This is a genomic window from Rosenbergiella metrosideri (assembly GCF_022602565.1).
GTDB classification, from domain to species: Bacteria; Pseudomonadota; Gammaproteobacteria; order Enterobacterales; family Enterobacteriaceae; genus Rosenbergiella; species Rosenbergiella metrosideri.
Genome location: NZ_JALBCV010000020.1, coordinates 1 through 54,965 on the forward strand (window position 1 = coordinate 1; position 54,965 = coordinate 54,965).

General features: G+C 46.9%; 50 protein-coding genes and 2 pseudogenes. 29 read left to right on the forward strand and 23 right to left on the reverse strand.

Features of this window, described 5'->3' with window-relative positions; genetic code table 11:
* Positions 1-270 precede the first annotated feature (270 nt).
* Entirely contained in the window at positions 271-1,665 is a 1,395-nt protein-coding gene (locus tag MKR94_RS14830) for a DHA2 family efflux MFS transporter permease subunit (protein WP_241647647.1), read from the forward strand.
* Here MKR94_RS14830 and MKR94_RS14835 read toward each other — a convergent pair.
* The 6 genes and pseudogenes from MKR94_RS14835 to budA all read right to left on the reverse strand — a co-directional run bounded on the left by MKR94_RS14835 (position 1,662) and on the right by budA (position 6,937).
* Positions 1,662-1,912, reverse strand: a pseudogene (locus tag MKR94_RS14835) (substrate-binding domain-containing protein). The gene MKR94_RS14830 and the pseudogene MKR94_RS14835 sit on opposite strands and share 4 nt — an antisense overlap.
* A 107-nt stretch (positions 1,913-2,019) precedes the next feature.
* Positions 2,020-2,940: a ribokinase gene (gene rbsK, locus MKR94_RS14840; RefSeq protein ID WP_241647685.1), complete on the reverse strand. Its 921-nt coding sequence runs from the start codon at positions 2,938-2,940 to the stop codon at positions 2,020-2,022.
* Between the two features lie 46 nt (positions 2,941-2,986).
* Positions 2,987-3,415: pseudogene (locus MKR94_RS14845) on the reverse strand (substrate-binding domain-containing protein); the annotation flags it as partial.
* A 260-nt stretch (positions 3,416-3,675) separates the two neighbouring features.
* On the reverse strand, positions 3,676-4,449 hold the full coding sequence (locus tag MKR94_RS14850) for a (S)-acetoin forming diacetyl reductase (protein ID WP_241647648.1): 774 nt from the start codon (positions 4,447-4,449) through the stop codon (positions 3,676-3,678).
* 13 nt (positions 4,450-4,462) lie between these two features.
* A complete protein-coding gene (gene alsS / locus MKR94_RS14855) occupies positions 4,463-6,142 on the reverse strand; it encodes an acetolactate synthase AlsS (RefSeq protein ID WP_241647649.1) in 1,680 nt (559 codons plus the stop codon).
* Positions 6,143-6,154: 12 nt separating this feature from the next.
* Positions 6,155-6,937 carry an acetolactate decarboxylase gene (budA, locus tag MKR94_RS14860; protein WP_422047536.1) on the reverse strand — a complete coding sequence of 261 codons (783 nt, stop codon included), beginning with the start codon at positions 6,935-6,937 and terminating at the stop codon, positions 6,155-6,157.
* Positions 6,938-7,035: 98 nt separating this feature from the next.
* Here budA and MKR94_RS14865 point away from each other — a divergent pair, with 98 nt between their 5' ends.
* Positions 7,036-7,911: a LysR family transcriptional regulator gene (locus tag MKR94_RS14865; RefSeq protein WP_241647650.1), complete on the forward strand. Its 876-nt coding sequence runs from the start codon at positions 7,036-7,038 to the stop codon at positions 7,909-7,911.
* Between the two features lie 44 nt (positions 7,912-7,955).
* Here MKR94_RS14865 and kup read toward each other — a convergent pair whose 3' ends face one another.
* Positions 7,956-9,824, reverse strand: coding sequence for a low affinity potassium transporter Kup (gene kup / locus MKR94_RS14870; protein WP_241647651.1), 1,869 nt, complete (start codon positions 9,822-9,824; stop codon positions 7,956-7,958).
* A gap of 202 nt (positions 9,825-10,026) precedes the next feature.
* Between kup and ravA the strand changes: the two genes are divergently transcribed.
* The 19 genes from ravA to glmS all read left to right on the forward strand — a co-directional run bounded on the left by ravA (position 10,027) and on the right by glmS (position 31,069).
* On the forward strand, positions 10,027-11,523 hold the full coding sequence (gene ravA, locus MKR94_RS14875; RefSeq protein WP_241647652.1) for an ATPase RavA: 1,497 nt from the start codon (positions 10,027-10,029) through the stop codon (positions 11,521-11,523).
* Positions 11,520-12,980, forward strand: a complete 1,461-nt coding sequence (gene viaA, locus MKR94_RS14880; protein WP_241647653.1) for an ATPase RavA stimulator ViaA — start codon at positions 11,520-11,522, stop codon at positions 12,978-12,980. Before ravA ends, viaA begins: the two co-directional genes overlap by 4 nt.
* Before the next feature lie 52 nt (positions 12,981-13,032).
* Positions 13,033-15,159, forward strand: coding sequence for a 5-histidylcysteine sulfoxide synthase (gene ovoA / locus MKR94_RS14885; RefSeq protein ID WP_241647654.1), 2,127 nt, complete (start codon positions 13,033-13,035; stop codon positions 15,157-15,159).
* A gap of 45 nt (positions 15,160-15,204) precedes the next feature.
* Positions 15,205-15,666 (forward strand): transcriptional regulator AsnC, encoded by a 462-nt coding sequence (gene asnC, locus MKR94_RS14890; RefSeq protein WP_048913076.1) that lies wholly within the window; start codon positions 15,205-15,207, stop codon positions 15,664-15,666.
* 153 nt (positions 15,667-15,819) lie between these two features.
* Positions 15,820-16,260: an FMN-binding protein MioC gene (gene mioC / locus MKR94_RS14895; RefSeq protein WP_241647655.1), complete on the forward strand. Its 441-nt coding sequence runs from the start codon at positions 15,820-15,822 to the stop codon at positions 16,258-16,260.
* A 431-nt stretch (positions 16,261-16,691) separates the two neighbouring features.
* On the forward strand, positions 16,692-18,581 hold the full coding sequence (gene mnmG, locus MKR94_RS14900) for a tRNA uridine-5-carboxymethylaminomethyl(34) synthesis enzyme MnmG (protein WP_241647656.1): 1,890 nt from the start codon (positions 16,692-16,694) through the stop codon (positions 18,579-18,581).
* 48 nt (positions 18,582-18,629) lie between these two features.
* Positions 18,630-19,250 carry a 16S rRNA (guanine(527)-N(7))-methyltransferase RsmG gene (rsmG, locus tag MKR94_RS14905; RefSeq protein ID WP_241647657.1) on the forward strand — a complete coding sequence of 207 codons (621 nt, stop codon included), beginning with the start codon at positions 18,630-18,632 and terminating at the stop codon, positions 19,248-19,250.
* A gap of 168 nt (positions 19,251-19,418) precedes the next feature.
* A complete protein-coding gene (locus tag MKR94_RS14910; RefSeq protein ID WP_241647658.1) occupies positions 19,419-19,715 on the forward strand; it encodes a hypothetical protein in 297 nt (98 codons plus the stop codon).
* Between the two features lie 984 nt (positions 19,716-20,699).
* Complete coding sequence (atpI, locus tag MKR94_RS14915) at positions 20,700-21,080, forward strand: F0F1 ATP synthase subunit I (RefSeq protein WP_214217669.1); 381 nt, start codon at positions 20,700-20,702, stop codon at positions 21,078-21,080.
* Positions 21,081-21,088: 8 nt separating this feature from the next.
* Entirely contained in the window at positions 21,089-21,907 is an 819-nt protein-coding gene (gene atpB / locus MKR94_RS14920; protein ID WP_099824391.1) for a F0F1 ATP synthase subunit A, read from the forward strand.
* 48 nt (positions 21,908-21,955) lie between these two features.
* On the forward strand, positions 21,956-22,195 hold the full coding sequence (gene atpE / locus MKR94_RS14925) for a F0F1 ATP synthase subunit C (protein WP_028684986.1): 240 nt from the start codon (positions 21,956-21,958) through the stop codon (positions 22,193-22,195).
* A 109-nt stretch (positions 22,196-22,304) separates the two neighbouring features.
* On the forward strand, positions 22,305-22,775 hold the full coding sequence (gene atpF, locus MKR94_RS14930; protein WP_092676886.1) for a F0F1 ATP synthase subunit B: 471 nt from the start codon (positions 22,305-22,307) through the stop codon (positions 22,773-22,775).
* A gap of 14 nt (positions 22,776-22,789) precedes the next feature.
* Positions 22,790-23,323 carry a F0F1 ATP synthase subunit delta gene (gene atpH / locus MKR94_RS14935; RefSeq protein ID WP_241647659.1) on the forward strand — a complete coding sequence of 178 codons (534 nt, stop codon included), beginning with the start codon at positions 22,790-22,792 and terminating at the stop codon, positions 23,321-23,323.
* A gap of 14 nt (positions 23,324-23,337) precedes the next feature.
* The gene (gene atpA, locus MKR94_RS14940) at positions 23,338-24,879 is read left to right on the forward strand and encodes a F0F1 ATP synthase subunit alpha (protein WP_092676890.1); all 1,542 of its coding nucleotides are present in this window, start codon (positions 23,338-23,340) and stop codon (positions 24,877-24,879) included.
* A 51-nt stretch (positions 24,880-24,930) separates the two neighbouring features.
* A complete protein-coding gene (atpG, locus tag MKR94_RS14945) occupies positions 24,931-25,797 on the forward strand; it encodes a F0F1 ATP synthase subunit gamma (protein ID WP_099824397.1) in 867 nt (288 codons plus the stop codon).
* A gap of 30 nt (positions 25,798-25,827) precedes the next feature.
* The gene (gene atpD, locus MKR94_RS14950) at positions 25,828-27,225 is read left to right on the forward strand and encodes a F0F1 ATP synthase subunit beta (protein WP_241647660.1); all 1,398 of its coding nucleotides are present in this window, start codon (positions 25,828-25,830) and stop codon (positions 27,223-27,225) included.
* 23 nt (positions 27,226-27,248) lie between these two features.
* Positions 27,249-27,668 carry a F0F1 ATP synthase subunit epsilon gene (locus tag MKR94_RS14955; RefSeq protein ID WP_092676896.1) on the forward strand — a complete coding sequence of 140 codons (420 nt, stop codon included), beginning with the start codon at positions 27,249-27,251 and terminating at the stop codon, positions 27,666-27,668.
* Positions 27,669-27,824: 156 nt separating this feature from the next.
* Positions 27,825-29,201, forward strand: coding sequence for a bifunctional UDP-N-acetylglucosamine diphosphorylase/glucosamine-1-phosphate N-acetyltransferase GlmU (glmU, locus tag MKR94_RS14960; RefSeq protein WP_241647661.1), 1,377 nt, complete (start codon positions 27,825-27,827; stop codon positions 29,199-29,201).
* A 35-nt stretch (positions 29,202-29,236) separates the two neighbouring features.
* Positions 29,237-31,069, forward strand: a complete 1,833-nt coding sequence (gene glmS / locus MKR94_RS14965; RefSeq protein ID WP_241647662.1) for a glutamine--fructose-6-phosphate transaminase (isomerizing) — start codon at positions 29,237-29,239, stop codon at positions 31,067-31,069.
* Positions 31,070-31,168: 99 nt separating this feature from the next.
* Here the strand turns inward: glmS and MKR94_RS14970 are convergent, their stop codons facing one another.
* From MKR94_RS14970 to MKR94_RS14990, 5 genes are read right to left on the reverse strand one after another with little or no spacing between them, the layout of a single operon-like run.
* Positions 31,169-31,696, reverse strand: a complete 528-nt coding sequence (locus tag MKR94_RS14970) for a fimbrial protein (RefSeq protein ID WP_241647663.1) — start codon at positions 31,694-31,696, stop codon at positions 31,169-31,171.
* Positions 31,697-31,709: 13 nt separating this feature from the next.
* Complete coding sequence (locus MKR94_RS14975) at positions 31,710-32,786, reverse strand: fimbrial protein (protein WP_241647664.1); 1,077 nt, start codon at positions 32,784-32,786, stop codon at positions 31,710-31,712.
* 10 nt (positions 32,787-32,796) lie between these two features.
* Complete coding sequence (locus MKR94_RS14980) at positions 32,797-33,537, reverse strand: fimbrial biogenesis chaperone (RefSeq protein WP_241647665.1); 741 nt, start codon at positions 33,535-33,537, stop codon at positions 32,797-32,799.
* 15 nt (positions 33,538-33,552) lie between these two features.
* Positions 33,553-36,003, reverse strand: a complete 2,451-nt coding sequence (locus MKR94_RS14985; RefSeq protein WP_241647666.1) for a fimbria/pilus outer membrane usher protein — start codon at positions 36,001-36,003, stop codon at positions 33,553-33,555.
* A 51-nt stretch (positions 36,004-36,054) separates the two neighbouring features.
* Complete coding sequence (locus MKR94_RS14990) at positions 36,055-36,612, reverse strand: fimbrial protein (RefSeq protein ID WP_241647667.1); 558 nt, start codon at positions 36,610-36,612, stop codon at positions 36,055-36,057.
* A 468-nt stretch (positions 36,613-37,080) separates the two neighbouring features.
* Between MKR94_RS14990 and MKR94_RS17220 the strand changes: the two genes are divergently transcribed.
* Positions 37,081-37,224, forward strand: coding sequence for a putative quinol monooxygenase (locus MKR94_RS17220; RefSeq protein ID WP_422047537.1), 144 nt, complete (start codon positions 37,081-37,083; stop codon positions 37,222-37,224).
* 120 nt (positions 37,225-37,344) lie between these two features.
* Here MKR94_RS17220 and MKR94_RS14995 read toward each other — a convergent pair whose 3' ends face one another.
* Positions 37,345-37,638, reverse strand: coding sequence for an AzlD family protein (locus tag MKR94_RS14995; protein WP_241647668.1), 294 nt, complete (start codon positions 37,636-37,638; stop codon positions 37,345-37,347).
* Positions 37,635-38,369 (reverse strand): AzlC family ABC transporter permease, encoded by a 735-nt coding sequence (locus MKR94_RS15000; RefSeq protein ID WP_241647669.1) that lies wholly within the window; start codon positions 38,367-38,369, stop codon positions 37,635-37,637. Before MKR94_RS15000 ends, MKR94_RS14995 begins: the two co-directional genes overlap by 4 nt.
* A 106-nt stretch (positions 38,370-38,475) precedes the next feature.
* Between MKR94_RS15000 and MKR94_RS15005 the strand changes: the two genes are divergently transcribed.
* Together MKR94_RS15005 and MKR94_RS15010 are read left to right on the forward strand one after the other, a co-directional pair.
* A complete protein-coding gene (locus MKR94_RS15005; protein WP_241647670.1) occupies positions 38,476-38,973 on the forward strand; it encodes a DUF1543 domain-containing protein in 498 nt (165 codons plus the stop codon).
* A 38-nt stretch (positions 38,974-39,011) separates the two neighbouring features.
* Positions 39,012-39,629 (forward strand): LysE family translocator, encoded by a 618-nt coding sequence (locus MKR94_RS15010; protein ID WP_241647671.1) that lies wholly within the window; start codon positions 39,012-39,014, stop codon positions 39,627-39,629.
* Positions 39,630-39,631: 2 nt separating this feature from the next.
* Here the strand turns inward: MKR94_RS15010 and MKR94_RS15015 are convergent, their stop codons facing one another.
* Together MKR94_RS15015 and MKR94_RS15020 are read right to left on the reverse strand one after the other, a co-directional pair.
* Positions 39,632-40,042, reverse strand: a complete 411-nt coding sequence (locus MKR94_RS15015) for an ASCH domain-containing protein (RefSeq protein WP_241647672.1) — start codon at positions 40,040-40,042, stop codon at positions 39,632-39,634.
* The gene (locus MKR94_RS15020) at positions 40,039-40,755 is read right to left on the reverse strand and encodes an aspartate/glutamate racemase family protein (RefSeq protein WP_241647673.1); all 717 of its coding nucleotides are present in this window, start codon (positions 40,753-40,755) and stop codon (positions 40,039-40,041) included. The genes MKR94_RS15015 and MKR94_RS15020 overlap by 4 nt, the downstream gene beginning before the upstream one ends.
* 763 nt (positions 40,756-41,518) lie before the next feature.
* Between MKR94_RS15020 and MKR94_RS15025 the strand changes: the two genes are divergently transcribed.
* The 4 genes from MKR94_RS15025 to MKR94_RS15040 all read left to right on the forward strand — a co-directional run bounded on the left by MKR94_RS15025 (position 41,519) and on the right by MKR94_RS15040 (position 46,226).
* On the forward strand, positions 41,519-41,968 hold the full coding sequence (locus tag MKR94_RS15025; protein WP_241647674.1) for a DUF4385 domain-containing protein: 450 nt from the start codon (positions 41,519-41,521) through the stop codon (positions 41,966-41,968).
* A 134-nt stretch (positions 41,969-42,102) separates the two neighbouring features.
* On the forward strand, positions 42,103-44,382 hold the full coding sequence (locus MKR94_RS15030) for a TonB-dependent siderophore receptor (protein ID WP_277755686.1): 2,280 nt from the start codon (positions 42,103-42,105) through the stop codon (positions 44,380-44,382).
* Positions 44,383-44,411: 29 nt separating this feature from the next.
* The gene (locus MKR94_RS15035) at positions 44,412-45,281 is read left to right on the forward strand and encodes an alpha/beta hydrolase (protein ID WP_241647675.1); all 870 of its coding nucleotides are present in this window, start codon (positions 44,412-44,414) and stop codon (positions 45,279-45,281) included.
* Between the two features lie 144 nt (positions 45,282-45,425).
* A complete protein-coding gene (locus tag MKR94_RS15040; protein WP_241647676.1) occupies positions 45,426-46,226 on the forward strand; it encodes an SDR family oxidoreductase in 801 nt (266 codons plus the stop codon).
* Between the two features lie 50 nt (positions 46,227-46,276).
* On the opposite strand, the gene MKR94_RS15045 is transcribed toward MKR94_RS15040, so the two are convergent.
* From MKR94_RS15045 to MKR94_RS15070, 6 genes are all read right to left on the reverse strand, one after another.
* Entirely contained in the window at positions 46,277-47,845 is a 1,569-nt protein-coding gene (locus MKR94_RS15045) for an ABC transporter substrate-binding protein (protein ID WP_241647677.1), read from the reverse strand.
* A 93-nt stretch (positions 47,846-47,938) separates the two neighbouring features.
* Positions 47,939-48,616: an ABC transporter ATP-binding protein gene (locus MKR94_RS15050; RefSeq protein ID WP_241647678.1), complete on the reverse strand. Its 678-nt coding sequence runs from the start codon at positions 48,614-48,616 to the stop codon at positions 47,939-47,941.
* Complete coding sequence (locus MKR94_RS15055; RefSeq protein WP_241647679.1) at positions 48,613-49,452, reverse strand: ABC transporter ATP-binding protein; 840 nt, start codon at positions 49,450-49,452, stop codon at positions 48,613-48,615. Before MKR94_RS15055 ends, MKR94_RS15050 begins: the two co-directional genes overlap by 4 nt.
* The gene (locus MKR94_RS15060) at positions 49,442-50,290 is read right to left on the reverse strand and encodes an ABC transporter permease (RefSeq protein WP_241647680.1); all 849 of its coding nucleotides are present in this window, start codon (positions 50,288-50,290) and stop codon (positions 49,442-49,444) included. The genes MKR94_RS15055 and MKR94_RS15060 overlap by 11 nt, the downstream gene beginning before the upstream one ends.
* The gene (locus MKR94_RS15065) at positions 50,287-51,339 is read right to left on the reverse strand and encodes an ABC transporter permease (protein WP_241647681.1); all 1,053 of its coding nucleotides are present in this window, start codon (positions 51,337-51,339) and stop codon (positions 50,287-50,289) included. Before MKR94_RS15065 ends, MKR94_RS15060 begins: the two co-directional genes overlap by 4 nt.
* Complete coding sequence (locus MKR94_RS15070) at positions 51,339-52,907, reverse strand: ABC transporter substrate-binding protein (RefSeq protein ID WP_241647682.1); 1,569 nt, start codon at positions 52,905-52,907, stop codon at positions 51,339-51,341. Before MKR94_RS15070 ends, MKR94_RS15065 begins: the two co-directional genes overlap by 1 nt.
* A 994-nt stretch (positions 52,908-53,901) precedes the next feature.
* Here MKR94_RS15070 and MKR94_RS15075 point away from each other — a divergent pair.
* Positions 53,902-54,162, forward strand: a complete 261-nt coding sequence (locus tag MKR94_RS15075) for a hypothetical protein (RefSeq protein WP_241647683.1) — start codon at positions 53,902-53,904, stop codon at positions 54,160-54,162.
* A 6-nt stretch (positions 54,163-54,168) separates the two neighbouring features.
* Here the strand turns inward: MKR94_RS15075 and MKR94_RS15080 are convergent, their stop codons facing one another.
* Positions 54,169-54,393, reverse strand: a complete 225-nt coding sequence (locus MKR94_RS15080; protein ID WP_241647684.1) for a hypothetical protein — start codon at positions 54,391-54,393, stop codon at positions 54,169-54,171.
* Between the last annotated feature and the right edge of the window lie 572 nt (positions 54,394-54,965).

The following is a 54,965-nucleotide window of genomic DNA, read 5'->3' on the forward strand; positions in this document are numbered from 1 at the left end:
GCTGCGTATCTCGCTTTGCCGTGTCAGTGGATGCGCATTATAGGGAGTTCCGCTCAGAGCGCAAGGGATTATTTAAACTTTTTTACTGACTGGTGATAAATCAAACCAAACGTGCAGATATCAGACAAAACCCTATTAAAAGCGCTGTTTTTTACAGCAATTAGCTCTTACTTCATTAATAAAATGGCAGCATTACTTTAATTAAGCCTCACCTCTATGCCCAAGATGCGTATACTTAGCAGACTAATTCAATAAATAAAGGACCTCTCAATGGTTCGTTCCACCAGCGACCTCACCGGATTACCTTGGATTGCGGCGATGGCTTTCTTTATGCAAGCATTAGATGCCACTATCTTAAATACTGCACTGCCTGCTATTGCCGAAAGTCTGCACCGTTCACCCCTCGCCATGCAATCTACGATCATTAGTTATTCGCTAACCGTCGCAATGTTAATTCCGGTAAGTGGTTGGCTCGCCGATCGGTGTGGAACGAGAAAGGTCTTTATTTGTGCCGTCACTTTGTTTGCCTTAGGGTCTCTCGCTTGTGCCTTATCAAACTCACTTGGACTATTGGTTGTCTCTCGTGTCGTTCAGGGAATCGGCGGTGCCATGATGATGCCCGTTGCACGACTTACTCTACTTCGTGCTTATCCGCGGAATGAACTCCTTCCTATATTAAACTTTGTCACCATGCCTGGCTTATTAGGCCCTGTCATGGGACCCGTGCTCGGTGGCTTCTTTGTGACCTACGCCAGCTGGCATTGGATTTTCTTGATTAACATTCCTATTGCATTGATCGGGATTTTCTTTGCCCGTAAATACATGCCAGACTTTACGGTACCAAAGCGGAAATTTGATGCACTAGGCTTTCTTCTATTTAGTGGGTCGATCGTTGCATTATCAATTGGCGTAGAGTTGTTAGGCGAAGCACAAGTCTCGTTGAGTGTTGCGATAGCGGCAATGGTAGTAGGCGCTTTACTTCTCGCTTTGTATATAAAGCATGCGGTTAAGAACAAAACGCCTTTAATTAACCTTGCGATGTTTAGAATCCGTACCTTCTCCGTAGGGATTGCGGGAAACGTTGCCTCACGGCTAGGTACCGGATGTATTCCTTTCCTGATTCCTTTATTACTGCAAGTCGCTTTTGGCTATTCCGCGCTTTACGCTGGCTTTATTATGATAGCCACTGCAGCAGGGGCAATTTTAGCCAAATCAACCGTCACTCCGTTACTTCGCCGCCAAGGTTATCGCCGAACGCTAGTCGGTATTAGCGCCATGATTGGCTTATTGATAATGAGCTTCGCTTTGCAGTCTGCGCAACACTCTATCCTGTGGTTACTGCCGCCCCTATTCTTGATAGGGATGGCAATGTCGACACAGTTTACGTCCATGAATACCATCACCTTAGCAGATCTCACCGATGAACATGCCAGCGGTGGTAACAGCGTACTCGCGGTCACTCAGCAATTAGCCATCAGTTTTGGGGTCAGTGTCAGCGCCGCCGTTTTACGCTTTTGGCAGGAGTACCAAACAACAACAGAAGGGCAATTCCAAGCTACCTTCATTACCATGGGTATTGTCACGGTAATCGCTGGCAGCACCTTCTTATTATTAATGAAGAGTGATGGCGAAAACCTTATCAAAAGACCGGCAAAAAAAAGCTAGGTCGATGTTCTAACCTTCGATTCGGGGGGAATGCCCAAGAAACGGGTACTCCCCCCTTTTTTCTCTTCGATTCGATGAAGTAATAAATCGATAGCGACTTGGCCGAGAGTATCTTTCAGTTGATGAATCGTGGTTAGGGCGGGGTAAGGTATGCCGATAATGCGATAGCATCATAGCCAATCACGGCAACATCATCCGGTATAGTCAGTCCGGCACGGAATAATGCTTGATAGACCCCGACCGCCATCGCATCATTACAAGCAAAGACTGCATCCGGTCGCGGCGTTAGCGTTAATACATACTCGACATTCCGCCAGATAATTCTAAATCGTCTTGGACAATATACTGTCCTGACTATTTTAGAAAATCGATAATCTCACCACGCCAAGGTATCGACGTTTGTGCCCCTTGTCGGGAAACGGCAATGGCCGCCGCCGCTTGTGCAAAGTCTATTGCTTGCTGCCAATCAGCTGTTTCAAGATAGCGACAGAGAAAAGCCCCATTAAAAGTATCCCCCGCTGCAATGGTATCTTTTACCGTTACGTCATACCCCGCAATACGTTGTCCCTGGCCGTTGACACTTAGCCAAACCCCGCGATTTCCTAAGGTAATCATAACGGTATCGATGCCTTTATGGTGTAAGCAACGAGCGGCTTGCTCGGCATCCTGATCGGACTGAACGGAGATTCCCGTCAAGGCTTCAGCTTCGGTTTCATTGGGTGTAATGATATCAATCAGAGATAGCAGTTCATCACTTAGCGGTTGCACCGGAGCTGGGTTTAAAACAGTTAAAATATCGTGTTGATGAGCAAGCTTTGCTGCCGCTAATACACTTTCTAAGGGCGTCTCAAGTTGAAGTAATAACCCATCACAAGCGGTAATCACTTGCCGATGTTTCTCGACATAGGCTGTTGTCAGGGAGGCATTTGCACCGGGGTAAATACCAATGGTATTTTCACCCTGATCATCAAGGTAGATCATCGCAACACCGGTGGCTTCACCTTCCGCCACCTCAATCGTCGAGATATCGATGTTATCTTTCAATAGCTGCTCGCGAAGCAATTGACCGACCTCATCGTCGCCGACGCAAGCCATAAAGGCGATTGATGCACCACTGCGACCAGCGGCTACCGCTTGGTTCGCCCCCTTTCCGCCAAAGCTCATCAGGTAATGTGTTCCAGACAACGTCTCTCCCGGCTTAGGGAAGTGTGGGACCTGCAGAACATGATCGATATTGATACTGCCAAGCACCACCATTTTTTTATTCGCTTGCATTGTCGCCGTCCGTTCGCGGAACCTCATTCGGGTACCGCGTTTATTGTTATTGAGGAGTGACTAAGCTGAGATCGACAGAAAATACCTTAGGAATCGCCTGACCTTTTAAAATCTTATCGGTATTCTCAACGCCGGTGATACCAATTTACTCAGGTAATTGAGTAACGGTAGCCGCCATTTTTCCTCGTTTCACTGCCGCTATGCCATCTGCCGTCCCATCGAAACCCACCACTAACACATCTTTTCTTCCAGCCTTCTGTAAGGCTCGTAACGCACCTACGGCCATTTCGTCATTTTCGGCAAACACGGCTTGAACATTACTATGGGCTTACAGCAAATTCTGCATGACATTTAAGCCTTTGATACGGTCAAAATCGGTGGGCTGTCGCGCTAAAAGCGTAAAGTGATGCGTTTGTGCGGCTTCAGCGAATCCTTTTCCTCGCTCACACGATGCCGAGGTCCCTGCAATCCCTTGATGGCCTTTATTCATACTTCGCTCCTCAGCGAAACGTTTCGCTGGCAGCAGCATGAACGAAGCCTAATCGCTTGCTCAATCGAGTAATAAGAGAAATGTGATAGCCATCGAATCGGTTCGCTGAAACAGTGATGCACACCAAGTAATTGATGTAACGCTGTAATTCGTTACTCGAAAAATGTTTGGGTGATCCGCTTTTAACCGAAGCCTTAGGGTAAGGAAGGGAATCCCACTGCCTCGATGAGACAGTGGGGCAAGGATTAGCTAAAGACCATTCCACCGTCGATCAATAGCGATTGTCCGGTCATATAATTAGAGTCAGGTCCAGCAAGGTAGGAAACACAGGCCGCGACATCGTCGGCTTCAGATAAGCGTCCCAAGGTAATACGTTTTGCGAACTGCTCCGTGCCGTAACCTTCGGGTTGTCCTGCTGCCGCCGAAATCTCTTTATCAATCCGTTGCCACATCGGCGTTTTCACTATGCCAGGGCAATAGGCGTTAACGGTAATCCCTAGCGGAGCCAAATCACGGGCAGCGGTTTGGGTTAACCCTCTCACGGCAAACTTACTGGAACTGTACACCGCAAGTTCTGGATTGCCCACGTGGCCCGCCTGAGAGGATGCATTAATAATTTTTCCCCCGTGGCCGAGCTGCTTAAAGGCCTCGATAGCTGCCTGCATCCCCCAAATAACGCCCTTCACATTGATGTTATAGACTTTGTCGACAATATCCTCAGTGATCGACTCAATAGGCGTGGACGGGGCAATCCCAGCATTATTTACGATGACATCGAAGCCACCGAAAGTACGCTGGGTTTGCTGAACCGCGGCAAACACCTGTGCGCGATCAGCAATATCGGCCTGAATTGCTAACGCTTTGCCCCCCGTTTGCTCAATTTTTTTGCAAACACTGGCGGCAGCCTGTACGTCGAGATCAACCACGGCGACATCGAACCCATCACGGGATAACCGCAGTGCAATCGCTTCACCAATACCTTGTCCTGCACCTGTCACTAATGCCACTCGATGCTTCATCTTGTAATCCTTCTTAGATAATTTGACTTAGATGTAGCGCTTCCATTAACCGTGGATTATCGGAATAATCGACAGGAATTGCTACGACTGCAGGCCCCTCCACATCCATTGCGCGTTTTAAAATAGGTTCAAGCTGATCGGTACTTTCAACGGCAAAGCCTGCTGCACCAAAAGCTTCAGCATAGGCCTTGAAGTCGATTGCCCCGAACTTAACCCCAGAAACGCGTTGGTATTTTTTTTGTTCTTGCATCGCCACCATGTTGTACTCATCATCCACCCAGATTATGTGCAAAATGTTGGCTTTTAGTCTTACCGCTGTCTCCAGTTCCATACTGGATTGCATAAATCCGCCATCTCCCGAGACCGATACCACTTTTCGTGAAGGGTCAACCAACCAGGCACCGATAGCCCAAGGTAGCGCGACCCCCATGGTTTGTTGTCCATTAGAGATAATGATTTGCCGTGCACGGAAACTGTAAAGATACCGAGCAATCCAAATGTGGAAACTCCCCATATCAACCGTTAAGGACACATCGTTATTAATGATGTCTTGCATCGCCCGCACGATACGTAAGGGGTGTATCGCAAACTGGTTTAACTGATGGGCTTTCGTCGAGAGAATTTGCCGCTGCAACTGCCTATCTTCTAATACTAGACTCGTCTCTGGGCTAAGAATCAGCGGACTGCCGATGTATTGAGTTAATAGCGTGAGGGTCTGGGCAATATCGCCAATCAGCTCAATATCCGGAATATAATAATTATCCGGTTCGGCAGGCACGACATCGATATGGGCCAAGGAAACATTGCCGTCGCTCCACATCGCCGGTTCATATTCTACAGGGCTATAGCCGATGGTGATCACTAAGTCCGCATGCCGTAATAACTTATCGCCAGCTTGATTGTTAAATAGTCCGACACGACCAGCAAAGCGGCTAAAGTGCGCTTCGGTAATCGCTCCTGCCGCCTGATAGGTGCTCGTTACCGGAATATGGCTGGCATCCAATAACTGCTTGAGCGCTTGCGCATTATCCGCTTGGCTGGCCATCAGACCCAGCAAGATTACCGGATTTTTCGCCTGCTCAATCTGTTTCGCGAGGGCTTTAATATCGTTAACGGGCGCTGGCCCTTGTTTCATCGATGAGATAACTGGCAGCGTATGGCCGCGTACTGGATCATTAATAATATCTTGTGGCAGACTCACAAAAGTGCCACCGGGGCGTCCCAGCTCAGCTTTACGGAAGGCATTGGTGATCACTTCGCTGATTGCATCCGCCGAATTGACTTCTACCGAGTATTTGGTGATCGGCCGAAACATCCCTACCGTATCCATACTCTGGTGTACCTGCTTTGCGCTATCGGAGCGTTTAACCGCGCCGCCTATTGCCACCACTGGGTCACCCTCACTGGTCGCGGTGGCGACACCGGTAATAATATTGGAACATCCCGGACCTGAGGTGACTAAGGTTACCCCTGCTTTACCGGTTAAGCGGCCAATTGCTGCAGCCATAAAGGCACCGTTTGCCTCGTGCCGAACGGGGATCATCTCTATAGATGAATCGACTAAAGAATCGAAGACACGATCAATTTTAGCGCCAGGAATACCAAAAATCTGCTTTACGCCTTGTGCTTCAAGTTGTGCAACCACTAGGTCTGCACCGCATTGCCACTGCTTATCTTGAATTTTGTTACGCATCATTATCTCCACTTAACTCTCTACTGCGCGTATCGCTTGATCGAGGTCTTCTGGGTGTAAATCGGCATTAAGAAATTCATGATGGGTAGGTAAATCCACCACCAGCTTATGAATCGCACCAAACGTCAGGGTTCCGGAGAGTAATTGGTAGTCCAGAAGGTGGCCGCCCCCTTGCCGATCGTCGGTGATAAAGTGTTCGTGGTATCCGGCAACGTTGATTCCCTGCATATACTGCGGTGTGCGAAAACCAATCACTGACCCCGTTTTCTGATTAAAGGTAAAGATAGGTTGCTCAGCTATCGCTTCTTGCATGGGTCGGTAAGGCCGACACTGTTCCGGCACTGTACGGGTCTGCGCTTTCTGGAAGCTCCCCTCTATCCGCAGGGCGCAGAACAGGTTGTCTGAAGAAAGGTGCTGATCGATCAGTCGATGAATAGCTTGGCGTGAAGTGGGCTGGTCCAGCTCGAGACAGTAGTCTGGTTGGAAGAACGTCATTACGGCAAAGGGGGTTTGTTGCTCCGCTCGCGCTTGTTGTGCGCTGCCGTCAGACTTCAGTTGGTAAATTTGATGATCGAGGGCGACCAGTTCACCATCTAAATGATTAAAGGTCCCCAGGCCAAAATCGCCTTTTTCGAGCAGATCAGCAACGGTCATCGAACCGTCATACACCCCACTCAGTAAAGCGCTCATTAAGGACGTTTGAAAAATCACTTTTTCAGGTCCTTGTTGATGGGCCAATGTAACCATCTGTCCGAGTTGTGAGGCACAGTCGCAATCAATAAGATGATCAGCCATGCTTTCCTCTCTATAAGTAAAAACCTTAGAAAGTATGTTGACCTATCACGCTATCGAGTTCCAATATAGGGAAGGCCCGACTTTAAGACGTTATCGATATGGAACTGCGTTATCTTCGTTATTTTGTTGCCGTCGCAGAAACGCGCAACTTCACTCGTGCGGCTGAAAAGCTGTCAATTTCCCAACCCCCCTTAAGCCAACAGATTCTCCGTTTGGAAAGGGAAATTGGTACGCCACTTTTTCTTCGTTTAAAAAGTGGGGTGGAATTAACCGAGGCAGGAGAGGCTTTTTATAAAGAAGCCAAGCAAATATTATTATTGACCGATCAGGCTCTGGAAAAGACCCGCGGTATTGCCCGAGGTATCAATGGTAAGGCGACCTTAGGCTTTGCCTGTTCCAGCGTTTTTCATCCCATACTGTTTGAGCGGTTAAAAAAGTTCCAAACGCGCTATCCTTCAGCGACCTTGCTCTCAGAGGAAAGTAATATGTCGCAATTGATGCAATCTTTGCGTGACGGGACATTAGATGCGGCTTTTGTCCGATTACCTTGCCAAACAACCCAAGAGTTCACCCTGCATACGTTGACGCAAGAAAAGATGTATCTAGTGGTTCGCGAGGAGGAGGCGAATACTCCTCTCGATACGCTTCTCGCAGAGTTACCACTCATTTTATTCCCAAGAGAGTTGGCTCCCAGCCTTTATGATCTCATCATCCATTTTTGCCATGATCAGGGTGTCGTGCCGCAGTTAGCGACCCAAGCGCCGCAGATATCTGCCTCGATTACGATGGTCGCCAGCGGCTTTGGGTTTACCTTTGTGCCGGAATCGCTCACCATTATTGCGATGCCCGGCGTGTCTTATCGGCGAATAGAGGACCCGCAGTTAACCACTGAGATAGCCTTGGCATGGCGTCGTTGGGATCGCTCGCCCATCATCAAGCATCTTCTTGCCTTGGTCAGGGATGATAACGAATAACGTTATTTGACAAAAAAATAGGCGCCTCATGCGCCTATTCTTCATTAAATTTCCACTTGGGTACCCAGTTGAATAACCCGGTTAGGTGGGATCTCAAATTGGTCAGGTGCCCGCAAGGCATTGCGTTGTAGCAGTAAGAATAACTTACCGCGCAAGCGCAGGTACCATGGCCGTTTACCTAGAATTAATGACTCGTTTGACATAAAGAATGATGTCTCCATCATCCGACAATTCAAGCCTTCCAGTCCACAGCGATGGAAGATATCTTCCATATTAGGGATTTCCCGCCAACCATAACTGGCGATAACTCGCCAAAATGTTGGTGAGAGCTGCTCAATACTGACACGATGCACATTATGCACATAAGGTGCATCCTCAGTCCGTAAAGTCAGCAGAACGACACGCTCGTGAAGGACCTTATTATGTTTAAGGTTGTGCAATAACGCGAAAGGAATGATGTTCTTCACTCTGGTCATATAGACCGCGGTTCCTGTGACTCTCACAGGAGGATGTTTCTCTAGAGAAGAGATCATCGCTTCCAGTGAATTACCGTGCTCATGCATCTTTCTGAGCGCCCGGAAACGTTCACTCTTCCACGTCGTCATGATAATAAACATCACCAATGCCAGTGTCAGAGGCAACCAACCACCGGATAATATCTTCACTAAGTTTGCCGAAAATAATGGCACATCGATACAGAGTAAGAAGATACAAAGGGGAACGACCGAAAACAGGCTCCAGTGCCAATTTTTCCTCGCCACCGTACAGGAAAGTAACGTCGTTAATACCATGGTACCGGTGACGGCAATCCCATAGGCAGCGGCTAAGTTACTCGAATGCTTGAAGCTCACGATAACTAATACGACAGCGGTATAGAGTAACCAGTTTACGACCGGTATATAAATCTGCCCTGACTCATTTTCCGAGGTATGAATAATACGCATCGGTGGAAGATAACCTAAGCGTACCGCTTGTCGAGTTAATGAAAATACCCCAGAAATAACTGCCTGAGAGGCAATAACCGTCGCAAAAGTCGCTAGAATTAGCATTGGGATCAGCGCCCAATCAGGGGCTAATAAGAAGAATGGGTTTTTAATCGCTTCGGGGTGTTTGAGTAACAGCGCCCCCTGGCCAAAGTAGTTCATCACAAGAGAAGGCAGTACCACCAGCATCCAAGCGATACGAATCGGGAGCTTACCAAAGTGTCCCATATCGGCGTAGAGCGCCTCTACCCCAGTAATCGCTAACACCACCGAGCCTAATGCGAAGAAAGAAATGGTCTTATAGTGCAGGAAAAACTGTAAGGCATACCACGGATTTAATGCTTGCAGGACCGCCGGATTATTAATGATCCCATTAATCCCAAAGACCGCGAGCAGTATAAACCATAGCAACATCACCGGTGCAAACAGCTTGCCTACCAGTCCGGTGCCATGTTTCTGAATAACGAACAGTAAGGTCAGCACCACTATCGAAATCGGTACAATAAAGACGTCCAGTGATGGCGCGGCGATTTCCAAGCCTTCAATCGCGGAAAGCACCGACATGGCTGGGGTGATCACCACCTCACCGAAGAAGAAACTGCCGCCAATCAATCCCAGAATCAGCACCACCGCCGTGGCGGTTGCGTGGGTATTTCTCCCCGCTAGCGACATAAGGGTTAAAATCCCCCCTTCGCCTGCATTATCCGCACGCATAACATAGCTGATGTATTTCAGCGAGACCACCACCACCAGCAACCAAAAAATTAAGGAAAGGAAACCAAAAACAGACTGTTGTTCGATACCAAAACCAAATTCGCCAGAAAGGCATTCTCGCAACGTATAAAGAGGACTTGTCCCAATGTCCCCATAAACGACACCTATGGCTGCCAGTGTCAACGCCGCTGTAGACTGTTTATTCTCTGAGTTCATAAAAATTTTCTGTTTAGATCGATTAGTCTTAAACAACCTTGATAATTAATAGAGTCCGCACAGTATGCACAGTTTTAGTAAAAAACCTATCATGCATTAACATATGCTATTACTTAATGACAAAAATCATTTACAGTGCAATGAGAAAAACTTACGCTCGCCTCGCTAGATAGCGAACTTAGCTGCGATTTAAGGATGCCTGATGATACCCGCACAACTCCTCGCTGATAGAATTGTCCGCCTGAGTAATCAATTAGAAAAAGGTTTGTATGAACGTCACGATGTCATACGTCTTTGTCTACTCGCCGCGCTCAGTGGCGAGAGTGTCTTTCTAATGGGACCGCCAGGAATAGCGAAGAGTTTAATTGCCCGCCGTATTAAGAGTGCGTTTAAACAGGCAACTGCCTTCGAATATCTCATGACGCGTTTCTCAACGCCAGAAGAAGTCTTCGGCCCTTTATCTATTCAGGCTTTAAAAGATGAAGGACGATATCAACGTATCACCGAAGGCTATTTACCGGATGCAGAAGTGGTGTTCTTGGATGAGATTTGGAAAGCCGGCCCAGCGATACTCAATACCCTCTTAACCGCGATTAATGAACGCCGGTTTCGTAATGGTAAGGATGAGCAGAAGATCCCTATGCGCTTATTGATCAGCGCCTCCAATGAATTGCCGGATGAAGAGAGCGGCTTGGAAGCGCTTTATGATAGGATGTTGATCCGTCTATGGCTCACCAACATCAATGAAAAGCGCCACTTTCACGGCATGCTTTTACAAGTAGAAGATAACCACTTTTCCCTCGAAGACGATAACCTCGCCATTACTGACGAAGAATATTTCCAATGGCAGCAAGCCATCCCGAAGATATTACTGCCCGAGGAGGTCTTCGAACTCATCTATCGACTGCGCCAACAGCTTCAGCAGCTTGCCGATGCCCCTTATATCTCAGACCGTCGATGGAAAAAAGCAATTCATCTATTACAGGCCAGCGCCTTTTTCAGTGGTCGACAAGCGATTGCGCCTGTGGATCTAATTTTATTAAAAGAGTGTCTATGGCATAACGCCGCTTCGCGGACGCTTATTGAGCAAGAGATTCGCACACTCTTACTTCAGCATGCCTGGCAGCAGCAAGCGATGTTGTTGGCATTGCAGCAAATTCAAGTGCGTAAGCAAACACTTCATCAAGAACAGAGCCTGACTCAAGCCTTCAAACTGACGAAGCAGAGTGCAATGTTTAGCCGTAAACCGCATTACCAGTTGCCTAGCACACTGACTGGCGAGACCTTTACCTTACTTTTACAGCAGCCGCTTACCCTGCATCATTTGCGTGTCACGCATATCGTTATTGAGCGTGAAGCCCTCCATCACTGGTTACAAAAAGCCGGTGATATACGGGGTAAATTAAACGGTATTGGTTTTCCGCAATCTCTCGATTTATCTGTCGATGAACAAGATTGCCTCGTGGTGAGAGATATCAGTTTACAAGCAACACGCTTAAACTATGAAGATGAAGTCGTCCGTAGCGATATGCCTGAGGAGATTGTTAAACAGTTTGCTCAGCTCCATGACCGTCTCCAGCAACAACGCCTGCTCTTTCGCCAGCAACAGCAATGCCTATTTATTAATCATGAATGGTTGGCCGACATCGAGGCTAGCCTCCAAGAGGTCGCGGCACAAATCGAACAGGCGCAGCAATGATCTCCCTTGATACATTGCTCAATCTGCTAACGCTAAATGACAGTATCAATTTGAATGATTTTTTGGCAACCGTGCTCACGGCGCCACAATTGGTCCTGCTTTTCGAAAAAAGCCCCAAGCTCAAAAAAATGCTACAACGCGAGTTGCCACAGATTAAAGCCTCCATTACACAGCAACTTAAAGATACCCCTGTTCCGGACGCATTAGCGCAAGAGTTCGCCTTCTATACTCAAACGCTAGGACTGACTTATTATCAATTTACCCAACAACTGCAACAAACCTGTCAGCAGCTTGAAGTACTCAATTCCCCTTTTTACGAAGAAGCACAAAGCTTACTGAAGCAGACTGCGGGAGAGTCGCTAACACCTGCCCAGCACAGTCTCTTTATTCAACGTTGGCGAATGAATCTGACTCTTCAAGCCTTGACGCTCAATGACGATCTGCTGGAGCAACATAAACAGAAATTAATAGAAGAGTTAAAAAAACAACTCTCGATGAGCGGATTTCTCGCGCCACTGCTCAACGATGATGAAGATATGAGCCATGGTCGTTTATGGGATCTCAGCAAATCATCGCTGCATACCGCGGACAGCGAACGTTTAATCGAATACAGCCATTTTCTACGCTCTCAGCCGCAACTCATTGAACTAGCACAAAAGCTGGGGCGCAGCCGAGAGTCCAAAGCGATCGTCGCAGACACAACTCAACTTGGTGTCGAGCAACACTTACAATCGATTACCAGCGCCTTCCCCGAAGAGGTTCAAGGTGTTCATCAAAGTGATGACGTATTACGCCTTCTGCCACCGGAGCTGGCCTCATTGAGTTTGGACGAACTTGAAATCGAGTTTTATCGCAAGCTTATCGAAAAGCGGCTTCTTACCTATCAGCTACAAGGCGAAGACCACCAGCTGGTGACAAAACAACGACCGGTCACCTATCAAGAAAAAGAACAACAGCCCAAAGGTCCATTTATTGTCTGCGTAGACACCTCTGGCTCTATGGGCGGCTTCAATGAACGCTGCGCAAAAGCGTTTTGCCTCGCACTGCTCAAGATAGCGTTCCAAGAAAACCGACGTTGCTTTGTGATGATGTTTACCCAAGAAATCATACAATACGAGTTAACTGCCGAGAGTGGCATGCCTCAGTTGATCCGTTTTTTAAGCCAACGCTTTAGAGGGGGAACAGATATCGGCCATTGCCTGCACGAAGCGGTAAAACTCTTACAAACTGATAGCTGGCAGGAAGCCGATGTCGTGGTCATTTCAGATTTTGTTGCTCAACGCGTTAGCGAAGAGATCCAGCAGCAGATTCGCCAGCAGCAACAGCTGCATCAGCAACGCTTTCATGCCGTTACGCTGTCCGATCATGGAAAGCCTCGGTTGACCTCTATTTTTGATTTTATCTGGTCTTTTGATACAGGATTAAAAAGCCGGTTAAAACGCTACGTTCGGCGCTAAATACTAAGGGACTGCTATAGTTTGAACATAATCATTAAGGAAAGCGACTATCGTGAACACTACAACGCTAACACCAGCTTTTACCCCTTCGCTCTCAGGCAGTGACCCCGAGCAGAAACGTCGAGAACTTCTCGACTACTTTCAAACCACTTGGCATACCTACGAGCAATTGTTTACTTGCCTCACGGAAGAACAAGCTTGGACAACTAAAGCGATCCCGCTTCGCCATCCTCTTATCTTTTACTACGCGCATACCGCCACCTTTTTTATCAACAAATTGATCGCTGGTGGCTACATCACCGAGCGGATCGATGAGCGAATGGAAGCCATGATGGCCATTGGCGTCGATGAGATGAGTTGGGACGATCTGAATGACGATCATTACGCTTGGCCCACCCCTGCAGCAGTACAAGACTATCGCGACCGTGTTCGCCAACAAGTGATTGAGGTGATTACTCATCTTCCCCTCACTCTTCCTATCGGTTGGAATGATCCGGCTTGGGCGATATTAATGGGCATCGAACATGAGCGTATTCATCTCGAAACCTCGAGTGTTCTCATCCGACAACTCCCTATCAGTTGGGTTACCCCGCAACTGACTTGGCCTATTTGTCCGCACTTCTCATCAAGTCGTCAAGAGGTACCGGACAATACGTTAGTGCCTCAATCAGGAGGAACATTAACGCTAGGTAAGAAAGACGATTATTACGGCTGGGATAATGAATATGGCCAACAGGTGCAAATCATTGCGCCCTTTGCTGCCAGTAAAATGCTGGTGAGTCATGCCGAGTTCTACGAATTTGTCAGTGATGGTGGCTATCAAACTGCCGAGTGGTGGGACGAAGAAGGCTGGGGATGGAGAACCTACACTCAGGCTGATAAGCCGACATTCTGGGTAGGCGATATTGCATCACCTGATCAGCTTAAGCTGCGCGTTCTCACCGAAGAGATTGATTTTCCGTGGGATTGGCCTGTCGAGGTTAATCAATTGGAAGCTTCGGCTTTCTGTCGATGGAAATCAGCGAAATCAGGCCGGTCGATTCAGCTCCCTAGTGAGGGAGAGTGGGCATGGTTACGTGAACCGATCGACGGAGACCACCCAGACTGGCAAACCCCTATCGGAAATATCAATCTGCAAGGCTGGGCCTCTTCGTGTCCTGTGACCTATTTTGCGCAGGGTGATTTCTTCGATATCGTTGGTAATGTGTGGCAATGGACCACAACGCCGATCAGCGGTTATCAAGGCTTTACCGTACACCCTCTATACGACGACTTTTCGACACCGACCTTCGACGGTAAACATAACTTAATCAAAGGCGGGAGCTGGATATCAACCGGTAATGAGGCGTTAAAAGCCGCACGCTATGCTTTTCGTCGTCATTTTTTCCAACACGCTGGCTTTCGCTACGTAGAATCGACTCATCAGGAAACTATGCTAAAAAATCCTTACGAAACTGACACCATGGTCGCTCAATATCTCGACTTCCAGTATGGCGAGAACCGCTTCTGCGTAGAGAATTATGCTAAAGCCTTGGTCGAGAAAGTGATTCCCCATTGCCACAGTACTCTTCATGCCTTGGACCTCGGCTGTGCCACTGGACGTGCCAGCTTCGAGCTAAGTCGCTACTTTGATCGGGTAACCGGTATCGACTATTCAGCGCGCTTTATTGATGTGGCGCTACAACTGATGACCGGGGAAGATTTCCGCTATGCACTGCCTACCGAAGGCGAGCTGGTCGATTATCATCAAGTCCGCCTCAGCGAATTAGCCATCACCGCCGAACAATGGCAAAAGATCGATTTTAAACAGGGGGATGCCTGTAATTTAAAGGTGACACACGCCGAGTATGATCTTATCTTTGCCTCAAACTTAATTGATCGCTTACGCGAGCCAACACGCTTCCTTAATAGTCTTAGTTCATTATTGAAACCTGGTGGCGTGTTAATGCTCTCTTCACCCTATACGTGGTTAGAAGCGTTTACGCCTAAAGAAAATTGGTTAGGGGGAATTCGTGAGAACGGTGAAGCCGTCACTACCTACCAAACATTGCAACGACTATTACGCGATGATTTTGAGGAGATTCAGCCAGCGGAAGATATTCCGTTTGTCATCCGTGAGACGGCCCGTAAATATCAACATACCGTGGCGCAAGCAAGCTATTGGCGCCGCAGAGCGTAACGTACAGGCGCCCGATAGGGCGTTTGTTTTTTCAAGGATTGTGATATGTCTGATGCCTCGCAACTCGACGAACTGGATCGAGATATTCTTAATGTTCTACTTAAACAGGCAAAAACGCCCTACGCCGAACTGGCCAAGATGTTTGGCGTCAGTGCCGGGACCATCCACGTTCGTGTCGAAAAGATGCGCCAAAGTGGAGTGATAACGGGCACCCATATTGCAGTCGATCCCCGTAAACTCGGGTTTGATGTGTGTTGCTTTATTGGCATCATTTTAAAAAGTGCGCGCGATTACCCTGCTGCTTTACAAAAGCTTGAAGCACTCGATGAGGTCGTCGAGGCTTGGTACACCACTGGCCACTACAGTGTCTTTATCAAAGTCATGTGTCGATCCATCGATGCATTGCAGCATGTGCTGGTCAATAAGATCCAGACCATTGATGAAATACAGTCCACTGAAACCCTGATCTCTCTACAAAACCCCATCGATCGCCCGATCAAAGCGTAATCGACCTGAATACTGTGGATAAAGTTATCAGTGCTTTGATCCACAGTGCTCAATCTCTCCTAAATAGTTACAAAATAATAATCCCCCTATTATCCACAGGTGGATCACCGCTTGATCACCGAGTACAATGGCCGCCTTTATTGAGGAGGGCATATGGCTGAAATTACTTTTATTACGGGTAGCACACTGGGGAGTGCCGAGTATGTTGCAGAGCATCTCGCGGATAAATTAAGCGAAGCAGGTCATACCAGTGAATTACTTCATGGTGCAGAGCTCGATGAAGTCCCGCTAGAAGGAATTTGGATCATTGTCACCTCCACCCACGGTGCAGGCGAGTTACCGGATAATCTGCTCGACTTTAGTGAAACCTTATCAGAGCAAAAACCGGATCTTAGTGGTGTTCGCTATGGCGCAATTGGACTCGGTAATCGAGAGTACGATCTATTCTGTGGGGCGATAAAGACGCTTGATGAGCAATTAACCCAGCTCGGAGCCATTCGAATTGGCGATCGTCTTGAAATAGATGTGCTAGAACACGAAATTCCTGAAGATCCGGCTGAAGAGTGGTTGGTGGAGTGGGTAGAGAAGATTTAATCCCCGCGTTAGATCGTTTTTTTTTCGAGATCCCTAGTTTTTTACTCTGTATTTAGCAGAAAGATCATGAAAGTTCTGTGGATAACAATGCGAAGATCGTGCGTAAAACCCGTGGTTATCCACCTGATAACATGAGTTCACTTATTGACCTGTGTATAACTACCTATCTTGATCCCAGCTTATACGGAGAACGATCACCGATCATTCACATGAAATGATCACATTGAATAGCCTGATATTGTTAAAGAAATAATGGTTATCCACAGAAAAGCTCGATCCTAATAAGAGATCTAACAGAAAGATCATATACAGAATAAAGATCTTTCTTTTAAACCTTAAGGATCGTGCTACTTTCCCCCATTCGATAATTTAAGTAGAATTCATCACCTGGACATTCAGTCCGACAGATTTCATCAACCGAGGTACACTTCATGTTTTATCCAGATCCTTTTGACGTCATTGTCATTGGTGGGGGTCATGCTGGCACGGAAGCGGCAATGGCTGCGGCTCGTATGGGCCAAAAAACGCTATTGTTGACTCACAATATCGATACGTTGGGACAGATGTCCTGCAACCCGGCAATCGGCGGTATCGGTAAAGGCCATCTGGTTAAGGAAGTGGACGCCTTAGGTGGATTAATGGCCACGGCGATCGACCATGCGGGCATTCAGTTTAGGATACTAAACAGCAGCAAAGGCCCTGCGGTACGGGCTACTCGCGCACAAGCGGATAGGGTTCTTTACCGTCAAGCGGTAAGGACGACTCTTGAAAATCAGCCTAACCTAATGATATTCCAGCAAGCTGTCGACGATCTGATCGTCGAAAACGATCAGGTAGTGGGCGCTGTGACCCAAATGGGCTTAAAATTTAAAGCGCGTTCAGTCGTTCTAACGGTAGGCACTTTCTTAGACGGTAAAATTCATATCGGCTTGGATAATTTTAGTGGTGGCCGTGCGGGGGATCCACCATCGATCCCACTCGCTCGTCGTTTACGTGAACTGCCTTTGCGAGTTGATCGTTTAAAAACCGGCACTCCCCCCCGTATTGATGCACGCACTATTGACTTTAGCCAACTTGCGCCGCAACACGGTGATAACCCAAGCCCAGTCTTCTCATTTATGGGAAATGCTGCGCAACACCCAGAGCAGATGGCGTGTTACATCACTTATACCAATGAAAAAACGCATGATTTGATCCGTAATAATTTGGATCGTAGCCCGATGTATGCAGGGATTATCGAAGGTATTGGCCCGCGCTACTGCCCTTCGATCGAAGATAAAGTTATGCGCTTTGCTGATCGTAACGCCCATCAGATTTTTTTAGAACCTGAAGGCCTGACCAGTAATGAGATTTACCCCAACGGAATCTCAACCAGCTTACCTTTCGATGTCCAAATGCAAATTGTGCATTCGATGAAGGGACTGGAAAATGCACGGATCATCCGTCCTGGCTATGCCATTGAATATGATTTCTTTGATCCCCGTGACCTGAAACCATCACTGGAAAGTAAGCACATTCAGGGGCTGTTCTTTGCTGGACAGATTAATGGCACAACCGGATATGAGGAAGCGGCTGCGCAAGGACTCCTCGCCGGTTTAAATGCCGGACGTTTTGCTGCCGATAAAGAGGCGTGGACGCCAAGACGTGACGAAGCGTATATCGGCGTACTCGTCGACGACCTCTGTACGCTAGGGACCAAAGAACCCTACCGTATGTTTACCTCTCGGGCAGAATATCGTTTAATGCTGCGTGAAGATAACGCTGATTTACGTCTTACCGCCATCGGCCGTGATCTCGGACTGGTTGATGACGTTCGCTGGACCGCATTTAACCAAAAACTGGAAATGATTGAGCTTGAGCGTCAACGTTTACGTGATATCTGGGTTCATCCGAAATCGACAAACGTTGACGATCTGAATCAAGTATTGAGTGCACCATTGACTAAAGAGGCGAACGGTGAAGATTTACTGCGTCGCCCTGAAATGACCTATCAAGCCTTAACCGAATTAGCCCTGTTTACGCCATCAGTTACCGATCCGTTGGCAGCCGAGCAAGTTGAAATTCAGGTTAAGTACGAGGGGTATATCGCTCGTCAGCAAGAAGAGATTACTCGACACTTACGCAATGAAAATACATTACTTCCTGTCGACCTCGATTATAAGAATGTAAATGGCTTATCGAACGAAGTGATCGCGAAGCTCAATGACCACAAACCGACATCGATTGGTCAAGCCTCTCGTATTTCAGGTATTACCCCTGCGGCCATCTCAATTTTGCTGATATGGCTTAAAAAGCAAGGGTTGCTACGTAAAAGTGCCTAAGTCAGTTGAGAGGAAGTGAAACTTCCTCTCCCTTTCGGAACAAATTCTGTGATAACACAACTTTCAAAACTTCTTAATCAGTCGGCTATTTCTCTAACCGATCAACAAAAACAGCAACTGGTCGCTTATGTTGAGTTATTAGATAAGTGGAATAAAGCTTACAATTTGACGTCCGTACGGGACCCTCAACAGATGATCGTCCGTCATATTATGGACAGTATTGTCGTCGCGCCGTATTTACGGGGTAAACGCTTTATCGACGTTGGGACAGGACCTGGGTTACCGGGTATTCCCCTTTCTATTGTGATGCCAGAGGCTGAATTCACGTTATTGGATAGCTTAGGAAAGCGCGTTAGATTCTTAAAGCAAGTCCAACATGAGCTAAAACTGCAAAATATTATCCCAGTGCAGTCACGAGTTGAAGAATATCCTGCCACGCCGCCGTTTGATGGGGTGATAAGCCGAGCTTTTGCATCCGTCCATGATATGTTGCATTGGTGTCAACATCTTCCGGCAGAGGGAGAGGGGCATTTTTACGCTTTGAAGGGGCAATTTCCTGCTGAAGAGTGCGAATCTTTACCAGAAAATATTCAACTTGAAGCCTCCCACCGTTTGGTGGTCCCGCAGTTAGATGAAGAACGTCATCTTTTAATACTCAAGAAAATATAATTAAGGGAACCGTATAGGTTCCTTTTTTACATTCTAATGGCTAAAAATCCTAGCTAACTACCTGTTTACAAAGGTTAAAATGATGAGTTACTCTGCATCGGCACTTTGACATGTGCATTTAACAGCGATAATTAATGCTATTTACTAATAGTTATGAAAGGAATCAATATGAAAGAGTTAACAGTACAGCAGTCCCAGCAGGTTTCAGGCGGGATCTTTGGCTTTGTCACAACCCCGATCGGTGCAGTAATGGGCTTAGCGATTGGATCAATAGTCGATGCGGGATATAAAGTCAGTAATATAAAGACTTCCTTTAAATGGTCTGGCTTACAGCTGGGTGCGGGAATTGGCGCGGCAGTAGGGATTGCCCCTATTACGGCAGCGTTAGGTATTGGTCTTGGCGTCGTCAGCATTGTGAAAAATAAAAATAGCATCAATCAACAGAAAGCCGCTCAAACTAGCTAATTGATAGGCTGAAAAGCAGAGATGTAAAACCATGACATTTCTGCTTTTCAACTTAGGTGAACGGATTGGTAAATGGGGGAGGGGGGAAGTCGATTTTTGTCTGCATCAATAATACGTTGTTTAAACGACGAACATCCATGTTTCAATCTTAAGAAAATCTAATGTAACTAATACCTACCCCTCATTTTTTCAGAATTTGATCATGATTTCTATCTAAATATCTGTTTTAAATAGTTAAAATGATAATTTACCCTGCGTGAGTACAGTGAAAGGTGCATAACTAAACTAACTTTACACAGTAATGAAAGGAATCAATATGAGCGAATTAACCGTCCAGCAATCTCAGCAAATGTCTGGGGGTTTTTGAATTAATTACCACGCCAATCGGTTTAGCGATGGATTTCACGGTAGGGCTCTGGTCAATGGCGTCTTCAAGGCTAATAATCTCAGTACCGCTTTTGTCTGGTCTGGCTTAGAAATCGGTGCAGGTATTGGGCTAGGGATAAAAAATATCGTTGAGAATATAAACAGCATTACTAGCCAGAAAGCGGCTCAAAAAAGCTAACAGATAGGATGAAAAGTAGAGATATACGGTGATGGTATTTCTACTTTTCAACTTAAAGAAAACAGCCGTAATTCGACACATTTCCCGCCTTAAATATCACTAGTTTACCCCTTGTCTTTATAAGGTTAATTGAATAATTCGTCGTAAATGTTTCAGTAATGTTTTAATTTGGTTAACTATTAACGAAGAAGAGTCAGACTTATTCTTTTATTTACGGGAATTTTTTCGGGATAATCGGCTGAATAACGCTTTTCTGAAAGAAATTTAAATAATTGTTCATCTTTTCGCAAGTTACAGATTGAAATCGCAGGTGCTCCCCGTATAATTTGCACGGCTTTTGCTGTTCACTCTTTAAGTGGCCACAGCAGCTTTTTAAGCACACGAAATACCATTCCGGGTCAAAGGGGAATTTTCACGTTATGTCACTAGCCTTTTACAGTATGCGATTGGCTAAGGCGGTACTGATTATCCAGCTTGGAACATTAGTTGTTCTGGGGCTTCTTTTTACCCTAAAAAGCACTCACGATGGAGTTTCTGCTCTAGCAGGAGGGATTGCGGCCTGGTTGCCAAATATCCTATTTACGTTTCTGGCCTGGCGCCTGCAAGGGCAATCACCAGCAAAAGGGCGTGTTGCCTGGAGCTTTGCATTCGGTGAAGCGATGAAGGTTGTTTTAACCATCATCATGCTTATTGTGGCGTTAGGTGTGTGTGGGGCTGCATTTTGGCCCCTTGCAATAAGCTGGTTGTCGGTGTGTGTAGTTCAAGTTATCGCACCGGTTGTAATTAACAAAAAAGGGTAAGAAGCATCATGTCCGCAGGAGAAATCTCAACCCCACAGGAATACATTGGTCACCATCTGACACATTTACAGATTGATCTTCGTACTTTCCAGTTGGTGAATGCGCACGACGCTCCGGCAACATTCTGGATACTGAATCTGGACTCTATGTTCTTTTCTGTTGTCCTGGGACTGATCTTTCTGGTGCTGTTCCGCAAAGTTGCTAAAAACGTAACGAGCGGTGTGCCAGGTAAGCTTCAGGCGGCAATTGAGCTTGTTGTAGGTTTTGTCGATGCCAACGTACGTGATATGTACCATGGCAAAAGCAAACTGATCGCTCCATTGGCACTGACAATTTTCGTCTGGGTCTTCTTGATGAACTTCATGGATCTGCTACCTATCGACCTGCTGCCATACATTGGTGAGCATGTATTAGGTCTGCCAGCACTGCGTGTCGTCCCATCAGCTGACGTAAACGTAACATTGTCTATGGCACTGGGCGTATTTATTTTGATTCTGTTCTACAGCATCAAAATGAAAGGGGTAGGCGGGTTCACTAAAGAACTTACTTTACAACCTTTCAATCATCCGATCTTCATCCCTATCAACCTGATTCTTGAAGGTGTTAGCTTACTGTCGAAACCTGTTTCACTGGGTCTGCGTCTGTTCGGTAACATGTATGCGGGTGAGTTGATCTTTATCCTGATTGCAGGTCTGTTACCGTGGTGGTCACAGTGGGTTCTGAATGTGCCATGGGCCATTTTCCACATCCTGATTATTTCGTTACAGGCTTTCATTTTCATGGTCCTCACGATTGTCTATCTGTCGATGGCATCTGAAGAGCATTGATTTTTACACCAACATTATTGATTTGATTGAAACAAACTGGAGACTGTCATGGAAAACGTGAATATGGATCTGCTGTACATGGCTGCCGCTGTGATGATGGGCCTGGCGGCTATCGGTGCTGCGATCGGTATCGGCATCCTTGGAGGAAAATTCTTGGAAGGCGCTGCTCGTCAGCCTGACCTGATTCCTCTGCTGCGTACTCAATTCTTTGTTGTTATGGGTCTGGTGGATGCAATTCCTATGATCGCTGTAGGTCTGGGTCTCTATGTGATGTTTGCCGTCGCCTAGTAACGTTGTTGGCGAGCGTTAAGCAAGCTAACAAACGAAAGAACAGAGTCTGCCGCTTGTTATAGTGATAAGCGGCAGAGCAAGTTAACTTATTGAGAGGCATTGTGCTGTGAATATTAATGCAACAATCCTCGGCCAGGCCATCGCATTTATCCTGTTCGTCTTATTCTGTATGAAGTACGTATGGCCGCCAATTATGGCTGCTATCGAAAAACGTCAGAAAGAAGTTGCTGATAGTTTATCTTCTGCAGAGCAAGCCAAAAAAGATCTGGATATCGCGCAAGCTAATGCGACCGACCAGCTGAAAAAAGCCAAAGAAGATGCTCAGGTTATTATTGAGCAGGCGAACAAACGTCGTACACAGATTCTTGAAGATGCGAAAGCTGAAGCAGATGCTGAACGTACTATGATCGTCGCACAAGCGCAGGCAGAAATTGATGCTGAGCGTAAACGTGCCCGTGAAGAGCTACGTAAGCAAGTTGCGTTACTGGCTGTCGCAGGAGCTGAGAAAATCATCGAGCGTTCCGTGGATGAAGCTGCTAACAGCGACATCGTTGATAAACTGGTCGCTGAACTGTAAGGAGGGAGGGGCTGATGTCTGAACTTATTACTGTAGCTCGCCCCTACGCCAAAGCAGCTTTTGACTTTGCTGTTGAGCACCAAGCTATTGATCGCTGGCAGAGCATGCTAGCATTTGCCGCAGAAGTGGTTCGCACTCCGCAGCTTGCTGATTTACTTTCAGGCGCTATCGCCTCTGAAAAAGCAGCTGCCACGGTGAACACTGTGTGCGGTGATCAACTTGATGCCCATGGTCAGAACCTGGTTAAGGTAATGGCTACAAATGGTCGTTTGACCGCGCTTCCTGCTGTTCTGGAAAGCTTTATTCAATTACGTGACGCGTATGAAGCAACGGCGGAAGTCGACGTTATCTCTGCAAGCGCATTGAATGAGGCGCAACTGGCTAAAATCAGTGCCGCGATGGAAAAACGTTTATCACGCAAAGTTAAGCTGAATTGCAAAATCGATAAGTCTGTAATGGCAGGCGTCATCATCCGTGCGGGTGATACGGTCATCGACGGAAGTATCCGTGGCCGTCTAGATCGTCTAGCAGACGTCTTGCAGTCTTAAGGGGACTGGAGCATATGCAACTGAATTCCACCGAAATCAGCGAACTGATCAAGCAGCGTATTGCTCAGTTCGATGTCGTGAGCGAAGCTCACAATGAAGGTACAATTGTTTCTGTAAGTGACGGGATCATCCGTGTTCATGGCATCAATGATGTTATGCAGGGTGAGATGATTGCCCTACCCGGCAACCGTTACGCTATCGCACTGAACTTAGAGCGCGACTCTGTTGGTGCAGTAGTGATGGGTCCTTACGCTGATCTTGCCGAAGGCATGAAAGTGAAGTGTACTGGCCGTATTTTAGAAGTTCCTGTTGGACGTGGCCTGTTAGGCCGTGTTGTTAACACTCTTGGCGCACCTATCGATGGTAAAGGACCTGTTGAAAACGACGGTTTCTCTCCAGTAGAAATGATTGCTCCAGGTGTTATCGACCGTCAATCTGTTGATGAGCCTGTACAAACAGGTTACAAAGCAGTTGATGCGATGATTCCAATCGGCCGTGGCCAGCGTGAGCTGATCATCGGTGACCGTCAGACCGGTAAAACCGCGATGGCGATCGATGCAATCATCAACCAACGCGATTCAGGCATCAAATGTGTTTACGTTGCTATCGGTCAGAAAGCTTCAACGATTTCGAACGTTGTTCGTAAATTAGAAGAGCACGGTGCGCTGTCTAACACTATCGTTGTTGTTGCTTCAGCATCTGAATCTGCTGCACTGCAATATCTTGCGCCTTACGCAGGATGTGCAATGGGTGAATACTTCCGTGACCGTGGTGAAGACGCGCTGATCGTTTATGATGATCTGTCTAAGCAAGCTGTTGCTTACCGTCAAATTTCACTACTGCTACGTCGTCCACCAGGACGTGAAGCATTCCCTGGTGATGTTTTCTATCTCCACTCTCGTCTGCTAGAGCGTGCTTCACGTGTTAGCGCTGAGTATGTTGAAAACTTCACTAAAGGTGCAGTGAAAGGTAAGACCGGTTCATTAACCGCGCTGCCAATCATCGAAACTCAAGCGGGTGACGTTTCTGCGTTCGTTCCGACTAACGTAATCTCTATTACCGATGGTCAGATCTTCTTAGAATCGAACCTATTTAACTCCGGTATCCGTCCTGCCGTTAACCCAGGGATCTCTGTATCTCGTGTGGGTGGTGCAGCGCAGACCAAAATCATCAAGAAACTGTCTGGTGGTATTCGTACCGCATTAGCACAGTACCGTGAATTGGCAGCATTCTCTCAATTCGCATCAGATCTTGATGAAGCGACTCGTAAGCAATTAGATCACGGTCAGAAAGTGACTGAGTTGCTGAAGCAAAAGCAATACGAGCCAATGTCTGTTTCTCAACAGGGTCTGGTTCTGTTTGCTGCTGAGCGTGGCTTCCTGAGCGATGTAGAACTGTCTAAGATCGGCAGCTTTGAATCGGCTCTGTTAGCTTATGCTGCTCGTGAGCACGCGGAACTGATGCAGGAAATCAACCAATCTGGTAATTACAACGGCGAAATCGAAGAGAAGTTTAAAGCTCTCCTCGAAACGTTCAAGAAAACCCAGTCCTGGTAATGTCTTGCGGCTTGCTGAGTAAGCAGGCCGCCTGACTTTGAGGAGAAGCTCATGGCCGGCGCAAAAGAGATACGTAGTAAGATTGGAAGCGTAAAAAATACGCAGAAAATCACCAAAGCGATGGAAATGGTAGCCGCCTCCAAAATGCGTAAATCGCAGGAACGCATGGCAGCCAGCCGTCCGTATGCAGAGACTATTCGCAAAGTGATCGGTCACTTAGCGTTAGGAAATCTGGAATACAAGCACCCTTACCTGGATGAGCGTGACGTTAAGCGCGTCGGCTATTTGGTCGTTTCTACCGACCGCGGGCTTTGTGGTGGTTTGAACACTAACTTGTTCAAAAAATTAATGACAGAGATGAAAGCTTGGTCCGATAAAGGTGTTCAGAGTGATCTGGCCATTATCGGGTCGAAAGGGCTCTCATTTTTTAAAGCTGTTGGCGGTAACGTTGTTGCTCAAGCAAGTGGCTTAGGCGATAAACCTGCACTGGCTGATATCATCGGTCCAGTCCAAGTGATGTTACAAGCCTTCGATGAAGGCCGTATCGACAAGCTTTATGTCGTTAGCAATAAATTTAACAACACGATGTCCCAGACCCCAACCGTTACCCAGATGCTGCCGTTACCGCCAGCTGAAGGCGAAGCAGAGTTGAAGACGAAAACTTGGGACTACCTGTACGAACCCGATCCGAAAGCGTTGCTGGATACTTTGCTGCGCCGTTATGTCGAATCTCAGGTTTATCAGGGTGTTGTGGAAAACCTGGCCAGCGAGCAGGCCGCACGTATGGTGGCGATGAAAGCTGCAACCGACAACGGCGGAAACCTGATCAAAGAGCTCCAGTTGGTTTACAACAAAGCTCGTCAGGCCAGCATCACCCAGGAACTTACCGAGATCGTCTCGGGGGCCTCCGCGGTTTAACCAGGTAACGAATTAGGTAGAGGATTCAAGATGGCAACTGGAAAGATTGTCCAGATTATCGGCGCGGTCGTTGACGTCGAATTCCCTCAAGATGCAGTACCACAGGTGTACAATGCTCTTGAGGTTCAAAATGGCGACGCTCGCTTAGTGCTGGAAGTTCAACAGCAATTAGGTGGCGGTGTTGTTCGTACGATTGCAATGGGTACTTCTGATGGCTTGAAGCGTGGTCTTCAAGTGACTGACTTGGCTAAACCTATCCAGGTTCCAGTCGGTAAAGCAACCCTTGGACGTATCATGAACGTTCTGGGCGAACCGATCGATATGAAAGGTGACCTGGCGAACGAAGACGGTAGCACTGTGGAAGTTAACCCTATCCACCGCGCTGCACCAAGCTACGAAGAGCTAGCGAACTCCACTGAGCTTCTGGAAACAGGTATCAAGGTAATCGACTTGATCTGTCCTTTTGCAAAAGGCGGTAAAGTTGGTCTGTTCGGTGGTGCGGGTGTAGGTAAAACCGTAAACATGATGGAACTGATCCGTAACATCGCGATCGAGCACTCAGGTTACTCAGTGTTTGCCGGTGTCGGTGAGCGTACTCGTGAAGGTAACGACTTCTATCACGAAATGACTGATTCAAACGTTATCGATAAAGTAGCGTTAGTATACGGTCAGATGAATGAGCCACCAGGAAACCGTCTGCGCGTTGCGTTGACCGGTCTGACGATGGCTGAGAAATTCCGTGACGAAGGTCGTGACGTACTGTTGTTCGTTGACAACATCTACCGTTACACCCTAGCCGGTACCGAAGTATCAGCACTGTTAGGTCGTATGCCTTCAGCAGTAGGTTACCAACCAACCTTGGCAGAAGAGATGGGTGTTCTTCAAGAACGTATCACTTCTACTAAAGCGGGTTCAATCACCTCTGTTCAAGCGGTCTACGTTCCTGCGGATGACTTGACTGACCCATCACCAGCGACCACCTTTGCTCACTTAGATTCAACAGTGACACTGAGCCGTCAAATTGCATCTCTGGGTATCTACCCAGCGGTTGACCCACTGGATTCTACCAGTCGTCAGCTGGATCCATTAATCGTGGGTCAAGATCACTATGACACGGCACGTGGCGTTCAGTCATTACTGCAACGTTACCAAGAATTGAAAGACATCATCGCTATCCTTGGGATGGACGAACTATCTGAAGAGGACAAGCTACTGGTTTCCCGTGCTCGTAAAATTCAGCGCTTCCTGTCTCAGCCGTTCTTCGTTGCAGAAGTCTTTACTGGCGCACCAGGTAAGTATGTTTCTCTGAAAGATACTATCCGTGGCTTTAAAGGCATCATGGAAGGTGAATTCGATCACCTGCCAGAGCAGGCATTCTACATGGTTGGTGCCATTGAAGAAGCCGTTGAGCGTGCGAAGAAACTGTAATAACAGTTTCCAGGAGAATAATTATGGCTAAAAGTTTTCACCTGACTGTTGTCAGCGCAGAGAAAGAGATGTTCTCTGGTGTTGTTCAACATATCCAGGTGTCGGGTAGCGAAGGTGAGCTAGGGATTTTCCATGGCCACACCCCGTTACTGACCGCCATTAAGCCTGGTTTGGTTCGTATCGTTAAACAAGATAATAGCGAAGAGATTATTTACCTCTCTGGCGGTATCTTGGAAGTTCAGCCTAATGACGTTAACGTAATGGCGGATACCGCTATTCGTGGCGAAGAGTTAGATGAAGCGCAGGCGCTTGAAGCGAAGCGTCAAGCTGAAGAGTCAATGAGCAAAAACAACACTGATGTTGATTATGCCTTGGCTTCTGCGGAACTGGCGAAAGCGATTGCCAAGCTGCGGGTCATTGAACTGACCAAAAAAGCGATGTAATCAGGCCTAGTGCTCTGAATCATGCCAGCCCTTACCGGCTGGCATTTTTTTTAGTTGTTTTTCTTAACAATATCTGATTTTGGTAAGAGAAATATGGTGTATCCTGTGTCGTAAAGTGATTATCTTTTCAAGCGAATCAAACGAATTAGGATCTGTATGTCTAGTAAAGCGATGAGTGTGGTGATCCTTGCAGCAGGCAAGGGGACAAGGATGTATTCAGACCTTCCAAAAGTGTTACACCACTTGGCAGGTAAACCGATGGTGCAGCACGTCATTGATACAGCGAAAGTCCTTGAAGCGACAACGATCCATCTTGTTTATGGCCATGGTGGCGAATTATTGAAAAGCCATTTAACCGATCCCGACTTGCATTGGGTATACCAAGCCGAGCAGCTTGGTACCGGCCATGCAATGCAACAAGCCGCCCCCGCATTTAGTGATGATGAAGATATTTTGATGCTTTACGGCGATGTACCGCTTATCGCGTCTGATACTTTACGCCGTTTACAGGCATCAAAACCTCAAGGCGGCATCGCCTTACTGACGGTGATTACCGATAATCCTACCGGTTATGGCCGTATTCTTCGTGACCACGACACGATAACGGGTATTGTTGAGCAGAAAGATGCCTCAGCTGAACAGCTCACCATTAATGAAGTTAACACCGGGATTTTATTAGCCAACGGCGGAGATCTAAAACGTTGGTTGAGTCAGCTGACCAACAACAATGCTCAGGGTGAATATTACATTACCGATATTATTGAGCTTGCTCACCGCGAAGGACGAGAAATCTGTGCGGTTCACCCGACGAAGCAAAGTGAAACCGAAGGGGTGAATAACCGCTTACAGCTCTCACAATTAGAACGTATCTATCAACATGACCGTGCAGAACAGTTACTCTTAGCGGGTGTCATGTTACGGGATGCCTCTCGGTTCGATCTTCGCGGTAATTTAACCCACGGTCGAGATGTCGAGATTGACTGTAATGTCATCATCGAAGGCGACGTGGTGCTGGGAAATAACGTTAAAATTGGCGCGGGCTGTATTCTGCGTAATAGTGTGATTGGCGATAACACAGAAGTCAGCCCTTATAGCGTGATCGATGGTGCTCAGCTTGGAATAGCTTGTAGCGTTGGCCCGTTTGCACGGTTACGCCCAGGGACTGAGCTTGCTGAAGAGGTTCATATCGGCAACTTCGTCGAAGTTAAAAAATCGCAATTAGGTAAAGGGACGAAAGCTGGCCATTTAAGCTATCTCGGTGATGCAACCCTTGGCAGTGATGTCAATATTGGCGCAGGAACCATTACCTGCAATTACGATGGTAAATATAAGTACCAAACGGTGATTGGTGATCATGTCTTTGTGGGATCAGATACTCAGCTTATTGCACCGGTTACGGTCGGTGACGGCGTGACTATTGCTGCAGGTACCACGGTGATGCGTGATATTGCCTCAGCATCGTTAGCCTATAATCCCAAAGAGCAGTTAAGCAAAGCCGGTTGGCAGCCCTCAAGAAAGAAAAGTAACTCGTGAAAACGGCTTACATTCAAACAGTTTAGGATAATGTTATGTGTGGAATAGTGGGTGCGGTAGCACAACGTGATATTGCTGAAATTTTATTAGAAGGACTACGCCGTTTGGAGTATCGCGGTTATGACTCTTCTGGCTTAGCTGTGGCCGACCAACAGGGTCATTTAACGCGCGTTCGTCGTTTAGGTAAGGTGCAGGCGTTGGTGGATGCTGTTGAGCAGCAGCCGGTTACTGGAGGCACAGGGATTGCCCATACACGTTGGGCCACGCATGGTGTTCCTTCCGAAGTGAATGCTCACCCACATGTATCTCATAATATTGTACTGGTGCATAACGGTATCATCGAGAACCACGATGAGTTACGTCCAGCACTGTTGGCCGATGGCTACGTTTTTACCTCACAAACCGATACCGAAGTGGTTGCTCACTTAATCCACCAGCAGCAAAAAATACACGGTGGTAGCCTACGTGAAGTGGTACAACGCGTGATCAAACTACTACGCGGTGCCTACGGTATGGTCATCATGGATAGTAACGATCCTTCGGTGTTGGTGGCTGCACGTTCAGGTAGCCCACTGGTGATTGGTTTGGGAGTTGGTGAGAATTTTGTCGCCTCTGACCAACTGGCGTTATTACCTGTGACCCGTCGTTTTATCTTTTTAGAGGAAGGTGATGTCGCTGAAGTAACGCGTCGCACCGTGACCCTATTCCGGAGTGATGAAACGCCTGTGACTCGCGCAGTCATTGAGTCTTCTGCGCAATATGATGCGGGTGATAAAGGCCTGTACCGTCATTACATGCAAAAAGAGATCTATGAGCAGCCTATCGCGATAAAAAATACCCTGCAGGGGCGTTTTCATGATGGACAAATCGACCTCAGCGAATTGGGTGAATCCGGTCTTGCGCTACTTGCTCGGGCAAAACATATTCAAATCGTCGCCTGTGGAACCTCTTACAACTCTGGTTTGGTCTCCCGTTACTGGTTTGAGGCGATTGCCGGTGTTCCGTGCGATGTCGAGATAGCCTCAGAATTCCGCTACCGTAAATCGGTAGTGCGTCCAGATAGCCTACTAATTACTCTATCGCAGTCTGGCGAAACGGCCGATACCCTCGCGGCGCTACGGTTATCCAAAGAGATCGGTTATTTAGGCGCCTTGACGATTTGTAACGTTAATGGCTCCTCTCTGGTGCGTGAATCGGATATGGCCTTAATGACCAAGGCAGGTACAGAGATCGGTGTGGCTTCGACCAAAGCGTTCACTACCCAATTAACCGTATTATTGATGCTAGTGGCACAGATGGCTCGCCTAAATGGTAAGCCTGAAGCGGTGGAACACGAGATCATTCATGCGCTACAAGCTTTACCGGGGCGTATTGAACAGATTTTATCGCAAGATAAAAATATTGAGAGCCTCGCAGAAGATTTTTCTGATAAGCATCATGCATTGTTCTTAGGTCGTGGCGATCAATACCCTATCGCCATGGAAGGGGCGTTAAAGCTTAAAGAGATCTCCTATATTCATGCCGAAGCTTATGCGGCGGGCGAGTTAAAACATGGGCCGTTGGCGCTCGTCGATGCTGATATGCCAGTCATTATTGTTGCGCCGAATAACGAGCTACTGGAAAAGCTAAAGTCCAATATTGAAGAAGTACGCGCTCGCGGCGGTTTACTCTATGTCTTCGCCGACCAAGATGCCGGCTTTAGCGATAGTCCCAATATGAAAATTATTCCTCTGCCCCATGTTGAAGAGGTGCTTGCGCCGATTATCTATACCATCCCACTGCAGCTGCTTTCTTATTATATTGCGCTGATTAAAGGGACAGATGTCGACCAACCTCGTAACTTAGCGAAGTCGGTGACGGTGGAGTAAAGACCCGCACGGATAGTCGTTTTAAGGAAAAAAGCCCAGCAAAATATGCTGGGCTTTTTTGAATACCGTGCGCAAAAAAGGCTGTACTTCATTAGTAGGTCAAAGATACTCAATCATATAATTTAGCGTGGCATGAAATTGACCGGGCATCATCGTTTTTCCAGCGGTAGGAACGACGGTCGCCTTATAGTTTAGCGCCATCGTATCTTGGTTGATCTTATGGGTTTTCGTTGGCTGATTCAGCCGGATTGGGGTATCGTCATCTTCGGTAAATATTAATCCGAGTCCTGGGTCACTCTCTCCGTCATCGGATTCAGTAATGATTTGGTCCGCTTGATTAGGCACCTCGTTTCCTGAAAAAACCACCGTTACGTGCTGATAAATACTGTTATCACAATTTTTTAAATGAATCGAAAAAGGAACGGCGCGGCGGGATCCAGCGGCCAACTCCTGAACAACAAATCGCTTAAGATCAATATCGCGATCGGTATTATCAATTTCACAGGCTTGAGCAATCACTCTGCCCTTAATTGTCAGATCCCCCCCTTCAGTGGTGACCGTTTTGCCTTTAGCTATGAAAGAAAATAGGCAACAAAACACCCATAGGGTGAGTGTGAATAATTTCATCGATATGCTCTGATTAATTAAAGTCGATAATAATGGAGGCGCTCGTTTCAAACTCACCTTCAGGCACTGCGTTGCTAGCAGGATCAGCTATCGGCGCGGCGGACAACTGCCATAGCGCGGTATGTTCGCTAAATTGATTTCCCTCGTGAGGAAGCTGATAACGTTGCTCAGGAACGACGACCCCTGCAGGCTGGCGAAGGACAACTGCTAAGGCACTGTGATCCCCCGAACCTTGGGTGGCAAAATATTGGTGATCAAAAGCCGCTGTACCGGCTGCGCCCGGTTTAATCGAAGCCTTTAAAAGTAAATTACCTGACATGAAGCTGCCACCGGTACAACGAATTTTTACATCAAAGGGTTGGGCATAAGCGTTTCCATCTAACCGTTTACTGTTTGAGGGAATATCCCCTAAATTCACTTCGATGGGGAATCCGTCATTAATAACACAATGATCTTGTATCGATATTTTTCCTGCAGGTAAGACCAGTTCAGAAATCGGCTGAGAACCAAATGCCGAAGAGGTATTTCCCGTGCGAGCATACAGTTTGGTTAATACTGTCTGATCGACTGACGCACCATTTACGAAATTATCGAGCATTAAAGAAGTCAGTCGGCCTCGTGACCCTGTCGATATCGTCGTGACGGTACCGTTATCGCTAGGATGGCATTGCTGAGCAATACTCGGGCTATTTTCGACATTATTAAACGGTACGGTGACTAATCCTTTCCCTGAAATGAAGATTTCAATTTTAACGGCCAAAAATTCATTTATACGATAAAAATCTTTATAGCCAGGGACTTCGGTTAGCCCTGGCGCTATATCCGCCCGGTAATATGTGTGCTGGCTACCTGTCATCTCGGTCGTACAATAGCGTTTTGCCGAATACTGGCTGCCGAGATTATATTCTTTTGGTGAGGACTGCCCGCCTTGCGTTGTACCTGGCGAAAAAATATTTTCTAAATTTGGTAAAGAGGGACTGTATGCCCCACCCTCAGGGATAACTTCACCATCTATATAAGCATAAGTACTGGCGGAATAGAGGCCAACACAATATAGACTTAACAAAAGTACCCTAGTCAAAATATTCATGGAAATATCCTTATTTCACCGCGAGGCACTGTTGACCTTGACAGTGAAAAGGGATCATCGGATGGCCACCAAAATCGTTTACATAAAAAAGATAAAAATCGCTGACCATTGACTGCTGGATACCGAATTCAGCTTTCCCGAAAGGCGCTAAGGTTAAGCCGGTAAAGTCGGTGAGCATTTTATTATTATCAATAGATTTGTCTTTTGATAGCCCAAGCAGTATTACGTAATACGGAGTAGGGTTGGAGACTTGCCATTTCCTGTCAGAGAGGCGCGTAAACTGTAATTTTTCCTGCCAAGGTCTGGTGTGGATCTGGGTTTTTAACGATTCAGGGCGATAAAATACTTTAATTCTCGACTGTAATGTCAGCTGCAAGGTATTAGCATGTTTGGGTTTTGGTGGGATCTCACGAACATTGAGATAAAACATCGTTTCACGATCCTGCGGCAACAGCTTGGCACCAGGTAGCGCATTAATTTGAACGGTGTCTTTCTCTCCGGGATCAATACGCTGGATTGGTGGTGTCACAATTAAAGGTGTGGTGATTTTTTGGTGATTACTATTTTCCATCCAGCTTTGTGCTAAGAAGGGGAGTTCTTTATTATTATTCACTAATTCAGCACTTGCTGAACCCTCTGCAGCATCGACAATTATACGCGTCCGGTCAATGGAAATCCCCGCATAAGCATTGAGAGTACAGAAGGTTAAAACGACGCTAGTCATTAGGCGTCTACGTAGAGTTAATTTCATTTTTAAATCCTAATATTATGAGAGTGGACTGACGTTGCCAGTCGGGACTGTAATGGAGTGTTGTATATGATTTTCGTCAGTACTAACGAGCTTCTCACCTGGGTGAACGCCGGTTAGCCAGACCATACCGTTATCGTCACTGATACCGACTGTTTGACCCGCTATATTGACCAATTCAGTTCCTAAGGTCAGAGGCTGATTATTTTCATCGGTAAGGGGTAAATAGAAATTAGAACCGCCACGGACATCAAAATGTTCATAACCGATAGCGCCTTCCGTTAACGTAATACTGCGTACGGTGTGCTGGCTATGGAGCTTAGCGGTTAATGAATCACTATCAATGTGAGTATCAATCGTCTGATAGCTCATCACGCCAGGTAACACGCCTAACCCCATATGGTTACTACGTGCTTGATGATGATTAAAGGTAACGCCACTAATATGGTTGGTATCTACCAAAATACGTGTGTCATTACCGGTATAGCTGCCACCATTAGTTCCAATACCATAGCGAGTCAGAATGGCATTGCCTCTCAAGGAAATGGCACCATAAATACCTTGCTGTTGTTGATAATTTAGGCTGGATTCCATATCGGCTAAGGATGAGTGATGGTGATAAATCCCATCGGCTTGTACCCGCCCAACCGATGAACGGCCCGCTCGAGTTCGCCAAAAATCCTGTTCATTGATATAGCTGCTATAACTGGTCGCAAACGTAGTACTTTTACCATTATGCTGCATATCATAGCCAACTCTACCTGTGTCACCGAATGGCACGCTAAGCGTCAAGGATAGGCTGTTATCCGACTGTTTTTCGAAACCTGAGTGATAAAAAGAAAGCCCGGTCGTCATGGGATAATAAGCCCAAAGCATAAACGTGTGTCCAAGGGACACTCCATAGTTCGATTGGCGTTTTCGATTCCAATAATAATTACGCTGATAATTCAGGTAGAGAGATGTACGCCATTGCTGAGAGTCTTCCCAGAGAGTGGTATTCGTAATCAGCCTAATTTGTTGTTTATCACGGTGATCACGCTGTTCAGGTAGATACTTTTCGTTGATGTAATAATTTAAACTACGGAAATTACCATCGCTAAAGCGGTAACCCGCTAAGGTTACTGAGCTATTTATCCACTCTATCCGTCGTGAGTAGTTAATATGAAAAGAGTGACCTTTTAAGGACTTTTTTTCATTAGGTAAGCGGCTATCAGAATGAATGACATCAAAAGATAATGCTCCCCATTGTTTAAAATCTCGACCGATACCTATCGCCGTAGCGTAATACTCGCTGCCGGCCAGTTGCCCACCGCCATAAAGAGAAAAACCATTACTAATGCCATAAGAAAAATCGCCGGAATAAAGATTACCTCCGTAGGTTTTATGCACGTTATCTGCGAGGCCGGATGCACGACCAGTATAGACGTGGTATCGCACCTGGCCGGGACGTGTTAAGTAGGGCAGACTCGACGTCGCAACTTGGAATGTCCTTACCTCACCGGTTTGTTCAGTGATTTTTACATCTAACACCCCACGTAGACTTGCGGGTAACGTAGTAATATTGAAAGGTCCTGCAGCAACATGTGTTTGATATAACACTTGTCCTTGATGCATGATGGTGACCAAAGCATTAGTTTGTGCAACCCCTCTAACTTCTGGCGCATAACCCTGCAGATCTGGGGGTAGCATACGTTCGTCAGATGATAGACTCATACCGGTCAAACGAATATTGTCGAAGAGGTCTGAATCTAGAGTAATCTCGCCGATATTCATTTTTGCATGTAATGCACGCACTGGTGTAAAGGCGTAGACTTGCTGCCAGCTAAAATGATGCTGCGCATCTTGCGCACTACTTTGATAAGCTGCGCGTAATCGCCAGCTTTGGACATTCGCTCCGACTTGTCCATAGGCTGAAATATTCTGGCGGTCGTGCTGAGAATCAAGCGAGTGAGTAATTTCTGCATTAGCATTATAGTCAACGATAAAACCATTGATTCCATCATCCCAGTTTTCAGGGGGCGTCCAATCACTATTAGTATATTTTAGCCATATTTGGGGGATGTTAATCATCAGTCGACCATTTTTGTTTTTTATACTAATACCTGGAATTTTCGATATATCAACGCGATCCTTTTTAGCTGCGATAATATAGAGCAATGCTTTTTTATTTAAGGTTAATTTTGGTAAGAAAGATGATAAAAGTAATGGTGTGTTTTTATTACTCTCTCCCTCCTCACTGTAATATATAGAAGACTCTCCAACTTCTCGGCTATTGACCACAACGGTTAGATGATATTGACCCGGAGCAATATAATTGCTGACCGTAAAGCGCTCTGGATGTAACGTACTTCGATCGCTCATATCAATCATGTCAGTATTGAACTCGAGGCCTGCTTCGGCAGCATCGGCGAGCGAGTGCATTAGTGACAGTAATAATAGGAGAGATAAATGATAATCGTTAATTTTCATAATCAGCCAAGAGATAGACCAAGTGGTCTCCTCACTTGGCCTATTTTCTAATTAGTTATAATCAATTTGAAAATTGATAGTCGATTCAAACTGACCTGGTGTCGGGGTGATATTTTTAGCTACACGTTGGACGTACGCTTTAAATGGAATACTGTTATCACCGTCGACCAAATTAGTTGCCGACGTTGCCTCGCCCCAAGTAACCGATTTTCCATCATGCGCGAGCAGGCCAATACCTGCACCGGATGCATCACCAGTGGTGAAAGCGGCTAGACTCGGGTTCGCCTCTTCATTTTGCGCAGGAGTATAAGTCACTGTGGCATGTTTAAGGGTTGTGGTATCACAGCCTTGCAGTTCGATATTTTTTTCCGTCAACCCAACATGCGTATCGGGTGTCAGAGAGCCGACAGGAATTTGTCCAAATTCAACTTCGATAGGATCTTGTCCCGGTTTTAAACCACAAGTTGACGCGACTAATTCACCGGAGAAATGTATTTTTCCGGTAGTCGGAACATTTGTATTATCAGCTGGGGTATCACCATCCGCTAATGCAGCATGAGAAAAAGTTAATGCCACAATTGCTGCACCCAGTGTTAGTTTAATATTCATATAGTTTTGCCTTTGTAAAATACGTAAATGGCCAACCCACCTAAATTATGGTTTTTTTTAAGTATTAATTTAATGGGTTGGCTTGGGGGCGGAAATATAATGCTAGCTAATAGAATAGGCAATAGTTAATTTACGTTATTAACTACTTCGGAGTTTTGTGTGAATAGCCTTAAGATAAATACAGTTATTTTGGTGTTTATCTCTATATCTTAGGTTTTTATTAACTTATTATTCTATTTTTTATCGTTTTATTGGTTTTTTATGTCTTTGTTGATGTGAGTCAAGTTTGGGAAACCCTTTTTACTATGGGGGCTATTTAATTAGCGTTAAAATGATTTCGTTGTTTAATATTACCTTACATTCTAAAAATAGATGTGGTGAGGTTTAATTATTATTTTATTTTTATTATTAATATTTTTTAATTATATTTTTGCTCTTGCATTACGCTATTTCGTCCATTAATTTCTGCTGCATGTCCTCAACGAAACGCATAAAGAAGAAGGGTGTGAGGCGTACCCGCTGTATGTTGATGTTGAACCTAGCCATCATTTTATGATGATCGAGAAATGGCGAAGCCAAAGCGAACTCGACAAGCATTCTCACTCTGCATAGATAGAGGCACTAAAAAGCGTTATAGATAAATACGTTACAGAGTTCAGTCTTTTTAATATGACGCGTCTATCCTAACTTATTTATCGCCAAATAGGGCTCACTGCCTATTACCTCTCACTGCTAGAGCATAAACCGCAACACAGCCGTACTCATTACGGCAATTAGAACCACGGGTAACAGCCCCCAGCGTGACGCTGCGAATAATGAGATGGCTAACGCCAGTAAATCGGCAGGCCTGTCGGTGACAAAATAGGGGGAGATAATCGTAATTAATATGCATCCAGGAGCGGCATCCATTATGGCCTGCATACGAGGACTCAGTTGACGATTTCGTAATAATAAATAGCCGAGAATACGGGTGAAATAGGTACTGAGTGCCATCAGTAAGATAGTTACGACAGGTAAATAATTCACGCTTTGGCCTCCATTAACACGATGGCAATGATACCGGTGACAGCACCAATCGGGACATAAGCCGCCCCCGGTAAATAGTGATACGCCAAGCTTGCACAGAGTAGACTGACTAACCAAGGGATTGCGCAGCGCATGCCTTTCCACATCCCTTTAAGTAAAACAAAGAATACCGCTGGAAATGCCATATCAAAGCCCCACCGGCTAATATCGCCTAATATCGGGCCGATTAAGGCACCCACTGTTGTAGAGGCTAACCATACAGCCCAAAGGGTTACCGACAAACCAAAATAGAAGCTCAGGCTGAAAGCGGGCTCCTGCCCGGCGGCCCGGCGGCGCGTAGCATCTGCCATGGCCAGTGCCCAAATTTCATCACACATAAAAAAGAGGGCGGGTAGGGCTTTACGACGAGGTAGATGATTCAGGTAGGGGGCAAGCGATGCGCCCATCACCAAATGCCGGCTATTGACCAGCATACTGACTAAAACGATAGTGATCAGATGAGGGGTTGCACTCCAGAGCGCAACTGCAGCGAATTCAGATCCTCCCGCAAAATTTAGCCCGGTCATCAAACTCAATAATCCGACAGATAAGCCTTTCTGGGCAGCTTGAGCCCCTAAGAGTAAACCGAAGGGGAGTACGCCTATCATAACGGGGATCAACGTTGTCGCGCCGCGTAAAAATTCATGGTAATACTGAGAATGGGGGGAAGCTAGGTTCGAAGGCTGTGCCATGGAGTCCTCTTCTAACGGGCTGTGATAGGAAAGTCTTATGGTTTCTATACTAAGCGGCAGCCTTAGAAAATACGAGATAGAATCGAGTCAATATCGGGAGGTTTTAGTGAATTTATATATGTTTTATCTCGGGGGAAATGCCGGGAAATCAAATATTGAAGTTCATGATATTCAATTTGTGGCAGCGAATACACCGGAAGAGGCTTGGCCAACGCTTAAAAAAGCATGGTTTGGCGATAAAAATAAGGTTCACCTTGATGGTTATACCCAGATCACGTGGGTGGATGGCTACCGTGTCAGCTTACAAGACACACCCTCTGACGCAGCGCAGAAACTTTTTTTTGTGAATGTCGGCGCTTATCGGCCTGATACCTTAGCTGAACTGCACGAGTTCGGGCTTTTTGTCGCCGAAGACGCGAAGCAGGCAAAAAAACAGGCATTGGGTCGTTTATTATCTGGTGCTGCCCAACAACATAAAGATAACCTTAAAGATGTTGATAATTGTTTATTACTCGAAAAAGTTGGCGACGGTTATCTACATTTAATTCCAATGGCAGAAGGCCAGCTTGACCGCCCAGCGTGGCAGGGCTACCAGCCAATATAATATTATTGCTCGAGTAAACCTAAACATTAGGAGGAGAAGTGGACGGCGATTTCGTTCAGCTTTGTGCCATCGGTCTGGCGATAGGGGTGGGAGCCATGAGCCCCGGCACCAGTTTTTTGCTCGCCACTCGCGTCGCACTCTCCTCACCATTTTGCGCCTCGCTCGGCGTAGCGATCGGCTTAGGAAGTGGAGCGATGATCTTTGCGTTTATTGCCCTGTTTGGGTTACAGGCAGTGTTAAACATTATTCCTGGGCTGCATCAGGTTTTAAACCTACTGGGCGGCGGTTATTTACTTTGGTGCGCAGTCAACATTTTATACAAAAAACCGCAGGTGAAAGGAGAGGATTTAGCCACTCCTACGCTGACCTTCACCCAAGCCTTATTTAGGGGACTGTTTACGCAACTGAGTAATCCTAATACCGCAATGGTGTTTGCGAGTTTATTTACCCCATTACTCGATCATCATATCTCGACGATATTCTATTTTACGGTACCGGGAATGACGTTTTTCATCGATTTTTTATGGTTTATATTTGTCGCGATAATCCTAAGCCAAGCATTACCAAGACGTGTTTATCTCCGCAATAATGTCACGATAGATCGCCTCTCTGCGGGCATATTAGGTTTGCTCGGGCTAAAGCTGCTTTTAAAATAATGTTAGATGACTTCAACTAATTCAAACTCTTCTGCGACAAGTTCCATGGTCTCGCTGAAGCTTCCTTCTCGGGTGAAGAAGGCTTTATGTTCTTGCTGCCAATACACTAGGCTACGGTCACCCTCTCCCTCTTTGTAGGCAAATTCAGCCTCTACCTTATTGAACCTCACTATTCGCATAGCGATCACTCGGATGACACATACCGGTTCTTCACGACCATTGAGGATAATAGGGTAGCTGCCGACAGTAGGGGGCGATGCCTCATTGAGGTAGGCACTCAGTGAACCGCAAGAAGCCGTTTTACGCCCTTCAACCACATGGTTAGCAAGCTTATCAGCCATGGCCGCGCTGTCGCCAAAGCCCCAAGCCAGTGCATTAGGGTATTTGGTCTGTAGGTGATTAAGCAATGTCATGATTGACCCTCAACGTGACGTAAATATTCAGTAACGGTTTCAGTGGCTAAAGCTGCCATAGAATCGATAAAGTATAGTGACGACCCATCGCTTATTTTCACTAAGGGACTGAGGTCTGTGCAGGCGATAATCACCTGTTGGGCGCCTAACCGACCGATTTCGGTGACGATCTCCTGCCATAAAACGTGGACCTGGCGGTTTTGATATCCCTCAGCTTTGAGGATAGGGAGTAGAGCGGTGGTTTTTTCTCTTAACGCGTCAGAATCGACAAGGGTAAGCCCCTTATTGCGGAGCCTGTGCTGATAAAAGCCGGCATCGTGGGTGGGTCGTGTCGCCAGTAAACAGACTGATGATGGCGAGGGGGGCAGTAAAGGAGAGAGCGAGTCAGCAATATGCAGGAGAGGAATACCCTGAGAAGCTTCATTCATTTCTTCAAAATAGCAATGCGCAAGATTACAAGGGACTGAGATTAAGCTCACCCCACTCTTTACCAAATCGGTAATACCCTTCTGAAGCGTTTCACGCATCTTAGCGGAATCAATCGGCCTTCCGGGATAGAAGGGCGTCGGCAGAGAGAGGATATGCATTTCAGGGAAATCCATATCGTAGGTCGCCCCATACTGACGTTGGCATTCGTCGATAATCTTTTCTAGGAAAGGGGTGGTAGAGCGCGGTCCCATTCCCGCTAAAATACCGATTTTACTTTTTTTCATTTTATTAGCACTTGAGGTATTCTCATCTTTATCGATATTTATGAGGGAATAATTGTTGAAGGATTAATATCCCGATTCTTCTTTCAGTAATCCAAATAGCCAGTCATCTTGCCAAGATCCTTTTAAATAATAGTTTTTTCTTAAGGTTCCCCCCTGCTGAAATCCGGCGCCCACTAAGGTTCTACGTGAGGCCTCATTTCCTGATGTTACCGTCGCCACTAATTTATATTAATGATAATGCGTCAAGGCAAATTGAATAATATCCTTTAATGACTCACTACCATAATCCTTACCCTGGAACTCAGGTTTAAGTACAAATCCCACCTCTGCGATACCGTCACTACGCTCAAGAAAGCCGGCAGATCGTTTCTTTATCAAGCGGATTACTAATAAAAGTCATCACTTGGCGATCGACATGTAATGCCAAAAATAAAGGCCAATCAGTATCGCATAAGCTGCGATATTCCAATATTAAAGAATCACTCTTATCCATCGGTAATGCCTTTACGCACATGCTTATGGGGCGGGTATATTGTTATTACATGACTCAATCTACCTAAATTCTGCGGAATAGAACAGCCCCCTAATAGAGAGGTGATTTAACGTAAAATAAAAAATAATTATGAGCCGATCATCCATTCACTCTTCTCAACGCGCGGTTAAGACACTTTTTTGAGGAGAGGGCGACCTATTTAAGGATTAATGTTTCTTACACCTTACTCTCACCTATACTTTATTTTTAGCGAAAAAAGGTGAGTAACTGATGAAAGCGTTCAACTATCAACAAGACTTTTCAACCATTGATTTCCGTAAAGAACCCGAACGTTATCAAGTAGGGCGAGGGGAACAGGGAGTCTTGATGGTCGAACCTTATAAAAGTGAAATTCTTCCCTATTGGCGGTTTAAAGATATCGCCAGCGCAACTGCCTCTGCCAAGAAAATTATGCAACTGTTTGAGGATTATCGCCAACAAGATGATTTTGTCGGCATGGATATGGCGCGTAAATTTATTCAGATGGGATATACCCGTGCAAGGCGCTATGCAAACCATCCCGGCGGTAAAAAGTACGATAAGAACCGCAAAATACAACCTTATCAACTCGATGAGGAGAAAGCGGCGGCTGCGAAGATCTTCAAACAATCATGGGATAAGCTTAGAGCCGACAACGACTATTTACGGCGTAAAAAGCAGCATCAGCAGCAGTTTGGCTAACCCCTCGCCACGGGAATGACTGTCTAAAGCAAAGAGAATGCTAAGAAAATGTAAATGCTAATCACTATCATTTACATTAATATTCATTCAGATACTCTACTGTCACTCTTATCCTGTCTGTCTAGTACACGCACATGTCTATTAAAAAAGTGATACGTCCACTTGTTATTCCTTTTGTTCTGGTTGGATTACCGGTTAGCGTGATGGCCGCGACAGAAGGCAACACTGCCGATACTGTTGAGACCAAAGACACCGACACCAGTACGTTATCCAGCGACACCAAGCCTGAAGGTCGATTAGTCGTCACGGCACGTCAACAAACCCTGCAAGCGCCGGGCGTATCGACCATCACAAGTGAAGCGATTAAGAAACACCCTATCCAGCGAGATCTGTCCGAAATCATTCGTACTCAACCGGGTGTTAATCTAACGGGTAACTCCACCAGTGGCCAGCGCGGCAATAACCGGCAGATCGATATTCGGGGAATGGGGCCAGAAAATACGCTGATCTTGATTGATGGCATGCCCGTTACTAGCCGTAACTCAGTTCGTTATGGTTGGAGTGATGAGCGTGATACACGTGGTGATACCAACTGGGTACCGCCGGAAATGATTGAGCGTATTGACGTTATTCGTGGACCTGCGGCGGCGTTATATGGTAACGGCGCAATGGGTGGCGTGGTCAATATTATCACAAAGCAAACCAGCAAAGCGTGGCATGGCAGCTTTAACTCTTATTTCAATGCACCTGAACATAAAGCAGAAGGGGCGACTCAACGCTATAACGCAAGCTTGAGTGGTGAATTGGCCGATAACCTCACTTTCCGCCTATACGGTAACTGGAGTAAAACTCAGGCCGATGCCGAAGATATCAATAAAAGCCACACACAAACCCGTACAGGGACCTATGCTGGCACTTACCCCGCAGGGCGCGAAGGGGCGTTAAATCGTGATATTCATTCTGTATTACGATGGGAGTTTATGCCAAACCAGAACATCGAACTCGATACTGGTTTTAGTCGGCAGGGTAATATCTATGCAGGAGATACCCAAAATACTAATAGCAATGCGTTGGTGAAAGCGAATTACGGTAACGAAACTAACGTCCTCTATCGGCAAACGCTGGCGCTCAAATATACCGGAATTTGGGATAACGGGGTGTCCACCAATAACTATGTTCAGTTTGAAAAAACGCGTAATACGCGGCTAAATGAAGGCCTATCGGGTGGTTCATCCGGTATCTTCAGTACGACGAATACTGGATTCTCAACCATCACGCTCTACGATACTAATGTACACTCCGATGTGAGTATCCCTTTCCAAGCATGGGTCGATCATGTGCTCACGGTGGGGGCTGAATTCAATCATCAAGCGATGAGAGATCCGACGTCGAACACAGTAACGACCAGCGCCGGCAGCGTCGAAGGAATCTCCAGTACCGGGCGCTCTGAATATAGTTCGGCTGATATCTACGGCATTTTCGCTGAAGATAACATGCAGCTGACCGACAGCACTAAATTAGTCCCAGGCATTCGCTTCAACCATCAAAGTATTTCCGGTGGGGAGTGGAGCCCATCACTGAATCTGTCCCAAGCCTTGGGGAACGATTTTACATTAAAAATGGGCATTGCACGTGCTTGGAAAGCCCCGAATCTTTATCAAACCAATCCTAACTATCTGTTATATAGCAACGGCCAAGGCTGTTACGGCGGTGGTAGTTGTTACCTGCAAGGTAATAAGGATCTCAGCGCTGAGACCAGTGTGAATAAAGAAATTGGGATCGAGTACCATAATGCTAATGATGTGCAGGCAGGTGTGACCTGGTACCGTAACGATTACCATAATAAAATTGAAGCGGGTTACACCAGTGAATATAACAATGGTACTGCGAATGTTTATAAATGGGAAAATGTGCCAAAAGCGGTGGTGGAAGGAATTGAAGGGACGCTTAATTTCCCGATCACCGATAGCCTCACGCTGAAAAATAACCTGACTTATATTCTGAAGAATGAAAATAAGACCACTCATGATTATTTATCGGTTATCCCTAAATACACGATAAATTCGACCTTGGATTGGCAGGCAACGAATAAGTTATCTTTCGAGAGCACCTTAACGTGGTACGGTCGCCAAAAGCCGAAAAAATATAATTACCAAGGTGAGCGAACCTCAGGAAGTGAAACGCGTGAAGTCGCTCCTTATGCGATTGTCGGTATGAGTGGGACCTACACCCTTAATAAGAACATTGATTTAACGGCAGGTATCGATAATCTGTTTGATAAACGCCATTTCCGTGAGGGTAATGCGCAAACCACAGGTAACGCAACCACGGGAGCCTATCTCTGGGGAGCGGGGGCCAATACCTATAATGAATCCGGTCGGACGTATTATATGGAAGTAGGTATGCACTTTTAATCTTTACGCTGAATAAAAATGAGGACGTCATGGTAGGCTTTTATCGAAAAGCGGTGGTGATACTGTTGTTATTGTTGGTTAATTCACCGAGTGCCTTTTCGAGGCCGGACATGACGCCTCTAGGCCCCTCTATTGCCGATCAGGGATCATCGTTCTACCGTTTTAAGACGTATAAAGTCGAGTCGGTGGATACCCAGCGCCATTACAAAATCTGGGTCGCGGTACCGAATAAAGCAGCCCCTGTACACGGGTACCCGATCCTATACCTGTTGGACGGTAACTCGAGTCTAAGTCGTCTCAATGCGTCGCAGCTTCAGGCCATCAGCGAGAAAAAACCCGCGGTACTGGTGTTTGTTGGCTACGATACGCCACTGCCTTTTGACCTGAAAGCGCGGTCATTCGATTATACGCCTGCCGCCCGAGGCGCTATTGAGGGGAACTCGATGCTAGGCCATGGACGACTGGGCGGCGGTAGTGCGATTTTCCGCGCCTTACTCGAACAGAAAATCATCCCGCAGAGTGAAGCGTCTCTACCTATCGATCAGGCAAAACGATCATTATGGGGACATTCCTTTGGGGGACTTTTTGTCTTGGATACTTATCTGCACTCCAGCCGATTTAGCCACTACTTTGCCGCTAGCCCATCGTTGGGTCAGGGGTATCAATTTTTAGTCGATGATATCCAAGCGCAAACGGTGAATCCAGCTACCCTCACGTTGATGGTGGGATCCTCACAGCCGGCGAGAGCGGGAGCTCAGCCTGCCATCGATCTGTCACCACGGGTTGCTCAATGGCAAAAACAAGGTCTGGGTATCTCTATCATCCATTACCCTGGGTTAAGCCATGGGGCAATGTTTGGTGCTTCGCTGCAGGATACCCTTAAAAAGGTGAGTCAGTAGTCAGCATCTCCCTGTCATGCTCCGCTCCTTTTCGAGCGGGACTGTCGCCTTATCGCTGTTTTTTGTGAATCCGATCAAATTCCCTGTCCTGTCCTATACTCAATACCATGCTTTACTCTTATTGAAACTAGCTCAGGAGTCACCATGCAAATATCGTTAACTAATCAAGTCGCCCTCGTAACCGGTGCCAGTTCGGGTCTAGGCTATGCCTGTGCAAAAGGGCTTGCCGCCGCCGGAGCCAGTGTCGTGATTAATTACAATAGCCAAGCCGAGCCTGCCGAGAAGCTGGCTAAGGAAATTCGTCAACAAGGTGGTCAAGCCATTGCGGTGCAAGGTGACGTCTCCTCGCAAGATGATGTTAACCACTTAATTACGCAGACGGTGGAACACTTTGGTGGGCTCGATATTCTGGTGGCAAACTCAGGGCTACAAAAAGACGCAGCAATTGGTGATATGACGCTACAAGATTGGCAAAAGGTGATTGATGTCAACCTCACCGGCCAATTTTTGACGGCGCAAGCGGCGTTGTTACAGTTCCGTAAACAGAAGGGACAACGCCAAGTCAGTCGCGCCAATGGTAAAATTATTCATGTCAGCTCTGTCCACCAACTTATCCCTTGGGCCGGCCATGTGAATTATGCTGCATCAAAAGGTGGGGTGGATCTACTGATGCGCAGTATTGCGCAAGAGGTTGGCGAAGAGCAGATTCGAGTGAACTCCATTGCCCCGGGCGCTATCGCAACGGCAATTAATGCCGAGAACACCGAAGGGGACGCAGCGAAGAAACTGCTGGAGTTAATTCCTTACGGTCGTATTGGCGCCTCAGAGGATGTGGCGAATGCGGTGGTGTGGCTGGCCAGTGATCTGTCCGACTACGTACATGGCTCAACGCTCTTTATCGACGGCGGCATGAGCTTATACCCTGAATTCCGAGGTAACGGCTAACGCTACCGTTTGAAAGGGGGTAGGATCGACGCTACCCCCTATTCACTTCGCTATTTAGCGATCTGGTCAAAATAGAGCATACTGACCCCTAAACTCTGCTGGGCCCCCTCAATATTACTGCGTAACCCCACCTGCTGTGCGCCTTGTAAGGCAACAACAAAGGGAGAGTCTTGCATCACGCTAGTCTGAATCTGCCCATAGAGCGCTCGGCGCTTCGCTGCATCGCTGGTCGCCGCGGCCTGCTGTGTCAATTCACTGAGTTGTGGAATCGACCAGCCTACTCGCCACGCCAAGGTTTTCGGGCCATTCGGCACGTTATAGGCAAAGGTGCTGGCATTGGTATTGGGATCGATATAATCCGCGCCCCAGTAAGTGAAAATTGATTGGAACTGGCGACTGCGCATTTTACCCCAAAGCTCGGCTTCGGGCACCGGCTGGAGCGTAATATGAATATCGGCTTGAGCGAAGCTCGCCTGTAGTGCTTGCGCGATATCGCTATAGGGGGGTTGATTAGTAAAGGAGAGCGTAAAGGTGGTTCCGGGTTTTATCCCGGCCTTACTGAGGATCTGTTTCGCTTTCGCCACATCCAAGCTAAAAGGGGTTTTCTCTAATGCCCCATCAAACCCTATCGGCAAGAAGGATTGATGGACCTGATACTGTCCTTTCAGTAATTGTTGTGACAGAGAGCCATAATCCACTAACCAGCGCGCCGCTTGCCATAACGCTGGATTGCCTAAAGCCGGTTGTTGGCTATCCTGCGTATTGAAGGCGAGATAATAAATTAGGCTGGAGGGGAAGCTAGCCACCTTAACTCCCGCGGTATGGCGTAGCGCCGCAAACTGATCGGCACCTAATCCGTAGGCGATATCGGCATCCCCTTGCGTCAGTAATAACCGGCGAGCGCTGGCGTCTGGCACCCCTTTTAATAACACATGCGCTATTTTTGGCTGGATAGCGCTATGCGGATTTTTTTCTAACAGTAAAGCTTGCTGCGGAACATACCGTTGAATACTGTAAGCAGCACTTCCTGCGGAATGATTTTTAAGCCAGTTATTCCCGTAATCACCAGCTTGTTGGTGCTCACTTACTAACTTATGGTCAACAATCGAGGCGACGGGGGCAGACAGTAAACGCAGGGCAAGATCTTGGCCAATATCACTTTGCCAGGTTATTTCGACGACTGTGTCACTGATCTTATGTAATGAGGCATCGATATTCTCTGGGGTCCACCCGAATTCCCCCAAAATAAAGACCGGTGCTTTATTCAATTTTACGGCTCGGCTTAACGAGTAAATCACATCATCGGCAGTCAGTGGATTCCCGCTGGCAAAGGATTGATGAGGTGTTAGGGTAAAGCGCAGACTATGCGGCTGACTGCCAGCCGTCCAACTGGCCGCCGCCGCGGGCACTATTTGTTGCGGATGATTACGATCAGCACTGACTAAACCTTGATACAGATTGACCAAGCTACTGGTACTCACCGTTTCAAAACTCTCTGCCGGATCAAAACTGATGATGCCATCCAGTGGAATGGCGACCACTAAGCTATTTGCTGGCGTTGCCGCATAACTGGCGTAGGAAAAGAGGGTAGCAAAGAACAACGGAAGATAAGGTTTCACTCGTAAAGTCTCCTAATAACGATGCGTTATTAGGAGTATAGGGACGATCAACTGCGCTGAATATTCGTTTTAAATGATATCTAAAGTCGGTTTTTAACTAAGATGGGTAATGCGACCTGCCTGCATCGTCACTGATCTATCACACATATGGTCGATCACATCTGGGTCATGACTCACCAACACCATCGTCAGCTGCCGCTCGGCTTTTAATTGATTGAGTAAATTCAATATTTCCGCCTGCACTGACATATCCAGCGCGGAGGTTGGCTCATCAAGTAGCACTATTTTCGGTTCAAGAAGCAGTGCCCGCACAATAGCGACTCGTTGCCGTTGCCCGCCTGATAGCTGATGAGGATAGCGGTCAATTAGCGCGCTGGCTAAGCCGACTTGCTGGAAGCCTTGGGCTATCCGGTCATCAATATTTTCGACGCCCAGCCGCTTTAAGGGTTCTGCAAGGGTACGACGTAAACGGTGACGAGGATGTAAAGAGGCATAAGGATCTTGGAACACCATTTGCACATCGCGGCGTAGCTGTCCGGTAAACGTCGAACCGGGTTGTACGTGAGTACCTGCTAACACCATATCTCCACTCCAGTGAGGATTAAGACCTGCCATCACCCAAAGTAGCGACGATTTTCCACAGCCGGAAGGCCCGACCAGGCCGAAACACTCGCCTGATTCGACCCTGAGGCTGACATCTTGGACGACTTGCCGTAACTGATATCCCTGAGGATGTGAAACATTAAGGTTGTCTAACCTGATGGTACTCATGGGTATCCCTCCAACGCTGCGCGGTCGAGTGTGGGTAAGCGCTTACCTTTAGTCGCGAGGCTTGGCCGACATGCCCAAAGCGTTTGGGTATAAGGATGGGTTGCTTGCGGAAGGTCCTTGGCCGCTAAGCGATCAAGAATTTTCCCTTGGTACATCACCATGACCCGTTGGCAGTGATCTGCCACCTGTTGTAAGTCATGACTAATCAGTAACAATCCCATATCGCGCTGTGCCACGAGGTCTTGTATCAACGACAGCACTTGATCACGCATCGCATGGTCTAAGGCCGACGTTGGCTCATCGGCAATCAGGAACTCGGGATCGGTGATCAAGGCGATAGCCAGCATAATCCGCTGTCCCATTCCACCAGAAAGCTGATTGGGATAGCGCTTAATCAGCTGCTGCGGATTCGTTAAACCGACGGCCTCAAGCATCGCTAACACTTTCTCTTGGCGCTGACGGCGGGAGAGTTTACGGTGCAAAATTAACGGCTCTTCGACCTGCCAACCGATGGTTTTAGAAGGATTTAAGGCATATTTGGGGTCTTGCATCACCATTGCCACCTTTCCCCCCCGCAATGCTTGCCATTGTGAGGCTTTAAGATGCAGTAAGTCGTTCCCGGCGAGGGAGAGTTGCGAGGCGTTAAGGCTCAGCGAGGGGGCAAGTAGTCCCATTAGACTGCGGGCCGTCAGCGATTTTCCCGAGCCGGATTCCCCCACTAACGCGACACGCTCTTTACCGATGTCAAACGAGATACCGTCGACTAACGGACGGCCTTCGGGAAGTCCGATAGTGAGCCGGTCGGCAATAATAAAAGGGGAGGTATTAGCTGTCATTGCGACTGTCCAAGCGGTCTCGTAGACCGTCACCGATGAAATTAAAGGTTAAGCTTGCCAGAAGAATTGCTCCGCCCGGTGCCGCCGCCACCCACCATTGGTCAAAAATCACTTTCCCGCCTTCTGCCACCATCGACCCCCACTCAGCGGTCGGGGGTTGAACGCCCATTCCCAGAAAGCCTAAGCCTGCAGCAGAGAGAATAATCCCACCTAGACTCAAAGCCGCACGGACCACTGCGCTAGGTAAGCAAAGCGGTAGCAGATGGCCAAACATTAAGGGTAACCCCTTAATCCCCTGCATTTTTGCGGCCGCTAAGTAATCGCTACGTCTTAATTGCTGTGTCTCTGCACGAGCTTGTCGCGCAAACGGCGGCCAGCTTGTCAGCGCCAAAGCCAGTGCACCATTCAAAATACTGGGTCCAAGTACCGCAACCATTGCCAGCGCGATCACTAAGCTTGGCAGAGCGAGAAAGATATCGGTGATACGCATTAAGATACGTTCGACCCAACCGCCTAAATAGCCAGCAGCAATGCCTACTGTCATGCCAACGGGCACGGTCAAAAGTAGAATAAATACCACTAATAGGAGCGTAGGCCGTGTGCCATAAATTACGCGTGACAGTAAGTCGCGGCCAAAGCCATCGGTACCAAACCAGTGATGACTATCGGGTGGCAGTAACCGGTCGGCCATCACTTGAGCATTGGGATCGTAAGGCGATACCCAAGGGGCAAACAGCGCCATGGCGATAAATAAGCCCAATAGGCTATAGCCGATGATCAGTAACCATCGGCGCTTATCACGTCGGACCGCGCGAAGCGGCAAAGAAGTCTCGGTCATCGTGTTCTCGGATCGGTAAGCCAAACTAACGCATCGGTTAGGGCATTGATGATAATAAAGCAACTTCCTATGACTAAGGTTGCTCCCAAGATGGCAGGCATATCTGATGCAAATAACGCGTTGGTCAGATAGCGGCCCAATCCAGGCCAAGCGAAAACGCTCTCAGTTAATACTGCACCTTCCAGTAAGGAAACATAGGAGAGCATGACGACGGTAATCAGGGTTCCACGTGTATTTGGCAGCAAATGATGCCAGACAATTCGCCAGCGGCTGGCCCCTTTGGCCCGTGCAAGGGTGACGTACTCTTTACTGTTCTCTTCTAATAACGCCGCGCGAAGCAGTCGTGTGATCGAGGCCATCGACAGTAAACCCAGGATGACTACCGGTAACCATAGATGCTGCAACGCATTGATAAACATCTCATGATCACCCGATAACCAACAGTCGATAATGACCAGACCGGTTCTCGGTTCTAACGTATAAATGTAGAGATCGTCGAGCTGCCCCGGCCCTGCTGACCAATGCAGCTCGGCATAGAACAGTAATAATCCAAGTAAACCGATCCAAAAGACGGGAACAGAATAGCCTAATAAGGAGATAACCCGAGCAATATGGTCAATCCAACTTTTAGGGTGCCAGACTGAGACCAGTGCCAGACCGATACCGCAGGTAGCGCCGAGGATTAGCGCGCAGGTTGCCAGCTCGAAGGTTGCCGGAAAGGTGCGTAACAGATCGTCGGCTACGGGTTGGCCTGTGCTTTGCGATACACCGAGGTGGCCTTGGGCGAGTTGCTGTAGGTAATGCCAGAACTGAACAGGCAGCGAGTGATCGAGCCCAAGTTGGTGGCGAACCTGAGCATAAGTGGAGGCCGTGGCGTGATCTCCCACCAGTTGTAAAACCGGATCGACTGGCGAGAGGTGGGAGAGAGTAAAGGTAAACGCTAACAAACCGAGCAGGGTAATCACCAATGAAAAAAGATTACCCGCCAGGCGCTGTACAAGCCGCCTGACCGGCATGCTGCGACCAGAGGAGGACGCAGACACTGCCATTATTTTGTTACCTGGCTGTAATAGACCATGTCAGGGTTCATCCCTTGCTGATACCCTTTAAGGTTACTGCGCAGAGCGATCAGCTGGTGGGCTTGCAAGCCAATGACATAAGGCGAGCTTTTCTGGACTTGGCGTTGTAATTTCTCATACAGTGCCGCACGTTGAGCGCTATCCGTTAAGGCTACCGCCTTATGTGTTTCGGCGGTCAGCTCAGGGATGTGCCAGCCAGCGCGGTAGGCAAGTGTACTACTGCCATCTTCCGGGTTAGTGGCAAAGGCAGCGGCGTTGGTATTGGGATCGAAATAGTCGGGTCCCCATGAGGTGACGGTCGCATCAAACTGATGGCTCGCCATCTTAGCGGTGACCTCACTGCTCAGGCTTGGCACTAACTCAATTTTTACCCCACCTTTTGCAAAGCTGGCTTGCAGCGCTTGCGCAATATCTAAATAAGGCGGTTGGTTATTGACCACGACCTTAAAGGAGATATTGGAGAGGCCAGCTTTCGCTAAGATAGCTTTCGCTTTCTCCGGGTTATAGCTGTAAGGGGTGTCGTTGAGGGCACCTAAATAGCCACTGGGGAGAAACGATTGGTGAATAGAGAATTGGCCTTTTAATAATCCATTGGCAATTCCATCGTAATCAAACAGATAGCGCGATGCTTCCCAGAAGGCCGGGTTGTTAAGCGTCGCGGAAGATTGCGTATTAAACAGCAGGTAGTAAAGCGAGGCGATAGGCACGGAGACTGGCGTAACGCCTGGCTTATGTTGTAACGCACTGAATTGATCGCTGCCTAGGTTACGCGCAATGTCCGCATCCCCTTGCTCAACTAAGAGACGTCGTGTTGCCGCTTCAGGAACATTTTTAATTAATAGCGTACTGAGTTTCGGTGCCCCAGTGGGTGAGCGTGGGTTAGCGGTCATCAATAGCACTTCATGAGGAACGTAGCGACGGATTTGATAAGGACCGCTGCCCGCGGAATGACTGGATAGCCACTGGTGCCCGAAGTCATTATTAACTTGATGACCTAACGCTTCTTTCTCATCGACAATAGAGGCCACTGGTGCAGAAAGCAGGCTCAGCACAAAGGCTGGGCTGACCGCGGCATCCCAATGTAGCGTGACCTGATTAGCACTGGTTTTGGTCAGTTGGCTATCGATATTTTTCGCATTCCAGCCAAGTTGCGTCAGAACGAATGAGGGTTCTAAATTCAACTTAATCACACGCGACAATGAGAAGATGACATCTTCAGGACGGATCGGATTGCCGCTGGCGAAAGTCGCTCCGTCGCGTAACGTGAAGGTTAAACTCCGATTATCGCTCCCCGCTTGCCAATGTGTGGCCAGTGTGGGGCGTAGATCGACAGGGTGAGAAGGATCCGATTGCAGCAGGCGTTGGTACAAGTTGGTAAAGGCTTGGACGGTAGAGGTTTCGAAACCCTGGGCCGGGTCAAAACTGATCGCATCATCAAGCGATTGCGCGACCACTAAGGTATTTGGTGGCGTAGCACTGTGTGCTGAGAGCGCGGTAAGCGATGCGGTGAATAAGAGACTTATCAACGTTTTCTTCATTTTTATTCCTTGCTAAACAGGGCGTTTGCCGAGCTGATCGAGTCCTAACCCTTACAGTGGCGCGTCTTATTATTCTTTATTGTTATATCTACTCTATTCTTTATCACTTAAGTAATTTATAAGATTTTTTTACGTTCTGCTAGCCAGCGCCGCGATTAATTCTTCGCGCCTGATGCTGCGACGATCGGTAGGAATTAATGAATGGGATTGATAACGTCATTCGCCATTTCCCCTCTAGTCTGTGTTCACTATTGTTGTCATCAGGAGTGTGTCTATTGCCCAAGCTATCGTACGCCGCGTCAGCGTGGGCTAAAAAATCCTACTCGCCGATATCACTATTGAGACGGCACAAAGGGTCGAAGAGCCCCTGAAGAAAGCGGGCTTTGAGGTCAGCACGGTCCATGTCGATGCGGTGGTACGCGGATCAATAGTATCAGCACCGGGATAGCCTATGACGAATTCACGAGTGCCGAACGAGATTGCCGGTCTTGCTGAATTTCTATTTGGCCCTAAGGGAACTTATACCAGCGGTAGCGATATTCTGATTGATGGCGGGGTCACTGCCTAAATTAAGTATCCTTAATTATTCACTTCGGCTATTAAGCAGTAAGCTCGTTGGCCGATAAGTGTGAATAATTCCCATGCCAGACTTAGCTTAGGATTAAGGATAAATGAGTATGAGGTATATTTCTGTTGTCGAACAATATGTCTTAAGTAGGATACCCCCTAAAAATAACTCGCCCACCTTTGGTGCCGTTGAAAATTTATATTCAGCACTATCAGTATCCTTTTTAAGGAGACAGATTGTTAAGTTATCACATAGATAACGGCTATTAATGGTGAAATCCTTTATAAACAATGTAGTAAATAGCAGCCTACCAATAAAAAACGTCAATTCGAAATGATTAAAGCAAAATAATAATGCCCCTCTTGAGTCATCACGGAATTTCAGTAAAATTCTTTGAGTAAAGTGAAAGAGAGGAACCCGCGCTGTATGGCTTTAATTCCTGAAGAAACTATAGACCGTCTATATGGTGAAGTATCAGTAGCTCTACTTGATAAGAAAGAGAAGATTACTCTCGACTCTTTGCTACACGCATTCCAAGATAAATTATCGAAAGAGACCTGTCGTGAAGAAGCCTCAGCATTGAAAGCAATCCTTTCATCACTTCACCAGATACAAAATTCGCATAGCGAAGAGATCACTCTTAGCGAGATCTGCGCTAAGAAGGGTCAAGGCCTAGCTGGCGAATAAAGTGATTTAGTGGCTTTTTTGGGTTACCGTTTGGATAGCTAACCGGTAGTAGATCAGCTCCTCAGCGTCGGTGGCTGCTAAACTCATCGTATGTATTTGCGCGACGATATCCTCTTTGCCCATAGTCAAATCGTTCTCAACCATCAAGCGGATTGCTTGCCCAATGATCCTTAAGGGAATGTTTAAGTCTATTTCCTTGATATTGATACCCTCCAGCGATAAAGATGGCACGCAGTTAGCAGCCTAACATATAAAATCTTTAATTGTTGGTAAGTATCAAGAAATTTAAACGATGAGTCGGTACCTAACATACAGTCGTTGGGATAATCTGTATCGACATAGGGCTCTATAGTGTAGGTTGAAGGTTCATAAAGATGAGGAGCCTTTTTTAAAAGCTCAGGCGTGTAATACTACACTCTTATTTACCCTGTTCAGAATAATAGGCACGGTTAATAAAACCCGCTTTTAGATATGGGCAGATTAAGGCGATGAGATCACTATAAATAATGATATTGTCGCTATAGTAATGAATTTATTTATATTTCCCTCCTATCACCCACCTTGATTTGTTATAAATTGAACCAAAGTGAGAGATAAATACGCCTCTTCTATCAATGAACTCTAATCCTTTACTTATGCTGGCTATCTTTAGTCTTATCCTCATTTAATCGGCGATAAAGATTCCTAAAATAAATAATCGTTTAATTTTTTAAAGTGGTTTATATAATATTACTATAAAAATAGTGGTAGTAGAAATTGTGTTAATTTATCCAGTAAAAAACTAAAGGGGATTAATTTTATTT

What these genes read in the sequence shown, in the direction of transcription:
- MKR94_RS14830 (WP_241647647.1), top strand. Translation starts at nt 271, where the DNA reads ATGGTTCGTTCCACCAGCGACCTCACCGGATTACCTTGGATTGCGGCG.
- rbsK (WP_241647685.1), bottom strand. Translation starts at nt 2,940, where the DNA reads ATGCAAGCGAATAAAAAAATGGTGGTGCTTGGCAGTATCAATATCGAT.
- MKR94_RS14850 (WP_241647648.1), bottom strand. Translation starts at nt 4,449, where the DNA reads ATGAAGCATCGAGTGGCATTAGTGACAGGTGCAGGACAAGGTATTGGT.
- alsS (WP_241647649.1), bottom strand. Translation starts at nt 6,142, where the DNA reads ATGCGTAACAAAATTCAAGATAAGCAGTGGCAATGCGGTGCAGACCTA.
- budA (WP_422047536.1), bottom strand. Translation starts at nt 6,937, where the DNA reads ATGGCTGATCATCTTATTGATTGCGACTGTGCCTCACAACTCGGACAG.
- MKR94_RS14865 (WP_241647650.1), top strand. Translation starts at nt 7,036, where the DNA reads ATGGAACTGCGTTATCTTCGTTATTTTGTTGCCGTCGCAGAAACGCGC.
- kup (WP_241647651.1), bottom strand. Translation starts at nt 9,824, where the DNA reads ATGAACTCAGAGAATAAACAGTCTACAGCGGCGTTGACACTGGCAGCC.
- ravA (WP_241647652.1), top strand. Translation starts at nt 10,027, where the DNA reads ATGATACCCGCACAACTCCTCGCTGATAGAATTGTCCGCCTGAGTAAT.
- viaA (WP_241647653.1), top strand. Translation starts at nt 11,520, where the DNA reads ATGATCTCCCTTGATACATTGCTCAATCTGCTAACGCTAAATGACAGT.
- asnC (WP_048913076.1), top strand. Translation starts at nt 15,205, where the DNA reads ATGTCTGATGCCTCGCAACTCGACGAACTGGATCGAGATATTCTTAAT.
- mioC (WP_241647655.1), top strand. Translation starts at nt 15,820, where the DNA reads ATGGCTGAAATTACTTTTATTACGGGTAGCACACTGGGGAGTGCCGAG.
- mnmG (WP_241647656.1), top strand. Translation starts at nt 16,692, where the DNA reads ATGTTTTATCCAGATCCTTTTGACGTCATTGTCATTGGTGGGGGTCAT.
- MKR94_RS14910 (WP_241647658.1), top strand. Translation starts at nt 19,419, where the DNA reads ATGAAAGAGTTAACAGTACAGCAGTCCCAGCAGGTTTCAGGCGGGATC.
- atpI (WP_214217669.1), top strand. Translation starts at nt 20,700, where the DNA reads ATGTCACTAGCCTTTTACAGTATGCGATTGGCTAAGGCGGTACTGATT.
- atpB (WP_099824391.1), top strand. Translation starts at nt 21,089, where the DNA reads ATGTCCGCAGGAGAAATCTCAACCCCACAGGAATACATTGGTCACCAT.
- atpE (WP_028684986.1), top strand. Translation starts at nt 21,956, where the DNA reads ATGGAAAACGTGAATATGGATCTGCTGTACATGGCTGCCGCTGTGATG.
- atpH (WP_241647659.1), top strand. Translation starts at nt 22,790, where the DNA reads ATGTCTGAACTTATTACTGTAGCTCGCCCCTACGCCAAAGCAGCTTTT.
- atpA (WP_092676890.1), top strand. Translation starts at nt 23,338, where the DNA reads ATGCAACTGAATTCCACCGAAATCAGCGAACTGATCAAGCAGCGTATT.
- atpG (WP_099824397.1), top strand. Translation starts at nt 24,931, where the DNA reads ATGGCCGGCGCAAAAGAGATACGTAGTAAGATTGGAAGCGTAAAAAAT.
- atpD (WP_241647660.1), top strand. Translation starts at nt 25,828, where the DNA reads ATGGCAACTGGAAAGATTGTCCAGATTATCGGCGCGGTCGTTGACGTC.
- MKR94_RS14955 (WP_092676896.1), top strand. Translation starts at nt 27,249, where the DNA reads ATGGCTAAAAGTTTTCACCTGACTGTTGTCAGCGCAGAGAAAGAGATG.
- glmU (WP_241647661.1), top strand. Translation starts at nt 27,825, where the DNA reads ATGTCTAGTAAAGCGATGAGTGTGGTGATCCTTGCAGCAGGCAAGGGG.
- glmS (WP_241647662.1), top strand. Translation starts at nt 29,237, where the DNA reads ATGTGTGGAATAGTGGGTGCGGTAGCACAACGTGATATTGCTGAAATT.
- MKR94_RS14970 (WP_241647663.1), bottom strand. Translation starts at nt 31,696, where the DNA reads ATGAAATTATTCACACTCACCCTATGGGTGTTTTGTTGCCTATTTTCT.
- MKR94_RS14975 (WP_241647664.1), bottom strand. Translation starts at nt 32,786, where the DNA reads ATGAATATTTTGACTAGGGTACTTTTGTTAAGTCTATATTGTGTTGGC.
- MKR94_RS14980 (WP_241647665.1), bottom strand. Translation starts at nt 33,537, where the DNA reads ATGAAATTAACTCTACGTAGACGCCTAATGACTAGCGTCGTTTTAACC.
- MKR94_RS14985 (WP_241647666.1), bottom strand. Translation starts at nt 36,003, where the DNA reads ATGAAAATTAACGATTATCATTTATCTCTCCTATTATTACTGTCACTA.
- MKR94_RS14990 (WP_241647667.1), bottom strand. Translation starts at nt 36,612, where the DNA reads ATGAATATTAAACTAACACTGGGTGCAGCAATTGTGGCATTAACTTTT.
- MKR94_RS15000 (WP_241647669.1), bottom strand. Translation starts at nt 38,369, where the DNA reads ATGGCACAGCCTTCGAACCTAGCTTCCCCCCATTCTCAGTATTACCAT.
- MKR94_RS15015 (WP_241647672.1), bottom strand. Translation starts at nt 40,042, where the DNA reads ATGACATTGCTTAATCACCTACAGACCAAATACCCTAATGCACTGGCT.
- MKR94_RS15020 (WP_241647673.1), bottom strand. Translation starts at nt 40,755, where the DNA reads ATGAAAAAAAGTAAAATCGGTATTTTAGCGGGAATGGGACCGCGCTCT.
- MKR94_RS15025 (WP_241647674.1), top strand. Translation starts at nt 41,519, where the DNA reads ATGAAAGCGTTCAACTATCAACAAGACTTTTCAACCATTGATTTCCGT.
- MKR94_RS15030 (WP_277755686.1), top strand. Translation starts at nt 42,103, where the DNA reads ATGTCTATTAAAAAAGTGATACGTCCACTTGTTATTCCTTTTGTTCTG.
- MKR94_RS15035 (WP_241647675.1), top strand. Translation starts at nt 44,412, where the DNA reads ATGGTAGGCTTTTATCGAAAAGCGGTGGTGATACTGTTGTTATTGTTG.
- MKR94_RS15040 (WP_241647676.1), top strand. Translation starts at nt 45,426, where the DNA reads ATGCAAATATCGTTAACTAATCAAGTCGCCCTCGTAACCGGTGCCAGT.
- MKR94_RS15050 (WP_241647678.1), bottom strand. Translation starts at nt 48,616, where the DNA reads ATGAGTACCATCAGGTTAGACAACCTTAATGTTTCACATCCTCAGGGA.
- MKR94_RS15055 (WP_241647679.1), bottom strand. Translation starts at nt 49,452, where the DNA reads ATGACAGCTAATACCTCCCCTTTTATTATTGCCGACCGGCTCACTATC.
- MKR94_RS15060 (WP_241647680.1), bottom strand. Translation starts at nt 50,290, where the DNA reads ATGACCGAGACTTCTTTGCCGCTTCGCGCGGTCCGACGTGATAAGCGC.
- MKR94_RS15065 (WP_241647681.1), bottom strand. Translation starts at nt 51,339, where the DNA reads ATGGCAGTGTCTGCGTCCTCCTCTGGTCGCAGCATGCCGGTCAGGCGG.
- MKR94_RS15070 (WP_241647682.1), bottom strand. Translation starts at nt 52,907, where the DNA reads ATGAAGAAAACGTTGATAAGTCTCTTATTCACCGCATCGCTTACCGCG.
- MKR94_RS15075 (WP_241647683.1), top strand. Translation starts at nt 53,902, where the DNA reads ATGGCTTTAATTCCTGAAGAAACTATAGACCGTCTATATGGTGAAGTA.